The organism is Pseudomonas sp. NPDC085632, from assembly GCF_044541255.1.
Classification (GTDB): Bacteria; Pseudomonadota; Gammaproteobacteria; order Pseudomonadales; family Pseudomonadaceae; genus Aquipseudomonas.
Window position 1 is genome coordinate 1 of the sequence record NZ_JBITSX010000041.1, and the last position, 56,206, is coordinate 56,206.

The following is a 56,206-nucleotide window of genomic DNA, read 5'->3' on the forward strand; positions in this document are numbered from 1 at the left end:
AATCTGTCGAAAAATATCGTCTGGTCAAATCACACCTCTTCGTTGGGCGTAGATTAACGCCCTTTAGGGGTGTCCAGAATCATTAAGCCAGATCACAATCAGTCCCCTCTCCCTATGGGAGAGGGTTAGGGTGAGGGGCTTTTCAGCTTTTACAGCGGCGCTGGCTGAATAATCTCGACCCAGTAACCATCCGGATCCTTGATGAATGCCAGGCTTTTCATGCGGCCATCAGTCAGGCGCTTCTGGAAGTCGCAGCCCAGCTCTTCAAAGCGTGCACACGCCGCGACGATATCCGGTACCGAAATGCAGATGTGGCCAAAACCACGTGGATCGGTATTGCCATTGTGATAGGCGAAATCGGCGTCGTTCTCGGTGCCGTGGTTGTGCGTCAGTTCCAAAATGCCCGGAATCGACTTCATCCACTCGGTGCGCGCAGCGGCATCGGCCGGGATCTGCGATTTGTCGACCAGTGCGAGGAAGTACAGGCTGAACTCGGCTTCCGCGAAGTCGCGCTTCTCGACCAGCGAGAAACCCAGTACGCGGGTGTAGAAGTCCAGGGACTTGGTGATGTCCTTCACGCGCAGCATGGTGTGGTTGAAGACGAAGTTGCGGGTTGCGCTGTCTGGGGTGGCAGTGACGCCGGGGAAAGTGTTGAGTTCGTGCAGGCTCATGGGCCCTCAATAACTATGGGCGAGTGAATGGGCGCAATGATACGCATGCCTGCCAGCATCGCCAAATGAAAGGGCAGACTTGCCCTGCGTGCGGGTGGGCCTCAGACTTTACCGCTCAATCTGCGAGTGCGTCCGGCAATGATCCGACTGTTCAAATCCCTGTTTGTTTTTTCCGCTTTGTCCCTTGCCGCAACGTGCGTGCTGGCGGACGTACCGGGCGTTATCTGGCCGGCAGGCTGGGAAGTTGAAGCGCTGCCGCAAACGTCGCCGCAGGTTTCTCGGCAACGGGCGGTCAAAAACGACGCCAATGGCAATCAGGTGATGGTGATGGAGTTGACCATGACTCAGGTTGAGAAGGACCATCAGGTCAATTTGCAGGGCGTGCTGCTGGAGATGCGCAAGTCGATTCAGAAGGACTTTTTCCAGGGCGGCTACCAAAGTGTCTGCAACAAAGTGCATCCGGCCACGTTGGGCACTTTGTCGGCACTGGAAACCACTTGCACGATCACCGAAAACGGTCGACATGTGTTGTCGCAAACCCTGGTGGCGGCGGTCGAGGCGGACAAGGCTTATGTTCTTTCCTACGCCGGGCAAGCTGAGGTTTATAAGGCGAGCGCAGACGAGATTGTGGCGGTGAGAAACAGCTTGAAACTTTAAGCCGCTGTACTCTTCACGGCGAAGGTTAGATACCCGAAGGAATTAAGCACAAAGTTTAACGTGGGCCCTGATCGCAACATCGCGCAGCAAAATGTTTAGCGGCTGGCTCAGCAACGTTACAGAAAACGCGCAACTTCTTCGATGAAATTCATTTCATTTGTTAGATATTGTCAATAAAAAAGCCCTGCATGATGCAGGGCTTTTTTTGTTGACGGGGATTAACCGCGCAACCAGGAATCAACGGTGGCAGCACCGTATTGTTCCTTCCAGGCTTTCAGGCCGCGGTGGTTGCCGCCCTTGGTTTCGATCAGTTCACCGGTGTGCGGGTTGTGATAAACCTTGACCACACGGGCGCGGCGGGTTTTAGGTGCTGCGGAGGTCTGCAGACCGGATTTTGCCGGGTTCGGATCGAGGATGGCGATGATGTCTTTCAGGCCTTTGCCGTAGGTTTTCATCAGCCCCTGGAGCTTTTCTTCGAATTCGATTTCTTTCTTGAGCCCGGCATCGTTCTTCAGCGATTCCAGCTGTTTGAGCTGTTCCTGAAGGGCCTTTTCAGCTGCACGAAATTCAGCGAGTCTGGACAATATCTTTACTCCAATAGTGTGTTTGGCTGATACCAACCGCAAACAAAGCTAATAAGCCAAGAGCCTTGAAGCGACTCGGTGATAAATGGCTCACCTGCCAATCTTGCTCAGGTTGAAAAAATTGTAGTAGTTAATGCGCCAAGAGTAAATCCTGATGTTGTCTTCATGTAACAACGGCGGTCTTTTGTATCAATTTGGTGCGCCTGATCGGGACGTTCGTCTTAATCCGGCTTAGTTAATGGTGAGTTAATGCGCTGATGAAGTCCGCGGCCGGCATCGGTTTGCCGAACAGGTAGCCTTGCAGAAAGTTGACGTGGTGTGCAGTCAGATAATCGGCTTGCGCCTGAGTTTCGACACCTTCGGCAACAATACCCAAATCAAGCTTGACCGACAGTTCGATAATGGTATCGAGAATGTGTCGGGACAGCGCGTCGATGCCAATCATGGCGACGAAACTCTGATCGATCTTGAGGAAGTCGACATTGAATTTGCGCAAGTAGCCGAGACTTGAGTGGCCGGTGCCGAAGTCGTCAATCGCGATCTTCACGCCCAGTGCATGCAGTTGCTCGAACAGTTGCCGGGTGATGTCGGTCGGCTCGATCAATTCGCGCTCGGTCAGCTCCAGCACCAGGCTGATGCTGTCGGGCGCGAACGCGGCGAGGAACGTGCGGCAGTCCGCCACCAGTTCCAGATCCTTGCAGTGGCTGGCGGTGATATTGATGCCGATATGAAAGGGCGGGGTGAACGTTGATGACAGCGGTCCCAGCACTGCGGCGGTCTGTTGCATTAGGGCGCGGGTCATCGGCACGATCAATCCCGAATGTTCGGCGAATGGAATAAACAGGTCCGGGCGCACCAGCCCTTCTTTGGGGTGAGTCCAGCGCATCAGCACTTCCGCCCCCGACCATTTCCTGCTGTCGCCATGCACCACGGGCTGGAAGTAAGGAATGAACTCGCCGGCTTCCAGCGCGCGGAGCATCTCGTGGCTCGGCGAAGTAGAGCGTTTCTGCAAGACATGGCCGATGGCACCCGACACCACACCAAAAAAGATCAACAAACTAAACAGCGGCGGGTATTCATCGGCCATGTAGCGCCAGGTTTCGCCTTCGGGGAAACCGGCGGAAACGCTGAACGCATAGCGCGAAGAGTCCAGCGTGTTTTGCGCTATCGGCAACGCGGGCAGGGCGCCGGTCTGTACTTTGCCATCGGCCGACAGCCAGTTATCGCCCACTTGCAACACCAACAGCATGTGCCGGCCGATCAGACGCAACATGTTGCTTAGATGGTAACCATCCAGTGTCGTCAGGGCGCCGCCGCGACCTTCGCTGAGCCGATAAACCAATAGGGCGGTGTCGGGGGTGACCGGGTTGCCATTCATCAGCCACAACTTGCCCTGGTTGTAGTCACCCGCGTTGACGGCTTCCTTGAAGTCGCCAAACAACGAGCTGCAATAGAGGTTGTTGTCCCACACCAGATTGGTCGAGCGTACAAATGGACGGCGGGTCACTTGCTCGCGCAGGGCGAGTTTGACGTTCTCACATGCCTGGCCGGCCAGTGGCAGCAATTCACGGGCTGCCTGGGCGGTGTTATCGAGCATCAACTCGAACTGGCCCAACGCCTCTTCTGCAGTCTGTCGTGAACTTTGTTCCAGCGTGCGTTCAGCCTGCATATAAAGGATCGCGCTGCCCAGCAGCACCGGAAGCAGACCGCTGAGCAGTGTTAAAACGATGCGGGTGCTGCGTTTGCGGCGTGGTCTGACGGTCAACGGCATGGGCGCATCCTGTCGCGATGGATTGAGGCTTTTGAAGGCAGGCCGGATCACGGCGCGCAATTCACATCAGCCAGGGGGGAGGATAGATGGCCGAAGTCGCTTGCGCCGCTCATCAGTGCTTCATCCGCGTCGCCAACTCGATAAATGCCAGCGTAGCGGGGGACGCCTGGCGCTGATCAAGGACCGCAAGGCCAACCTGACGCTGTACGGCGGGCAATAATGGCTTCTTCACATAGCGAGGCGTTGCCTCCGGCGGCAATGAGCCTTCGGCAACAATCGTAATGGCGTCACCACGGCTGACGGTGTCGAGGGTGCTGAGCAGTTGCGAGCAGCGATAGCGAATGTTTGGTTGTAAACGCGCGGCCATGAACAGCCGCGACACCAGTTCAGAAGAACCAGCCTCGGTCAGCACAAACGGCGCGTCGCACAACTCCTTGAGGCTCAACGCCGACCGCGCTGCCAGCGGATGACCTACAGGGAGCAGGGCAACCATCTGGTCTTCGATGAGCGCAAACGTGTCGAAGCGATCTTGGGGCAGCACCACAAAACCGATGTCGATCCGCCGCTCTTCGAGCCACTGAGTCACTTGTCGATCCGGTCCTTCATCGATGTGCACCTCGATGCCCGGATGTGCCTCTCGATAACGCCGCAAAATATTGGGCAGCAGTTTGATCGACGAAGTTGGCCCGAACGAGCCGATGCGCAAGGTGCCGCTTTTCATACCGCGCGCATCGGCGGCTTCCTGACGCAAGGTGTTGGCCAGACCGAGCATCGCGCGGGCGCGCAGCAATAATTGCTCACCGATGTCACTGAGTTCCACCGATGACTGGTGTCGACGCAGCAGCTCGACGCCGAGTTCCTGCTCCAGCGACTTCATCGCGTGGGATACCGCCGACTGTGAAATCCCCAGCCGGTGCGCGGCGAGGGTGAAACCGCGCAGTTCGGCGACCAGCGAGAAGATCTCCAGTTGGGTGAGGGTCATGAGTATTTGCTCATTTTACGATGACAAGGAATGAGGTCAATGATACGGCATTCCTCAATTTCCTTGGGCTGGAGCGTCATGCGCAACGTCGAGCAGCTGCACACAACTTCATCCGACATACCCGTTTACCTGACTCTGGCGGCGGTCACCATGATCTGGGGCGGGACCTTTGTCGCCGGACGTTTCCTGGCCGGCAGCCTGAGTCCAATGTTCGCCGCCAGCCTGCGCTTCTTGCTCGCCAGCGCGGCGTTGCTGGGCTTCCTGTGGCTGGCGCGGATCCCCTTGGCGCGTCCGACCCCAAGGCAGTGGCTGCAACTGATGCTATTGGGATTCTTCGGGATTTTCTTCTACAACCTGTGCTTCTTTTATGGTCTGCAATACATCAACGCGTCGCGGGCCTCGTTGATTGTCGCGTTGAACCCCGCGGTAATCGGTCTCGCCTCGTGGTGGTTGTTCAAAGAGCGTTTGGGCCGGATGAAAGTCGCCGGTATCGCGACCTGTATTGGCGGCGCCGGGCTGGTGATCGTCAGTCGTAATCCGCAATTACTGGCGGCCACACCTGATGCCTGGATCGGTGATCTGCTGATTCTCGGCTGCGTGCTGGGCTGGGGTGTTTATTCGTTGTTTTCCCGTGAGCTGAATCAAACGCTGGGGCCGGTGCAGACCGTGACGTATTCAATCCTGATCGGCACGCTCATGTTGTGGGTTCTGGCGGCTGTGCGCGGCGAACTGAGCTGGCAGGCGCTGAATGATCTGGCGCTGCCGCAATGGTTGAGCCTGCTGTACCTCGGCGTCCTCGGCTCGGCGCTGGCCTACATCGGCTACTACGATGGCATTCGTAAAATAGGCGCGACGCGCAGCGGGGTGTTTATCGCGCTGAACCCATTGACGGCCGTGGTCTTCGGCGCAGTGTTGCTGGGCGAACAACTGACATTGGCCATGTATGGGGGTGGCGCATTGATCCTGACGGGCATTTACCTGTGCAACAAACCCCTTGCACCGGGCGTCAGAAAGCGGATTTTATAGAGAGAGCAGACAAGCCTATTTACGCTGTGTAGAATCGGGTTACGCATACAATAATAATCGTCTTCTGGCAGCAGAAGCCTCGCCCGCAAGAGCCTTGGGTCGACAATGAAGATATTCGGGTTTCAACTGATCTACGGTGACTTCCTCGCCCGCAGTGTGCGTGGCATCTCCTGCGCGCCACCCACCGACCTCACATGACTGACAAATAACCCTGGTTAATTGATAAGAAATGATGAGGTGCCACCATGGCAGATTTATACGAAAACCCAATGGGCCTGATGGGCTTTGAATTCATCGAACTCGCATCGCCGGTGCCGGGCACTCTGGAGCCGATCTTCGAGATCATGGGCTTCACCAAAGTCGCGACCCACCGCTCCAAGAACGTGCACCTGTACCGTCAGGGCGCGATCAACCTGATCCTCAACAACGAACCCAGCAGCGTCGCTTCGTACTTTGCCGCCGAGCACGGCCCGTCCGTGTGCGGCATGGCGTTCCGCGTCAAGGATTCGCAAAAAGCCTACAACCGCGCACTGGAACTCGGCGCTCAGCCGATCCACATCGAAACCGGTCCGATGGAGCTGAACCTGCCAGCAATCAAAGGCATTGGCGGCGCGCCGCTGTACCTGATCGACCGTTTTGGCGAAGGCAGCTCGATCTACGACATCGACTTCGTGTTTATCGAAGGCGTTGACCGCAATCCGGTTGGCGCCGGCCTGAAGATCATCGACCACCTGACCCACAACGTGTATCGCGGTCGCATGGCCTATTGGGCGAACTTCTACGAGAAGCTGTTCAATTTTCGCGAAATTCGCTACTTCGACATCAAGGGCGAATACACCGGCCTGACCTCGAAAGCGATGACCGCACCGGACGGCATGATCCGCATCCCGTTGAACGAAGAATCGTCCAAAGGCGCCGGCCAGATCGAAGAGTTCCTGATGCAGTTCAATGGCGAGGGTATCCAGCACGTGGCGTTCCTCACCGACGACTTGATCAAGACCTGGGATCAGTTGAAGAAGATCGGCATGCGCTTCATGACCGCGCCGCCGGACACCTACTACGAAATGCTCGAAGGCCGTTTGCCGAACCATGGCGAGCCGGTTGATCAACTGCAATCGCGCGGCATCCTGCTCGACGGCGCCTCGGAGCAGGGCGACAAGCGCCTGCTGCTGCAGATCTTCTCGGAAACCTTGATGGGCCCGGTGTTCTTCGAATTCATCCAGCGCAAAGGCGATGATGGTTTCGGCGAGGGCAACTTCAAGGCCTTGTTCGAATCGATCGAGCGTGACCAGGTACGTCGTGGCGTGCTCGCCACTGAGTAATCAGTAAAAAGCCCGGCCCGTTCAAGCCGGTCGGGCTTCATTCAAGATCAAAAGATCGCAGCCTTCGGCAGCTCCTACATTTGGAATGCATTTTCCCTGTAGGAGCTGCCGAAGGCTGCGATCTTTTGCTTTTAAGGGCGGCGCTGTCGCATCAGATGTTTAAAACCTTCGAAGATCAGCACCACAACCGCCAGCCAGATCGGAATATACGTCAGCCATTCCCCGGACTTGATGCTCTCACCGAGCAACAACGCCACACCAAGCAACAGCACCGGCTCAACATAACTCAACAGGCCAAACAGACTGAACGGCAGCAAACGGCTGGCAATGATGTACACCACCAGCGCCGACGCGCTGATCAGGCCGAGCAGCGGGATCAGCCACAGCAGCCCCGGGTATTGATCAAACACGCCAAAGCCTTGCTCGCCGCCCTGCACAAACCACCAGGCGACTGGCAGCATCAGCGTCATATCCACCCACAATCCGCCGAGGTGGTCGGTTTTCAGGTATTTGCGCAGGACGAAATACAGCGGGTAGCCGATCACGACCACCAGTGTCGCCCAAGAAAAACCGCCGACCTGATACAACTCGTTCAACACGCCCAGGGTGGCGAAGAATACCGCGACTTTTTGCAGGTACGACAGGCTCTCGCCGTAGGCAATCCGTCCGGTCAGGACCATCGCCAGCGGCAGCAGAAAGTAGCCCAGCGACACGTCGAGGCTGTAGCCGTTGAGCGGCGCCCACATGAACAGCCACAGTTGCACACCGAGCAGGGCGGCCGAGACGATCAACCCGGCGACCAGTTTTGGCTTTGCAGCGACCACTCGAACCAGCTCCAGCACCCGCCGCCATTCCCCGGAAACCAGCATGAACACGGTCATGCACGGTACGGTCAGCAGCATCCGCCAGCCGAAAATCTCTACGCCACTCAACGGTGTGAGCAGCGAGGTGTAGTAATACATGACGGCAAACAGCACCGAGGCTGAAACCGATAGAGCGATACCTTTAGACAAACTGTCCTCGCGGGGGTTGATGGTCAAACGGGGCGCGAAGGATACGTGGTTTTTGTGCTGAATATTGGGCAAATGCTCAATATTCTTCACACACATTCCCCTGTAGGAGCTGCCGCAGGCTGCGATCTTTTGATCTCGCCTTTGAAAGCCGAAAGATCGCAACCTGCGGGCGTTTCTCCACAAGCGTAGTCAGTGCCAGGAAAACATCACTGCACACCCTTCAACGGATTGCCGAAGCGCATGAGATACATCTCGCCGAACTTGTAAGAGGCGTAATCGGTGATATGACCAATGTCACGATAGACCGGTAAACCGTCGACGGTGGTCATGCAGGCGGCGTCTTTGCATTGCACGATTTTCGGGTCAATGACGATCAAACCGGGGTATTCGGTCTTCAGGTCATTGAACAGTTGTTCCAGCACCGGCTCTTTTGCGCCTGACCATGGCGCCGTGGCGCAGAGGCTGCTTTGCTCGGCACTGCCCATTAACCCGCGCAATTTGACCTGTTGCAGCAAGCACGTGTTGATCCCCGCAGGCATGGGCAACGTATTTTCCAGAAAGACCGGTGTAGCACCGGATTCGACAATGATATCCAGGGCCTTGCGGATCGCTGTGCCGAGGCGTTGTCTTGACAGTTCCGGGCTGCGCGGGTCATCGAGTTTGGTGACGATCTCATCGTCGAGATAGGCCTCCCAGAACTGGCCCACGATCACATACTTGAAATGCTGCTTCGCGATCATGTCGTAATAGCGTTGAGCGGCGTTGTGGCATTTTTGATAAAGCCCGTTCGTGTATTTATTCACGTCATAGAGGTAGATTCCGGGCAAGGCGAGGCACGCCGGATAGCCCTGTGTGAGCACGGCAAGATTGGCATCCCTGGCCAGCGTTTCAACAAAGCCCCAGTAATGATTCGAAAACGAATCGCCCATCAGCAATATTTGCGGTGCAGCCTGTGCGGCACCCGATATGCAGCCAGGGTCGGCGCCATCGCTGACACCCAGGCATCCCTCGCGAGTGGCCGGAACAAACGCTTTCAAGCCGTTGAACACGTCGTTGTAGCCTTGGTTGAAGCGGTTTGGCCAGCCATCTTGTCTGACGCTGGCAGCGTGGAGCAGGGACAGGACGATTGCCGGCGCGATCATTAGCACGACCAGGGTTTTGGCAAAGCCGAGCCTGGCCTTTCGAAAGCGGTTTTCGATCAACACATAGCAGAGCCAGGCCGTGACGAACGTCGAGGCGAAGTAAACGATCGTCATCGGCGGGGTGAGCGCGATGCCCATGTAACTCATCACCGCCAGGATCGGCCAGTGCCACAAGTACAAGGAGTACGAGAGCGTGCCGATAAACACCAGGGGTTTGAACGCCAGCAGTTTCGACGTAATGCTCGCATCGCCGACCCCCTGAAACAACAGGGCTGCCGTGGCGAGGCACACGGCGATGGCGTGGAATCGCGGAAAGCCCGGCAGGATATCTTCCAGGGTGGCGCAGTAGATGATCGTCGCCAGCGAAAGCGCGCAGACCAGCGTGGCGCTCAGGCGATTGAGCCTGAATGTAGCCGTGCTGAAGATCACCGCACAGGAGCCGATCATCAATTCGAAAATTCGCGCGGTGAAGAAGTAGTAGTTTTTTTCAGGCGCCGAGTAAGACAGGTACAGCGCGAGCGCCATGGCCGCCAGGGTCAAGCCGAGCACCGCCGCTTTGAAAAGGCTTTTCGCCAGATAACGGTAGAGCAACCAGAGGCCCAATGGCAGCGCCAGATACCACTGCCATTCGATGGCCAGCGACCAGGTGTGCAAGAGCGGCAGACTGGCCGCATCGGGCGTGGCGTAACCCGTGGTGACTTTGGAAAAGTACTGGTTGGAGATGATCAGCGACGTGTATTTCTCGCTTTTGAGAAAGTCGACATAGTCATCGGGCAAGTACAACAACGTGGTGACTATCAGCGTTGCGACCAGCAACGCAATGACGGCCGGTTGCAGGCGCCAGATGCGCCGCGTGTAGAACCCCGAGAACGTGAACGTGCCGTTGTTCAGCGATTTCATGATGATCGCGGTGGTCAGATAACCCGAGATCACGAAGAAGATATCGACGCCGATAAACCCGGACGGGAAGAACGACAGGCCTCCGTGGAAAATCAGCACCAGCAAGACTGCGATTGCGCGCAGCCCGTCGATATCCGCACGGTAATCAATAGAGGGTTTGCGATCCCCGACAGTGGCGGTCGCTGCCGGCGCAGGAAGCTTATCGGCAAACAGTTTGAACAGCAGCCCGCGCAAAGGCTTCCTGGATACCTCAACGGGGCGATTGAGCATGTAATAAGTCCCTGATTATTTCTGAACGATCAATCAAATCATCCGTTTGATCGCGTTTGCTTCAACGAAAAACAGCCGATTGTATCGGCTGTTGCTGGACACGGGAAAACGCTTAAACCAGGTGCGGTTTACGCCCCGACACAAAATGACTGACATCGTTGAATCCCGGCGTCGATGCATGGCCCGGCGTCACCAGCGAATCGATAAACGCCTCATCGGCTGCCGTGATCTTCACGGCCTGTGCCTTGGAATACGCATCCCATTGCGCTTCGGTGCGCGGCCCGACAATTGCCGACGTCACTGCACTGTTGTTCAGCACCCAGGCAATCGCAAACTCCACCATCCCGACGCCGCGCTGCTCGGTGTACTGCTGAATCTGCTGGGCAATGCGCAGTGATTCCACGCGCCACTCGGTTTCCAGAATGCGTTTGTCTTGACGACCGGCGCGGCTGTTGGCGTCCGGCTGCACATCCGGCGCGTATTTGCCGCTGAGCACCCCACGCGCCAGCGGGCTGTAAGGCACCACGCCCAAGCCGTAGGTTTGCGCCGCGGTGATCTGCTCGGTCTCGGCCTGACGGTTGACGATGTTATACAACGGCTGGCTGATCACGGGGCGGTCCACGCCAAGTTTATCGGCGATGCGAATCACCTCGGCAATCCGCCAGCCGCGATAGTTCGACAAACCCCAATAACGAATCTTGCCCTGACGAATCAGATCCCCGATCGCCGACACGCTCACTTCCAGCGGCGTGTTGTGGTCTTCGCGGTGCAGGTAATAAATGTCGAGATAGTCCGTGCCGAGCCGGGTCAGGCTGGCATCGATGCCATTGAAAATGTGTTTGCGGCTCAGACCGCTACGATTCGGCACACCGTCCACCGGGCCGAAACCGACCTTGGTCGCCAGCACCCACTCATGCCGATGACGGGCAATCGCTTCGCCGACGATCTCTTCGGAGCGACCGTTGGTGTAGACGTCAGCGGTGTCGATGAAATTGATCCCCTGATCCCAGGCCTTGTCGATGATACGCAGCGAATCCTCAGCGCTGGTCTGCTCGCCAAACATCATCGTACCGAGGGTGAGGGTGGACACTTGCAACCCCGAGTGCCCGAGTGTGCGAAAGCTCATGCCGAAATCCTTTTGTCGGTGGGAAGGGGTTAATCAAATACCAGAAGCACGGGACGCGGCAAAGTGATTTATCGACTCAGAGCAGTACAGCGCTCGGTTAAAAACACCTGCAGCACCCTGACCCGTTCCGACACTTGCACCCGATGCGGACACAGCAAATTGAACGGCGCACTTTCGCCGTGCCAGTCATCAAACAATGTCACCAACCGCCCGGCGTGGACATCTTCGGCAATGTCGAGCCAGGCCTTGTAGGCGATGCCATGTCCGGCCAACGCCCAGCGGCGGGCGACTTCGCCGTCATCGCTGAGGTAATCACCGTGGACTTCGGCGTCCAGCGTTTCCTCGCCGCGACTGAAACGCCAGCTGTTGTAGGGCCGGCCATTGCGCAGATAGAGCAGGGCGCTGTGCTCGCTTAGTTCGGCGGGATGTTGCGGGGTGCCATGGCGCGCCAGATAGTCAGGACTGGCGCAGGCGACGCGCCGGTGTCCCTGCAGAATCGGCAACGCCACCAATGTCGAATCGCTCGGTACGCCGAAGCGTAGGGCGACATCGACGGTCTCGCGAAACAGGTCGGCATGCCGGTCGTTGAGCAACAATTGCAGTTGAATATTCGGATGTTCGCGCTTGAAGTCATCGAGCCACGGCAACAACACGTTGCGCCCGAAGTCAGACGGCGCAGCCAGTTGCAACACGCCGCTCAGCCCTTCGCTTTGTTGTTTGAGTGCCTGTTCACCCTCGGCCAGGGCCGCCAGTGCCAAGCGCACACTTTCAAGATAACGCCGACCTTCTTCCGTCAGACGAATACTGCGTGTTGAGCGTGCGAACAAACGAATGCCGAGGCGGGTTTCCAGACGTTTCACCGCGATACTGGCGGCGGCTGGCGTCAGCTCCAGCGCGCGAGCAGCGGCGGAAATGCTGCCGGTATCGGCAACGCGGACGAAGATCTCCAGATCGAGAATCGAGCTCATTGCTAAAAATCCTTTAAAGATCTTTGCGTTTTTGCGGGATTTTTTCGTGATTGGCAAGGTTGGAGACTGCAATCAATCAACTATCGCAAGAGAGCCGCATGAGCTGGACATCCGATCACCTGGCCTTCAATACCGCTGACGGGCAGATCGTGCAGGATAATTTCGCCCGGTTGCTCGGGTTGAAGCCGGGCCGACGCCCGCCGTTTCCCTTTCCCGGGCGTTGGTTGTATGAGGATGAGCACGCGATGGTGCATGTGATCGAGCTGGATGCCAAAGCACAGCCCTCACCCTAGCCCTCTCCCAGAGGGAGAGGGAACCGACCGAGGTGTTAGCGAGCTACACCGACGTGCGATACCGAGTCGAACTCAGGTCTTGAAAAGCGCCAAAATCGGCTCCCTTTCACCGAGTCGAACTCAGACTTTGAAAAGCCCGCAGATCGGCTCCCTTTCCCCCTCGCCCCTTGGGGGAGAGGGCTGGGGTGAGGGGGAAAAGATCTCCAGGACACCACAAAAACCAAGTCGAACCCCCAATAAAAAACGGCCCTGAAAAGGGCCGTTCTTCCTCGCATCAAGACCTCAAGCGCGCAACGTCCGCGTCATACGCAACGCCAGCAGACTCCCACCGACAATCACCCCCGCGAGCAGATACAACGCCGCATCCGTCGAGCCCGTGCTGTCCTTGACCCAACCCACCAGGTACGGACTAAGGAAGCCAGCCATCTGCCCCATCGAGTTGATCAACGCCAGACCACCGGCCGCAGCGCCCGCGCTCAACATGGCCGTCGGCACCGGCCAGAACATCGGCAGGCCGGTCAACGCGCCCATGGTGGCAATGGTCAGACCGAGAATCGCGATGGCCGGGTTGGCCGCGAAATTCACCGCAATCACCAGACCGATCGCGCCCATCAGCATCGGCACCACCAAATGCCAGCGGCGCTCTTTGCGCAAGTCCGCCGAACGCCCGACCACCAGCATGAACACCGCTGCCAGCAGATACGGAATCGCACTCAGCCAACCGATCACCAGGTTATCGCTGAAGCCAAGGTTCTTGATGATCGACGGTAGCCAGAAGTTGATCGCGTACACGCCGCTCTGGATGCAGAAATAAATCAGGCCAAACGCCCAGATGGCCGGGTTCTTGAACACCGCCAGCAGCGAGTCGGACGCAGTCTTCGGCTTGTTCGCCAGGTCCTCGGCCTGATCCGCTTCGAGCACGGCGCGCTCATGCGGGCTCAGCCACTTGGCGTTGGCGAAGCTGTCGCTCAGCAGGAAATAGGCGAGGGCGCCGAGGATGACGGTAGGAATGCCTTGCAGCAGGAACATCCACTGCCAACCCGCCAAACCACCTTGTCCTGCGGCGAAGTGATTGAGAATCCAGCCAGAGAACGGGCTGCCAAGCAAACCGGACACCGGGATCGCCGACATGAACAACGCCATGATCCGGCCACGGCGGAAGGTCGGGAACCACTGCGAAAGGTACAGCACGACGCCCGGGAAGAATCCGGCTTCGGCCGCACCGGTGAACAGGCGCAGGGTGTAGAACTCGGTCGGGGTGGTGACGAACAACAGGCAAGTCGACAGCGTGCCCCAGGTGATCATCATCACGGCAATCCAGCGCCGTGGGCCGAATTTGGTTAATGCCAGATTGCTTGGCACGCCGCACAGCACGTAGCCGATGAAGAAAATACCGGCGCCGAGGCCGTACACGGTTTCGCTGAATTTCAGTGCGTCGAGCATCTGCAGTTTGGCAAATCCAACGTTGACCCGGTCGAGGTAGTTGAACAAGTAGCAGATGAAGATGAAGGGGATCAAACGCAGGGTGATGCGTTTGTAGACGGCGTTTTTATCGTCATCGATGGTCTGGGTAGCTGCGGCGCTCTGCGACATAGCGGCTCTCTCTTTATTATGATTTTTTGCGATGCAAAGGGTAACGTTGATCGCCCCGAGAGTCTCGGTCACCTTTGGCCGGATTGTCTTTGTGCCTGAGCACAGGGTTTGCCGTCAGCCCCTGTGCGGGTGAACAACGGCCAGTGCCGAAAATTAAGGATTGCCGCCGTTATGTTCGAACTCGATCACGACCTCGCCCAGGACATCGTCGACCGGGCCATGGCCATTTTGCCCTACAACGTCAACGTCATGGACAGCCAGGGGCTGATCCTCGGCAGCGGCGAGCCGGAGCGCATCAACACCCGTCACGAAGGCGCGCAACTGGTGCTGGCCAACGGGCGCGTGGTGGAGATAGACGCGCAGACGGCCGTGCATCTAAAAGGCGTGCAACCGGGGATCAACCTGCCGCTGTTGCTCGATCAGCGCTTGATCGGCGTGCTCGGCATCACTGGCGAACCGGAGCAGTTGCGCACCTATGCCGAACTGGTGCGCATGACTGCCGAAATGCTCGTCGGTCAGCGCAACCAGCAGGCCGAACAGCAATGGCGGCGTCAGCGTTGTGATGATTTGCTGGCGCTGCTGTTAAGCGAGGCAGGGGACTCGCCGCGTCTGGTCGATGAGGCACAGCAACTTGGACTCAAACCGCAATTGACGCGAGTGCCGTATCTGTTCGAACTGGGACTTGAACACGGGCCGGGGCAAACCGTCGAGGCGTTGAGTGCCTGGTTGATGTCGCGTTATCCCGACAGTTGGTGCGTGAGTTCGGCGAAGTCGTCACTGCTGTGGTGTCGGCCGGCGAGTCAAAACGTCGAGCATGATCGCTTGCTGGAAAAACTCGACGGCCTCGGCTGGAAGATTCTGCGCATTGCCGTAGGCGGGCAGGCCGATGGACTGGCCGGGCTGCGTCGTTGTTATCGACGAGTCGGTGATTTGCTCGCCTATGGTCGCGAAGTGTTGCCGCACTCACGATTGCTGACGTTGAACCGCTATCGATTGCCGGTGATGTTGTGGCGGCATCGTAACGATGATGCACTGGACGAATTGCTCAAACCCTTGCGTAAAGTGATCGCCAAGGACGGCAACGGCCAATTGCTGGCGACGCTGCGCAGTTGGTGTGAGCACGATGGCCAGAGTCAGGCGTGTGCCGATGCGTTGGGGATTCATCGCAACAGTTTGCGTTATCGGATGGAACGGATTGCCGAGTTGAGCGGGGTTGATCCGCTCAGGCTGGACGGGATGCTGGCGCTGTATCTGGGCGTGCAGCTGTTGCCGCAGACAGATCTGTCGGCATGAGGTGTTTTCGAGGCCGCCATCGCTGGCAAGCCAGCTCCCACAAGGGTTGATGGTGTTCACTACATTTGTGTTCACCGACAATCCCTGTGGGAGCTGGCTTGCCAGCGATGGCGGCCGAACATTCACCGCCACTTTCCCTGTCTTTGTGAAAATGAACAATAAACGCCCCGGCCACTTGTGCAGCGGACAGGCGTCAACGCGCAGGCCGACTGGCAGCATGAGGGGCATTGCAAACGGAGAATTCCCATGAAGATCGTCATCGCCCCCGACTCGTTCAAGGACAGCCTGAGTGCCCAAGGCGTCGCCGAAGCCATCGCCCTCGGCCTGGCCCAGGTCTGGCCGCAGGCAACGATGGTCAAATGCCCAATGGCTGACGGTGGCGAAGGTACGGTCGAGTCGATCCTCGCTGCCTGCGCAGGCGAACTGCGCCGCACCCGTGTGCGTGGCCCGATGGGCGCGCCGGTCGATGCGGCGTGGGGCTGGTTGCCGCACAACCACACGGCAATCATCGAAATGGCCGAGGCCAGTGGCTTGCAGCTTGTGCCGCTGGGGCAACGCGATGCCTGCATCAGCAGCACCTTCGGCACCGGCGAACTGATTCGCGCCGCGCTGGATGCCGGCGCGCAACGAGTGATTCTGGCGATTGGCGGCAGTGCGACCAACGATGGCGGCGCCGGAGCGATGCAGGCGTTGGGGGTGAAATTACTTGATGCCCAGCATCAGGCGCTGGTGCCCGGCGGCCTGGCGTTGGTGCAACTGGCGCAGTTGGACCTGAGCGAACTCGACCCGCGTCTGGCGCAGGTGCGTTTCGATATTGCGGCCGACGTGGACAACCCATTGTGCGGCGCACACGGTGCTTCGGCGATTTTCGGCCCGCAGAAAGGTGCATCGCCGGCGCAGGTTGAACAGCTCGATCAGGCATTGGGCCATTTCGCCGAACTCTGCGCGCAAGCGTTGGGCAAAGACGTTCGTGACGAACCGGGCAGCGGCGCGGCGGGTGGTTTGGGGTTTGCCGCCAAGGCTTTTCTCGGCGCGCAGTTTCAAGCCGGGGTTGAAGTGGTCGCCGAACTGGTCGGCCTCGCCGAAGCGGTCAAAGGTGCCGATCTGGTGATCACCGGGGAAGGACGATTCGATGCTCAGACCTTGCGTGGCAAGACGCCGTTCGGTGTTGCGCGGATTGCCAAACAGCACGCCGTGCCGGTGATTGTCATCGCCGGCACGTTGGGCGAGGGTTATCAGGCACTTTACGATCACGGTATCGATGCGGCATTCGCCGTGACCAGCGGCCCGATGACGCTGGAGCAGGCCTGCGCCGAAGCTCCGCGCCTGTTGCGTGAACGTGCGACTGACATTGCCCGCGTTTGGCAAATGGCCAAACACAACGTGTGAAACAGGTGCACAGGGTGTTTCAATCTTGTAACACCCTGAAAAATAGTTGTTCTTGACCCGCAACCTTCCTAAAGCCTGGCCGATACAGCTAACAGGCGCGCACATAACTTCCTAAAACAGTGACGCCGGACTGAGCCCGCTCCCCTTGGGCCAGTGATGACGCATGGACGCTCGTAGTTTCTATCTTTCGAGAGCTCAACTATGTCCCTGCGTAACCTGAATATCGCGCCCCGTGCCTTCCTCGGTTTTGCCTTTATCGCCTTGCTGGTGATCGTGCTCGGCGTCTTCGCCGTCAACCGCATGTCGATCATCCGTCAGGCCTCCGTCGAGATGGATTCGACGCAACTCCCCAGCGTGACCCAGCTCAGCGTGGTGACTGAAAACGTCCTGCGTTTGCGCATTCTGTCGTTCCGCGTGCTGGTCAACCGTGAAGCCGCCGGGTTGCAGGAGGCGCAGACCCGCATCGGCGTTCTGGTCGATAAGGTTCGCGCCGCGCAGGCCAGTTACGCCGCGCTGCCGGCCGGCCCGGAGGAGCGGGCGTTGTACCAGACCTTCGCGACCACGCTGGACAACTACCTGCAAGCGCAGAACCAGATGATGGAGCTGTCGCGCCAGGACAAACTCGACGAGATGCGTGCCCTGATCAACACGCGGATCAAGGACGGCACCGACCAGATGGGCGAGCAGCTCAACAAACTGATCGCGATCAACGCCGCTGACGCTAAAGCTGCGTCGATCCAGGCCGGTGAACACTACGACAGCGCCATCACCGGGATCATTATTGTTGCCGTGGTGGCGGCGCTGGCCACCGTGTTGCTGGCCTGGCTGCTGACGCGCAGTATCGTCACCCCGCTGAACCGCGCCGTGCAGGCCGCGCAAACCATCGCCAGCGGCAACCTGACCAAAACAATCGAAATCGACGGCAAAGACGAACCGGCCCGCCTGCTCGAAGCGCTCGCCGCCATGCAGAGCAACCTGCGCAAAACCATCGAACAGATCGCCGGTTCCGCCACACAACTGGGCGCCGCTGCCGAAGAACTCAGCGCGGTAACCGAAGAAGCCTCCCGTGGCCTGCAGCAGCAGAACAACGAAATCGAGCAAGCCGCCACTGCCGTCAACGAGATGACCGCCGCCGTCGAAGAAGTCGCGCGCAACGCCGTGTCGACCTCCGAAGCCTCGAACCAGTCGACCCACGCCGCCCGCGAAGGCCGCGATCAAGTGGTGAAAACCGTCGACGCGATCCAGACCATGACCCACGACGTGCAGAACACCGCACAGATGATCGAAGGTCTCGCGGCGCAAGGTCGTGATATCGGCAAGGTGCTCGACGTGATCCGCGCCATCGCCGAACAGACCAACCTGCTGGCACTCAACGCGGCCATCGAAGCGGCGCGCGCTGGCGAGGCCGGACGTGGTTTTGCCGTGGTCGCGGACGAAGTGCGCGCACTGGCTCATCGCACCGCGCAGTCGACTCAGGAAATCGAAAAAATGGTCGCCGGCATCCAGAACGGCACCGGCGAAGCGGTTTCGTCGATGCAGCAAAGCAATCAGCGCACCCAGACCACCCTGGAAATGGCCCGCGCCGCCGGCGTGGCGCTGGAACAGATCACCCAGTCGATCCACCAGATCAACGAGCGCAACCTGGTCATCGCCAGCGCCTCGGAAGAACAGGCGCAAGTGTCGCGCGAGGTCGACCGCAACCTCGTCAACATCCGCGACCTGGCCACGCAATCGGCTGCCGGGGCCAACCAGACCAGCGCCGCGACCCACGAACTGTCGCGTCTGGCGGTGGATTTGAACGCCATGGTGGCGCGTTTCGTGATTTGAGATACGGTGAAGGCTGGAGACCGCGCAATCAGGAGACGTACATGCGCTATTCAGCCTTGACCCAACGAATCGCCGGGGAGGGAGCCGCCGCCTGGCAGATTCACGACCGAGCGCTGGAGTTGCGCGCCGAGGGTGTCGATATCCTGCTGCTGAGCATCGGCGATCCGGATTTCGACACGCCTCTGCCCATTGTCCACGGTGCAATCGACAGCTTGCTGGCCGGCGACACCCACTATTCCGAAGTACGTGGCCGTTTGGCGCTGCGCACGCTGATCGCCGAACGCCATCGTCGGCGCAGCGGGCAAGCGGTCGAAGCCGACCACGTAATCGTCATGCCCGGCGCGCAATGCGCGGTGTATTCGGTGGCGCAATGTCTGCTTGATCCAGGCGATGAAGTGATTGTCGCCGAACCGATGTATGTCACCTACGAAGGCGTGTTTGGCGCTTGCGGCGCGACGGTGGTGCCGGTGCCGGTGCGCCCGGAAAACGGCTTTCGTGTCGACCCGATCGATGTCGCTGCGCGCATTACCCCGAAAACCCGCGCGATGCTGCTCAACAGTCCGAACAACCCCAGCGGCGCCAGCCTGTCACTGCTGATTTGGCAGGAACTGGCGGCGCTGTGCGTACGGCATGACTTGTGGCTGATCAGCGACGAGGTCTACAGCGATTTGCTGTACGAGGGGCAGCACGTCAGTCCGGCGAGTCTGCCGGGCATGGCTGAGCGCACGGCGACGATCAACAGCCTGTCGAAATCCCACGCCATGACCGGGTGGCGCATCGGCTGGATGATCGGGCCGACATCGCTCGCCGAGCATTTGGTCAATTTGTCATTGAGCATGCTCTTCGGCCTGCCAGATTTTGTGCAGAAGGCCGCAGAGATCGCATTGCAGTCAGACCTGCCGGAAGTGACGCAAATGCGCGAGGAATATCGCCTGCGCCGGGATCTGGTCTGCGAGCGTTTGAGCGGTTGCCCGGGGCTGTATCCGATCCGTCCGGATGGCGGCATGTTCGTGATGGTCGATGTGCGCCAGACCGGGTTGGGCGCCCAGGCGTTCGCCGAGCAATTGCTGGAAGGTTATGGCGTGTCGGTGCTGGCCGGCGAAGCGTTCGGGCCGAGTGCGGCGGGGCATATCAGGATTGGGCTGGTGCTGGATCGGGTGAAACTGGCGGATGCCTGTGCGCGGATTGCGCTTTGTGCGGCGCAGCTTTTACAGGCGCGCAGTGCCTGATGGTTTTGCATTGCCTGTTCCGGCCCCATCGCTGGCAAGCCCGCTCCCACAGGGATTTGAGGTGGACATGATATTTGTGTCCGCCGGAGAAACCTGCGGGAGCTGGCTTGCCAGCGATGAGGCCAGATCAGGCAATGAGGATCTCAGCCCTGCCAGGCCGACGGATTCACCAGATTAGCCGGTTTCTCCCCCGCCAGCGCCGCCAACAGATTCTCCACCGCACAGCGCGCCATCGCTTCGCGCGTCTCATGCGTCGCCGAGCCCATGTGCGGCGTCGCCACCACATTATTCAGCTGCAACAGCGGCGAATCATGATTCAACGGCTCACGCTCAAACACATCCAGCCCCGCCGCCCGAATCCGCTGATGACGCAGCGCATCGATCATCGCCGCCTCATCGACCACTTTGCCCCGTGAGATATTGATGAAAATGCTTTGCGGGCGCATCAGCGCGAACTGCTCGGCGCCGATCAACCCTTCGGTCTGCGCCGTCAGTGGCAAGGTCAGGCAAATGAAATCGGCCTGCTGGAGCAGATCTTCCAGGCTTCGGTATTGCGCATCGAATCGCGCCTCCACCGCCGGTTTGCGCGACTGGCTGTGATAGATCACCGGCATGCCAAACCCGAAATGCCCACGCTGCGCCAATGCTTCGCCGATGCGGCCCATGCCGATAATCCCCAGCGTCTTGCCATGCACATCAGTGCCGAAATGCGCCGGGCCGATATTGCGGTTCCATTGGCCGCTACGCACCATGTTCGCCAGTTCCACCACACGCCGGGCGGCGGCGAGGATCAGCGCGAAACCGGTGTCGGCAGTGGTTTCGGTGAGCACGTCCGGGGTGTTGCTCAGCAGGATCTGGCGTCGGTTCAGGTAATCGATGTCGTAGTTATCGACGCCGACCGATACGCTGGCGATGGCTTCGAGTTGCGGCGCGAGATCAAGCAACGCCGCGTCGAGTTTCAGGCTGGCGCCAAGCAAGCCTTGGGCGCGGGGCAGGGCATCGCGCAGTTGCATGAGGCCGTCGGCGTCGAGGCTGTTGATCAGCGTCACTTCGCACTGTTCCTGCAGACGCGCCATCAGCGCGGGCGAAAGTTTCTTGTACAACACGACCTGTTTTTTCATGGCAGAAGTCTCTTCAGGAATGCGCTGGCACGGCACGCGTGGCAACGGCTTTGGCGACGACGCGATCACTGGCGCCGGGCTTGAGAATAATCGTCAACACCACCGACAGCAGCAACGCGCCGCTCATCAGCAAATACGAAGCGCCGGGCGAACCGGTGGAGCTGTTCAGGTAACCGACCAGGTACGATCCGCCGAACGAGCCGAGCGCGCCCATGCTGTTGATCAGCGCCATCGCGCCACCGGCAACGTTGGCGGGCAGAATCTCCGGGACGATGGCAAAGAACGGCCCGTAAGGTGCGTACATGCAGGCGCCGGCAATCACCAGCAGCGTGTACGACCACCAGAAATGCTCAGCGCCCAGTGCGTAAGAACCGTAAAACGCGATGGACGCGATCAGCAGCGGCGGCCAGACGAAGCGTTTGCGCTTCTGCAACTTGTCCGAACCCCACGACACCACAAGCATGCCAATCACCGCCGCCAGATACGGCAGCGCCGACAACCAGCCAGCTTCGATCATGTCCATTTGCGCGCCGGCCTTGAGGATCGATGGCAGCCACAGCACAAAGCCGTAAACGCCGATGCTCCAGCAGAAAAACTGCAGCGCCAGAATGATCACCTTCGGCGAGCGGAAGGCCTCGGCGTAATTCTTCACCGCTTTGATGCCGACCTGTTCGGCGGCCAGTGCGCTTTCCAGATCGTGCTTTTCCTGCTCGTTGAGCCACTTGGCCTGCGCTGGACGATCATCGGCCAGACGCCACCAGATAAATGCCCACAGCACTGCCGGCAGACCTTCGATGATGAACATCCAGCGCCAGCTGAAATGCTGCACCAGATAACCCGAAACCACCGACATCCACAGCATCGTCACCGGGTTGCCAAGAATCAGAAACGTGTTGGCCCGCGAGCGTTCGGCACGGGTGAACCAATGGCACAGATACACCAGCATCGCCGGCATCACGGCGGCTTCAACCACGCCGAGCATGAAGCGGATAACAATCAGCCAATAGGCATTGGAGACCACGCCGGTCAACGTGGCGAGGCCGCCCCAGAGAATGAGGCTGACGAAAATCAGCTTCTTCACGCTGTGTTTTTGCGCGTAGATCGCACCGGGCACCTGGAAGAAGAAGTAACCGAGGAAGAACAGCGCGCCGAGCAGCGATGACAGGCCCGGGGTGATCATCAGGTCGGCGGCCATGCCGGATGCAGCAGCGAAGCCGTAATTGGCGCGATCGAGATACGCCAGGCTGTAGGTGATGAACACAATCGGCATGATGTACCACCAGCGGCGGGTGGCGAGGGTAGCGGTTTTCATGGGTCTTGCTCCTGAGCTTGTTGTTTTTGTCGCAGCAGGTTCAATGAATCGGTTGCCTGTCAGGGCCTCATCGCTGGCAAGCCAGCTCCCACAGGGATCTCGGGTATGTCAAAGATTGCATTGCCACCACCAACCCTTGTGGGAGCTGGCTTGCCAGCGATGGCGGCCTCAAATTCGCTGAAGAGTTCGGCCCGGGTCGGCAAACCCTCCATATCCCCGCGACTCTGCACCGCCCGACTGCCGATCCAGTTCGCGCGCTGCACCGCCTCGGCAAAACTCTGCTGCTCCAGCAAGGCGCTGATCATCCCCACCGCAAAGCCGTCACCGGCGCCGACCGTATCGACGACATTGGTCACCGGCACACCAGCGACAAATCCCGACGCCAGATGCGTTCGGTAATAAGCACCTTCGGGCCCGAGTTTGATCGCCACGGCTTCTGCACCTTGATCGAGATAAAACGCAGCAATGTCCGCAGGGTCTTCAAAACCAGTGAGCAAACGACCTTCGCTCAACCCCGGCAGCACCCAATGAGCGAGGGCGGCGAGGCGGTTGATCTCGCGGATCATTTCGCCCTCGCTGGCCCACAGGCTCGGGCGCAGATTGGGATCGAACGACACGCTGCGCCCGGCATTGCGCATACGCGTCATCAGCTCGAAAGACATCTCCCGCGCCGAGGCCGAAAGGGCCGGAGGAATGCCGGTGGCGTGCAGATGCCGAGCACTCAACAAACTGGCCGTGATCGACTGCGGCGATAAATGACTGGCCGCCGAACCGCGCCGGAAATACTCGACTTGCGGGTCGCTGCCATCGTCGTTGCGGGATTTGAACTGGAAACCGGTCGGGTGTTGTTGATCGACATCGACGTGGCTGCAGTCCAGGCCTTCTTTAATCAACGTCTCGACCACAAAACGCCCGAGCGAATCGTTGCCGACCCGGCTCAGCCACGCGACGTTGAAACCCAGGCGCGACAGCCCGATTGCCACGTTGCTGTCGGCCCCGGCAATGCGTTTGTGAAAGTGTTCGACCGTCGCCAGATCACCGGTCTGCTCGGCGACCAGCATCGCCATGGTTTCGCCGAACGAAAGAATATCGATCTCAGACATGGGCAGGCTCCAGACGGGATTGGCCGAGGCGGGCGAGGGCGGCGACGTGCTCGGTGGTCAGTTGCACCAGATCATCGCCCTGCAACGGGTATTCGGCGGCGCGCATAACGCCTTGGGCCATGTGCCGCAGCAGTTGTTCCCAAATATGCAAGTCGCTGAGGGCCGGCGGTACCGCGACCAGTTTGCCGTCGGCGCGACGGGCCACGGCTTTGCAATGCACATAGCCGACATGCCGGCCGAGCAGGCGGGCGGCGCTGGTGGCAGATTGGTCCTGCCACTGCCAGTTGCCGATGTCGAAAGTCATTTTGATCGGCAGGTTGTGCTGCTCGACGGCAGCGAAGAAACGCTGAAATGGCTCGATGCGCCCGCCATGTAAAGTCTGGTCGTTTTCCACCAGCAACTGCACAGGGCTGTGTTTCAAGCGCTCGGCCAGGGCTTGCAGATCATTGGTGTCAGTGAAGTAGCCGAGCGAAACCTTCAACCATTTCGAACCGAACGCTTCGGCCTGTTGCAGCGCGGTGATCAATTCGGGATTCGGTTGTGCCTGACCGGCCAGCCACAGTTCGGTGGGTGAGGAATAGATGCTGAGCAGGCCCTGCGCCTGGCTGGCTTGTGCCAGTTGCGCAGGGTCTTCGCGCGTCAGCAGCTCTTCGCGCCATTCGATGCGATTTGCACCGGCGGCAGCCAGAACATCGATGAAAGCATCCTGCCCGCGCTGACGCACAAGCTCAGCGCCGTAGCTGGACAAACTGATGGAAACGGCGGGTTTATTCATTGTTATTGACCTCTGAAACCGGTTTCATTTTTGTTCAAAAAAATATCAGGTGTTTCTGTGGTGTTCTTTAGGGCCTCATCGCTGGCAAGCCAGCTCCCACAGTGTTCGGGTCGTACACTAAGTTTGGTACACCTCTAAACTTGTGGGAGCTGGCGTGCCAGCGATAGCGTCAGATCAGACACCGCCAACCTCACGGGTCGACCCACGCTCCACCAGCACCGGCGCAAAATCCACCACCCGCGCCACCTCGTCACCCCCACGCAAGCGCTTGAGCAGACACTCAAACGCCCGCGCGCCAATCTCTGCTGTCGGCTGAGCCAGCGCGGTAATCCCGCTGCCCACCAACGGATACCAATCCAGATCATCCAGGGCAATCAGCCCGACATCCTCGAACAACCGGCGACCCATCTGGCGCAACGCAGTCGTCGCGGCGAGCGCCGCCACGCCATTGGCGCAAAACAGCGCTTTCGGGCCGTTACCGGGGGTGTTTAAAAAAGTTTGAAGTTGCGCGTTCAGATCGTCGCCGGTTTCCAGCACCGCACCCGCCAGGACCGAGCGCTGAGCAACTTGCGCCTGAAAACTGCTGACCCGCTCGATCCGCGAACTGGTGCCGTCATACGGTTCAGTCACCAGCACCAGATCCCGATAACCGCGCTGCTCCAGATGCGTGATCGCCATCTCCACTGCTTGCGGGTTGTTCAGCCCGACCATGTCGCTGGCGAGACCGTCGACCTTGCGATCCACCAGCACCAGCGGCATCTCGCGAAGGAGTTCGTGCAACTCGTCACGGTGATGGCCCAGGGTGTTCACGATCAACCCTTCGATGTTGTACGAACGCAACAGGGCCAGGTGCTGGCGTTCCTGCTCGTCATCGCGGTCGGTGTTGCACACCACCAGGCTGTAGCCGTGCGCACGGCAAGCGGTTTCCACCCCATGCATCACGGCAATTGAATAAGGGTTACGGATGTCGGCCACGAGCATGCCGATCAAACGCGTTCGCCCGCGTTTCAGGCCACGGGCCATCTGGTTGGGGCGGTAGCCGAGTTCCGCGATGGCCTGCTCGATGCGCAGGGCAATGGTATCGGAGAGCAGGGCACGGTCATCGCCGATGAAGCGCGAGACGCTGGCCTTGGACACGCCGGCGCGTTCGGCGACGTCGAGCATGGTCACGCGGCTGCGCTGGGCGGCGGAGAAGTCGTTCATGGGTGAACCTTGTTGTTATTGGGGTAGCGCTGAAACCGGTTTCAGTGAACGACAGTGATGTGATTTCGTCAAGCGCATGATCAACAGCAATTCTGAGTTGATCCGACGAACGGTGCAAATACCTGTCAGATATGACAGTAGGCAAATATCGCGCGGAGCCTTCTAATCCTTACACACCGATATTCAATATTTAGAAAACTATCTGGCTTGCAAGGACTTCGCTATGTCGACGCAGCGCAAGAATGATAACGCCGGCATATTACTGGCTGATCCTCCGACCGTAGATGGCGTCCCGGACAGTGATCCTGATGGACGATTACCAGCAGAAGTATTGCTCAACGGAGGTGTGGCAAGAGTGCCTCGATGGCCTATCTATGCCGATGCTCCCGGAAAGACCGATTTGCTGGAAGTGTTCTGGAGACCAGACGGTGGCGTCGCAGTCCGGATTTATAACGACCCCAAAGTAGGACCAATTACCGAAACCGAGTTTATGATCCCGCTCGATAAGGGACTGTTTCAGAATGATGGCATTGCCTTCCTTTATTATCGGGTGTCGCCTCAGCCATTTGGTAATCCACTAACCTCCGAAGAAAAGAGGTTAACGATTGATCACAGCGTTATTCCACTGCCGATTCTGTTGAGTCCGAGCTTTCCGGATGTGGATTTTTACGGTTATTTGAACTGCGATACCGAAAATCCGATATGGGAAGGTGTGTATGTAACAGTGCTTTTCCAGAACTTTAGAGAAAATGATGTATGTGAACTTTCATGGCGTGGTTTTTCCAAGCTTACTAATAGTGAGGAATTCTATGTGGAGGGTTCGGCGGGAGAGTTGAGTCATACTATGAGTCTTGCTGAGGCAGGAAACAGAGACGGGTTTAAATTACCACCTATTCCGTTTTTCCCGTATTTGGAGCAGCTGATTGATAAGTGCTCTATCACCGCGCAATATAAAGTCAAAAGGGATGGGCGTTATATTGGTCAATCCAGGGATGAGCTGGCAAAAATCGACCGTATTATATCGGGTGAAGATATTCCCTGTGGGCCGGCTTGAAGCTAAATATTAATTCGCTCTGAAATTGAATATTGGTTGTATCAATATTCGTGCGAGGTTGTGGTGTTGCGTAAACGTCGAATTCTCATCCGTGAGAATTTGGGTAATGGACGAGGAGGAAATCAAATGAATGCTAAGCAAGAACTTTCCGAAGTTGATCGGTTGGCAGTCGAGAGCAGAATAAATTTGCCTTTGGCCGGCCCGCCGCCTGTGGTGGACGACATCATTAGTCCCACGGACCGACGTGTATATGCCAACAAACTCTTGGTGGGTGCAAAACTCCCGGTAAAGTTGCCAAGATGGCCTATCGATATGCCTAACGACAAAGTGGTGACGCGCATTCGCCAAGCAGGCACTACGGCATGGACAATCGTGAACTCTTTCGACGCTGGACCTGTTGCTGGACGACCTTCAGAGTATGAAGTATCTATTGACTCGGATCTGTTGTTGGAGGTCAATCCGCCAGTAACACCGACCACGTGGGAACTTCAATACCGTGTAGAACCGCAACCGGTCGGCAATCCATATTCCTCAGATATTACAACAATCATCATTGACAGGCGTGCGCCTTATCAAGCCGTGCCTGGTGGGGCGAAGGCTCGCCCGCCAATTGCCACGCTGCCTGCTCTATCGCCTGGCAACCTGATCGACGAAGAGTTTATTACGCGAAACTCACCAAACGCTGTCATTAATTTTACCCATAGCTATCAAAATCCTTTGCCGGGTGACACCCTGCGTTTCTGGATCAGCAAGTCCTATTCTGCGAGTAATACGGAGGTGCCGATTTATGAGGGAGCTGCGGCTGCACTTATTAATATCAGTATCAACAAGTTCAGGTCGCTAGATCCTCTGGCTGTCTATGCGTATTACACGATTATTGATGAAGTGGGGAATGTCAGTAATCTATCGTTCGCTGTCGGAGTGAAAGTCCGTTTTGCGCCATTGCCAGTGCTTGAAACTCCTATTGTCGATCTGGCGGAGACTGATAAGTTAATTGATCTTAAAGATTCAGCCAGTACAACAGTAAAGTTGAGGAGAGTAGACAATATACTGGATGATGATGAAGTCAGAGTGGAGTGGGGCGGCCAAAACCTTGGCGAGTTTGCATTCGGGACTAACGACCCATTATCGGTGCCAGTACCCTTTACTGATATTTTCAATGAGTACTACGATGGTGATCCGGATATCACAACGGACAAACCGGTAACTATTGTTGCAACTCTTTTGCGCGGCACTGACGTCATCAGTGATTCCGAGCTTGAAATTGATGTGAATATCTACTATCCAGGCCCCATTAACCCCACCGACCCTGTTCCTCCCAATGATCTATTGGAAGAACCACACATCACTAGCACTGCAGTACCAGACATCTTGGAACCTGCTGACTATAACAAAGATCACACGGTGACTATCCAACTCTGGACGGACGTTGACAAACCGGTGAAAACTGGACAACAGATTTACGGCGAGTATGAGGGGGTGCGTTTCGGACCTGAATTCCTGACGGATGGGGATACCAGTGTAACAATGACCCTGCCGTGGCCTGTTATTAATGCTGGCGGGCTGGGGGTCAACAAGAAGCTTCAATATTTTGTATCCGATATCGGTGGGATCAATGAAAATCCATCTCCGATTACCGACGTCACAAATAACGCGATTGTGGTTGAGCTGGATCCACCAGTCGTAGCGCGAGAGTCTGGCACGACTATTTACTGTGAGGATCTCACAGAAACCGGTTTCGGAATGAAAGTTGGTATTCCCGGCAATGCCACTCATCTGCAGGATGGTAGAGATGTGATTCTCTACGCCCAAGGGTATCGCGATGCCGCAATGACTGAAGAATCCCCTAATACAGCATTTGAGTCTGCGCCACACACGATAGGTGGAGGGGAAGGTGCTACCGGATTCGATATGATCATTACGCCATATGACCCAAATATCAGAAATATTCCGGTGCCACCTCCTGATCCGATTCCCGTTCCACCCGGCGACTACCATGGGTATTGGAAGATCTGGTACACGGTGGAGATCAACGCGACGGAATATCCGTCGTTGGAGTTCGATAGCCCGATATACCTGGTCAATCCGAGAGGTGAGTACTGCGAGGATCAGTAAAGCGTTTTAGTCGTTTCCCGCCACGACAGCAGGTTGAACGTCGTGGCGGGAATCGTTGCGTTGTAATCTATCCGACAACTCGACGAGGATAAAATCCTCGCCACTTCAGATTTTTCCTACATCGAATATGCGTGTGTGGCGATAATCTTGCGGCCACTTCGGTTGGGCATTTTTAATAACGAGTTGTCGAGCCGATTTCTTTATAATTCGGTGAAATCCTATGTCGATAGTAAGCAAGAAAAGAATTATCAAAAAGTGGTCGCCAGGTTTGATGCTGTTAGTTTTCTGTTCTTCTGCTGCGCAAGCACGAGTACTTAATCCTGGTGAAAGTGAAACCCTTACGCCTGCCTCCCCGATCGAAAGCTGGAATTTAGGGGCGGGTTCTACCTTGACTGTCAACGGCGCAGAGACTCTCGATATTTCAACTTCCGGCGGGACGTTGAATGTCAACTCCGGCCTGACTCGAGAAGTGGAGGCTACAGAGGGAACTCAAGTCAATCTTAATGGCGCGACGCTTTCTGGTACAAACGGCTCCATTACACTGTCGCTGGTTAATAGTTCAGCAAATATCGACAGTTCCACGATTTCGGGTTTGGCCATCGGTCTGCAGGCTGCTCGGGAGCAAGGCACCCAAACTGGCTCGGTTGTTCACTTGCAGAACAGCACTGTTCAGGGAACCGCGGGCGGGGCGTTTTTGACCTCTTATAGTGTCCTTGACATGAATAACAGCACTGTAGAGGGGACCGGGAGCGATAGCTATGGTTTGTCACTGTCGGGTGGTTCCGCTAATTTGAGTGCCAACTCTAAGGTAATCGGTGATCTTAACGGTGTGATTTATGGGCTGGATGGTTCGGATGAACAACTCAGCCAGCTGGTATTGGACAAGTCCAGCATTGAAGGAAAAACCGGCGCGGCGATTGTCGCTGATCTGGGTCTCAATCCATTGGGCCCTTTGGTCATACAAGTGTTGAATGGTTCTACTCTTTCAGGGGGGAACGGTTCGATTCTGGAAGTCGCCGGAGGTACGTCTGTTGATTTTAATGTCGCGAATAGCCAGCTGAACGGCAATGTCACTGTGGAGCCAGGCAGTGCAGTGAGTGTTTCGTTGGATCAAAGTGCTTCTTTAACCGGTGATCTGTTGAATGCCTCTGCATTAAAACTCAGCAACAACAGTGCGTTTAACGGGCTATTCAAAGGAAATACAGTGGATGGCTCAAGCGTGAGAGTCGAAAGCGGTTCCACGTTTACCGGGAATGTCGAGAATATAACGAGCTTTACCATTAATGATTCTACCTGGGTTCTGGCCGGTAACAATCAGGTCGGCAACCTGGATATGGCAGATGGCACGCTGGACTTCGCTCCAGGGCAGACTTTCTACAAGCTGGATGTCGAAAATTTGTCTGGCAATGGCGTGCTAAAAATGGCCACGGATTTTGGCAGTCAACAAACGGATTTCCTCAATGTCACCAACCGCGCAGACGGCAACTATCTGCTGTCAGTGACAGCGACAGGCAGCAAACCCACGAGTGACGAGCCGATTCAGTTGGTCAAGGTGGCCAGTGGTGATGCGAAGTTTGCGTTGATCAACCGCTCGGTAGACGCAGGCGCTTTCACCTACAAGTTGTTCGAGGAAGGCGACGGCTGGTTTCTTCGACCTGATACGCAAATCAGCACCAGTTCGCGCTCTGTGTTGGCTATTGCCAATACGGCACCTACGGTGATTGATGCGGAGCGCACACTGCTCAATACGCGAATGGGCGATCGTCGGTTGACGGGCGGGGGCGGCGGCGTCTGGACGCGCACCTATGGCAATCGTTACAGCGTGCAGAACGGATACGGTGATGGTTATAGCCAAACTCAACAGGGGCTGGTTATTGGAGCCGATACCCGTCTGGCGGAGAGCGACTGGTTAGTGGGGGCGATGGTTGGCTATAGCAAAACCGATCTCGATTTGAAACATGGCAGTACGGGCACGGTCGACAGCTATTCGGTAGGTGGCTACCTGACAAAGTTTGATGCCCAGTCCGGTTTCTATGTCGATGCAGTCGCGAAGATCAACAGCTTCGACAACAGGTTGAATGTCAGCATGAGCGATGGCGAACGCAGCAAAGGTGACTACAATACGTATGGTTTAAGTGGGTCGCTGGAAGTGGGTAAGCAATATGATTTGACCTCTAATCTGTTTCTGGCCCCGTTTGTTCAAGTTAATGCCGCGGTGATCTCCGGTAAGCATTACTCGCTGGACAATGGACTCGTGGTCGACAGTCAACTTACACGCTCACTGGTTACCAAGGGGGGGATGTATGTGGGTAGCCAGATCGATTTGGGCAATGGCCAGAAAATTCAGCCAAGAGTTCGTGTAGCGATGGGTCATGAGTTTATTAAGTCTAATGAGGTCAATGTCAACGAGAGCCGCTTCAATAACGACACGTCGACAACCAGTATGGAGCTCGCTGGTGGTGTCAATTGGGCTTTGCCGAACGGAGTACAGATTTTTGCCGAAGCGGGGTCGAGTCAAAGCAAGACGGTCAGTCAGGATTATAATGTGAGCGCTGGCTTCAGCATTGCGTTCTAAATGCATATCTTGTAAAAAAGGAGGCGAAAGCCTCCTTTTTATCGTCTTGCAAATGTCATTTAAATACGTTTTACCCAATCCTCTGCGATCAAGTCGAAAGCGATAGTTAGTTCATGAGTCTTTGGTGTTTCCAAGCCGTCACTGACAGTTGCGCTGATATTGCCACTCACCGAACCAGCCGCCGAGTCAAAATCTATTGCCGTTGTCGCAGCGCTTGTAGAGTACTCAGAAGGTGGATCTTCTGCGGTATTGCTGTAGAGAATTCGCAGATCTTCATTTGCAAGGACCGGGTTGTTATTTTCCGGAGTCTTCAGAAAAATAACCCTGATGCTCTGGATCTGGTTGGTTGTCGAGTCACGATAACGTGCCTCAATCGTCCAGCGAGGAGGTTCCCCCTCCTGTGGATAGATAACCTTTTTAAACGTCGCCTGAAAATCAATAGGCTCTGACTTGTCGATAGACGCGCTGAAGCTATTATCGAGAGCAGAGTACTTCGTGATAGGTGTAGGCAGTTTCCGTGCTGTACTCATGAGTTTATCTCCATCATTGAAGTCGCAAGAGGATCCAGTGGATCAGCATTCAAATCGAGCCACGGGAACTGCATCAGAGCGCGATTAGGTGAGTCTGTAAACTGTCAGACTTCACAGTTTACAGAATGCATTTTTTATGATTTGTCAGGAACGTTGATGGATTGCAGTATGACGATGCATCAACGCATACACAGATTCCTTGATGTCTGTTATTTCCCTGAATACCCGATTACGCAACAGCGATAGTGAATAACGCGTGAGTAAAGACAACCAATCGAATATGTTCTTGCAGTTTCGGAGATTCGCTGAGTTTCAGCCAAACAACCCTGCCGCAATATTGATCGAAAACCCCAGAATCGCGGTGTTGAAAACAAATCCGATCAACGACTGCGCTAGCACGATTTTCCGTATATCCCGCGTCGCCACGCCCACATCCGCTGTTTGCACCGCCACGCCGATGGTGAACGAGAAGTACAGAAAGTCCCAGTAGTTAGGCGTCGTCAGCCCCTCGGCAAAACGCAATGCCGGTTCCTTGCCATCCCAGGTGTAATACAACCTCGCGTAGTGCACGCAGAAAATTACCCCGATCAGCAGCCACGAACCAATTACCGTCAGCGCGGTGAAACCGTAGTGAAGGAGCTTGCGCGTGGTTTCCAGATCTTTGCTGCCGGCCAGTTCGAAAGTAATGGTCGCCAGACTCGCCAGTGCAGCGATGCACACCACGAACAGCACCAGCCCGGCATTTTCGTCTTCGACTTCAGCGATGCGTTTGACGTCCGGAGCCTTGGCGCGCGCGGTCAGCCAGAACATCAGGATCAGATAGGTCCAGACACCGGCGTTCCAGCCAATGAGGATTTTGCTGACGATGGAATCGGCGGGGACCAACAGACCGGTAGCGAGGCCCAGGAGAGCGGCGGCGGACAGGCGAGGGTGGGTACGGGCGAGGAAGCGCATGGGGACTCGATGGGCCAGGGTGGTTCAAACACCTTAGCCCAGCGATGGAGGATATGACCACTGGCTCGAGTTTATGAAGATCCCTGTGGGAGCGAGCTAGCTCGCTCCCACAATTAAGATCAGTGGGGCTTGCTGAATCGTTGTACGAGCTTCATCACGACGACGAAAAAGACAGGGACGAAGATGACTGCCAGCGTCGCAGTGATCATCCCGCCAATCACGCCGGTGCCGATGGCTTGTTGGCTGGCCGAACTGGCGCCAGTGGCAATGGCCAACGGCACCACACCGAGAATGAATGCCAGCGAAGTCATCACGATTGGCCGCAGACGCAAACGCGCTGCCTGCAACGTTGCATCGATCAGGTCGTGACCTTCGTCATACAGGCTCTTGGCAAACTCGATGATCAGGATCGCGTTCTTCGCCGACAGACCGATGATGGTGATCAAACCGACTTTGAAGAACACATCGTTGGGCATGCCGCGCAAGGTCACCGCCAGCACCGCGCCAAGCACCCCCAGCGGCACCACCAGCAACACCGAGGTCGGAATCGACCAGCTCTCGTACAGCGCCGCCAGACACAGGAACACCACCAGCAACGACAGTCCCAGCAGGATCGGCGCCTGATTGCCGGACAGGCGTTCCTGCAACGACAGCCCGGTCCATTCCTGGCCAAGACCTTTCGGTCCCTGCGCCACCAGACGTTCAATCTCTGCCATGGCTTCACCGGTACTGTGCCCCGGTGACGGTTCGCCGGAAATCGCAATCGCCGGATAGCCGTTATAACGGGTCAATTGCGCCGGGCCCTGAATCCAGTTGGCCTGCACGAATGCCGACAGCGGCACCATGTGCCCGGTATTGTTGCGTACATGCATTTTCAGCAGGTCGGCCACCTGGCTGCGTTGATCGCCTTCGGCCTGCACGACAACGCGCTGCATGCGCCCCTGATTGGGAAAGTCGTTGATGTAGCTGGAACCCACAGCAGTGGACAGTACATTGCCGATGTCGGCAAACGATACGCCCAAGGCATTTGCCTGCTTGCGGTCAACGATCAATTGCACTTGCGGCGCTTCGGCCAGCGCGCTCTCACGCACGTTCATCAGTACCGGACTTTTTTCGGCAGCGGCGAGCAATTCGGTGCGCGCCTGCATCAAGGTCGCATGGCCGAGGCCGCCGCGATCCTGCAAACGGAACTCGAAACCGCTCGACGTACCGAGGCCGTCCACGGGCGGAGGCAGCACCGAGAACGCCACGGCGTCCTTGATCTGACTCAGCGCGATATTGGCGCGATCGGCAATCGAGCTGGCGGAATCATCACTGCCACGCTGCGACCAGTCCTTCAGCGTCGAAAACGCCAAGGCTGCGTTCTGGCCGCTGCCGGAGAAGCTGAAACCGAGAATCACCACACTGTCGCTGATCCCCGGCTCGCCGGCGTTGTGCGCTTCAAGCTGTTCAGCCACGGCCACCGTACGATTCTTGGTCGCGCCGGGCGGCAGTTGAATGTCGGTGATGGTGTAACCCTGATCTTCCACCGGCAGGAATGAGGAGGGCAGACGCGCGAAGCACAACCCCAACCCCACCAGAAGCACAACGTAGATCAGCAGGTAACGACCGCTGCGTTTCAGAGCATAGCCGACCCAGCCTTGATAACGATCGGTCAGGTGCTCGAAGCGACGATTGAACCAGCCGAAGAACCCGGATTTTTCGTGATGCTCGCCTTTGGCAATCGGCTTGAGCAATGTTGCGCACAATGCCGGCGTCAAGGTCAGCGCGAGGAACGCCGAGAACAGGATCGACGTGGCCATCGACAGCGAGAACTGCTGGTAAATCACCCCGACCGAGCCCTGCATGAACGCCATCGGAATGAACACCGCTACCAGCACCAGCGTGATGCCGATAATCGCGCCGGTAATCTGCGTCATCGCCTTGCGCGTGGCTTCCTTGGGCGACAGACCCTCGGTGGCCATGATCCGCTCAACGTTCTCCACCACGACGATGGCGTCGTCCACCAGAATGCCGATGGCCAGCACCATGCCGAACATGGTCAGCACGTTGATCGAGAAGCCCAGCGCCAACATGGTCGCAAACGTGCCCATCAGCGCCACCGGCACCACCAGCGTAGGGATCAGCGTGTAACGCACGTTCTGCAGAAACAGGAACATCACCGCGAACACCAGCAGCATCGCCTCGCCCAGGGTGTAAATCACTTTGGTGATCGAGACTTTGACGAACGGCGAAGTGTCGTACGGGATCTTGTATTCCACGCCCGCCGGGAAGTAGCGCGACAGCTCATCCATCTTCGCCCGCACCAGGGTCGCGGTGTTCAGCGCGTTGGCGCCGGGTGAAAGCTGCACGCCGACGGCGGTGGACGGCTTGCCATTGAGGCGCGTGCCGAACTGGTATTCCTGACTGCCGATTTCCACGCGTGCGACGTCACCGATGCGCACGGTCGAACCGTCGCGATTGGCCTTGAGCACGATGTCGGCGAATTCTTGCGGCGTCGACAACTGACCTTTCACCAGAATGGTCGCGGTGATTTCCTGGCTCGACGGATTGGGCAGATCGCCGATGCTGCCGGCGGACACTTGGGCGTTTTGCGCCACGATGGCTTCATTGATGTCGGCCGGTGTCAGGTTGAACGCGATCAGCTTCTGCGGATCGATCCAGATGCGCATGGCCCGTTCGGCGCCATACAACTGCGCCTTGCCGACACCGTCCAGACGCTTGATCTCGTTCATCACATTACGCGCCAGGTAATCACTGAGCGCCACGTCATCGAGCTTGCCATCGCTGGACGTCAGGGTGATCAGCAACAGGAAACCGGACGAAACCTTTTCGACCTGCAAACCTTGCTGATTCACTGCTTGCGGCAGGCGCGACTCGACCACTTTCAGACGGTTTTGCACGTCAACCTGCGCCAGCTCCGGGTTGGTGCCCGGTTGGAACGTGGCTTTGATCGTCGCGCTGCCGAGGCTGCTCTGCGATTCGAAGTACAGCAAATGATCGGCGCCGTTGAGCTCTTCCTCGATCAGGCTGACCACGCTTTCATCGACGGTCTGCGCCGAGGCGCCGGGATATACGGCGTAAATCTCGATTTGCGGCGGTGCGACGTCGGGGTATTGCGCCACCGGCAACTGCGGGATGGCCAGCGCACCGGCCAACAGGATGAACAACGCGACGACCCAGGCAAACACCGGGCGGTCGATAAAGAACTGCGGCATAGAAAAGCGTCCTGCTTACTGACCAGAGGTCTGGGCAAGTGGAAGAGGGGTGTCGTCGATCTGCACGGTTTCGCCGGGACGGGCGTGTTGCAGGCCTTCGATGACGATGCGGTCGCCGGGCTTGAGGCCGCCGGTGACGATCCAGCGATTGTTCTGTACCGCGCCCAGTTGCACCGGTTGTTCGGCGACGCGCATCTGCTCGTCGATGGTGAGTACCTGAGCGATGCCGGCGCTGTCACGTTGCACGGCGCGTTGTGGCACGGTAATGCCGTTCTGGATGGTGGCCTGCTCCAGACGCACGCGAATGAAACTGCCCGGCAGCAAGTCCAGATCCGGGTTGGGGAATTCGCTGCGCAGGATGATCTGGCCGGTGCCCGGGTCGACGGTGATGTCGCTGAACAGTAATTTGCCCGGCAGCGGATACAGGCTGCCATCATCCTGAATCAGCGTGGCTTTGACCTGATCCTGGCCGACTTCCTGCAACTGCCCGGAGCGGAACGCGCGGCGCAATTCGTTGAGTTCACGGGTCGACTGGGTGAGGTCGGCGTGAATCGGATTGAGCTGCTGAATCAGTGCCAGCGGCGTGGTTTCGTTCTGCCCGACCAGTGCGCCTTCGGTCACCAGTGCCCGGCCGACACGTCCAGAGATCGGCGCGGTGACGGTGGCATAACCCAGATTCAGTTTTGCCCGTTCGACGGCAGCCTTGTTGGCCGCAACGTCGGCGGCGGTTTGCCGGGCATTGGCGCGGGCGTTGTCGTAGTCCTGAGCGCTGATGGCCTTGTCGTCGATCAACTGGGCGTAGCGCTGCTCCTGCAGTTTCGCTTGAAAGGCATTCGCTTCGGCTTTGCGCAGCGCGGCTTCGGCGCTGTCGAGGTCTGCCTTGAACGGTGCCGGATCGATGCGGAACAGCACGTCACCCTTTTTCACGTCGCTGCCTTCGCGGAAGGTGCGCTGCAAGACCACACCGGCCACCCGTGCGCGTACTTCGGCAATCCGTGGCGCGGCGATGCGGCCGCTGAGTTCGCTGCTGATCGACAGGGGATGCGCTTCGATCGTCTCGATACGCACCGTGGCCGGTGGTGCCTGATCCTCGGTTTTCGAGGACGAATCACATGCGCCCAGTGTCAGCGCCATCGCGATCAGTCCGAGCCCGGCCAGCAGTTTGTTCGACATGTACAACCCCCAATATTGATGCCCGCATCCTACGGGCAGACGCCGAGATTAGCGGTGAAGCTTTGTAGGCGCTGTGTGAAATTGTGTAAGGGTTTTGCTCAGGGATGGGCGAGGGCGTATATCCTTCAGGTCTTGAATTCTTTTGTGACGGTTAAACCGCTTTCGCGAGCAAGCTCGCTCCCACATGGGTTTTGTGAACAGTGCAAAACCACTGTGGGAGCGAGCTTGCTCGCGAAAGCGGTCTGACATCCACCACAGCAATATCTGGATCACCCCATGCCCAACATCCTCCTGGTCGAAGACGACACCGCCCTCGCCGAACTGATTTCCAGCTACCTGGAGCGCAACGGTTATTCCGTCAGCGTGATCGGCCGTGGCGACCACGTACGTGAACGGGCGCGGGTCAATCCTCCGGACCTGGTGATCCTTGATCTGATGCTGCCGGGACTCGACGGCCTGCAAGTCTGCCGTTTGCTGCGTGCCGATTCGGCGACGCTGCCGATCCTGATGCTCACCGCCCGCGACGACAGCCACGATCAGGTGCTGGGTCTGGAAATGGGCGCCGACGATTACGTCACCAAACCGTGCGAGCCACGGGTCTTGCTGGCACGGGTACGCACACTGTTGCGCCGCAGCAGTCTCGGCGAACCGCTGACCGCCAATGACCGCATCCTCATGGGCAATCTGTGCATTGACCTGTCCGAGCGCACCGTGACCTGGCGCGATCAACCGGTCGAGTTGTCCAGCGGCGAATACAACTTGCTCGTGGTGCTGGCTCGCCATGCCGGCGAAGTGTTGAGCCGCGACCAGATTCTGCAGCGCCTGCGCGGTATCGAATTCAACGGCACCGACCGCTCGGTGGACGTGGCGATCTCCAAGCTGCGCCGCAAGTTCGACGACCACGCCGGCGAAGCGCGCAAGATCAAGACCGTGTGGGGCAAGGGCTATCTGTTCAGCCGTTCCGAGTGGGAATGCTGAGCTGATGTTTCGCATCCTGTTTCGCCTGTATCTGGTGACGATCGTCTCGTACAGCGCGGCGATCTATCTGGTGCCGGACCTGGTGGTCATGGCGTTCCGGGATCGCTTCGTCACCTACAACCTCGATTATTCGCGCGGCCTGCAATCGTTGATTACCCGCCAGTTTCACGCCGTGCCACATGAGCAGTGGCCGGCGCTGGCGGCGTCGATGGACAAGGATTTCCAGCCGCTGCACATCGTCCTGGCGCGGATTGACGACGCCGAGTTCACCGCGATCGAGCAGCAACGCCTGCGCCGTGGTGAAAACGTCGTACGCATTGGCGACTGGGGCTGGCGCACGCTGGCGGTGACGCCGCTGGACGACACCACCGCCGTGCAAATGGTCGTGCCGCCGGACCCGATGGACGTCAATCTGTTGTACTGGAGCATCAACGTGCTGATCGGCGCGAGCCTGCTCGCCTGTCTGCTGATGTGGTTGCGCCCGCACTGGCGTGATCTCGAACGCCTCAAAGGCACCGCCGAACGCTTCGGCAAGGGCCATTTGAGCGAGCGCACGGAAATCGCCCCGAGTTCCAACATCGGCAGCCTCGCCAATGTCTTCGACACCATGGCCGGTGATATCGAAAACCTGCTCAATCAGCAACGTGATCTGCTCAACGCCGTGTCCCATGAACTGCGTACACCGCTGACGCGTCTGGACTTCGGCCTCGCACTCGCCCTGTCCGATGACTTGCCGAGCGCCAGTCGCGAGCGCTTGCTGGGGCTGGTCGCGCACATTCGTGAGCTGGATGAGCTGGTGTTGGAGTTGCTCTCTTACAGTCGTTTGCAGAACCCGGCGCAACTGCCGGAGCAGGTCGAAGTGTCGCTGGATGAGTTCATCGACAGTATTCTGGGCAGTGTCGATGAAGAGCTTGAATCCCCAGAGATCGTTATCGACGTGTTACTGCACGGTCAGCTCGAACGCTTCTCGCTCGATCCACGCCTGACCGCGCGGGCGATCCAGAACCTGCTGCGCAACGCCATGCGCTATTGCGAGAAGCGCATTCAGATTGGCGTGCAGGTCAATGCCGAGGGCTGTGAGATCTGGGTCGATGATGACGGCATCGGTATTCCCGATGATGAGCGAGAGCGGATTTTCGAGCCGTTTTATCGACTCGATCGCAGCCGCGATAGGGCTACGGGTGGGTTTGGGCTTGGCCTGGCGATCAGCCGCCGCGCGCTGGAGGCGCAGGGCGGTACGTTGACTGTAGAGTCTTCGCCGCTGGGCGGGGCACGGTTCCGGTTGTGGTTGCCCACTACCGCATAAAATCGAACGCTGTATCTGTTATCGCGCAATATCCTTGTAGGAGCTGCGGCACGCTGCGATCTTTTGATTTTGATTTTCAAGATCAAAGTCAAAAGATCGCAGCGTGCCGCAGCTACAGGTTTGGATGTACATAGAATGTATGAACACCGGAAGTCGCTGTGAGAGCGAGCTTGCTCGCGAAAGCGCCGGATCAGTCGCCATCTTCAGCGCTGGTTGTCCGCGATTTAGAGACGGCGAAGGCCTGCAGCTTTCTTACGCTTTCAGCGGTTGTGAGCGCAGCAGTCCCGCATGTTGCTCAAGTTCTGTCGCCGAGTTACGTCCGATCAACATCCACGCATGTTCACGTTCAGTCCAATACACCACATTCATCTCATGCCGACGCTCGTGCGCCAGCGGCTGACTGCCGCTGTTCGAACGGGTCACGCACAGGGCCAATGGGCCATGCTTCGCATCCAGATAAACAATCTGTGCGATGGGCACGCCGTCGTACTCAAGCATTTGTGCCCGTTTGAATTCGGCGCCCGGCAGCTTCAACGTGGTGGGTGAAAGGTTCAGCCCAAGGCGTGCATCGACCGTACGCAGTTGCGCACGCTGGGTTACGTCGTCAGTCGGCAGATGATCGAGCGTCTGCGGCACATACAGCGCCATGTAATCGCCCACCAATGCGCGCCAATTGTTCGATTGCGCGGCATGCCAGCCGAGGAATAACCGATCAGCCAGCACACCACCGGCCAGCAGCGCGGCGGCGGCGCCACCGATGAACCAGCGACGGTTGAAGCCCGGACGCTGTGGCGACGGAATGGCATCCAGCCGCGCCTGCAAACGATCCAGCGGTGCCTGTTGCGCCAGTTCGTCATAGGCGTTCTTGTACGGCAGGTTACTGCGGCTGAGCCATTGCACGCGCAGACTGAGCAGCGGGTCTTCGGCAATGGCGTGGTCGAGTTGATTGCGATATTCGCCGTCGAGTTCGCCATCGAGGTAGGCGACCAGTTGTTCATCCGAAGGTGTGTTCATGAACGGTCTCCTTCGGTGGATTTCGGCACCGCTTGCAGCGGCGGGTACTCGGCGAGTTTCAGCCGGGCGGTGGCCAGGCGACTCATCACCGTGCCGATCGGCACTTGCAGGACCTCGGCGACTTCGCGGTAGGACAAGCCTTCGACGTAGGCCAGATATACCGTTTCGCGCTGGGTTTCCGGCAGCGCGTCGACGCGGCGAATCACTTGCGCCGCCATCACATGAGTCTGTGCGGCGTACTCGCCGTCGAACGCCAGTTGGCCGTCGGCATCGACCTGTCCCGCACCCTGACGCACGCGCCTGGCGCGCACTTCATTGAGCCAGATCGAATGCAGAATGCTCAGCAACCAGCGATCCATACGCGTGCCGGCGCTGTACTGAGTGGCGCGCTCCAGCGCCCGTACACACGTGGCCTGCACCAGATCCTCGGCCAGATGCCGATTGCGCGACAGCAACAAACCGTAGCGCCACAGTCGCGCCAGATGCTGTCCGAGTTCTGCTCTGAATGCCTGATCGTTGAAGATGATGGCGGCCCTTGTAAGTGCTCAGGTTTTCGATGAATCGTTGATGGCTTCGGCCAGGTCCTGGTATTCCTCGCAGGACGTGCCGCAAATCGATTGGATCTGCTGCAGTTGTTCCTGCGCCAGGTCGACGCGGCCCTTGATCACATAGGCCTCGCCGAGGTATTCACGTACTTGCGCGTATTGCGGATCGAGTTTCACCGATTGCAGGTAATAGCCGATGCCTTCGTCAGTGCGCCCCAGTTTGCGCGTGGCGTAACCGCGATAGTTGAGTGCCTTGGCGGTGTTTGGTTGCTTGAGCGTATCGAGCAGTGTCAGTGCTTCTTCGTAACGACCGTCCTTCGCGAGGCGATAGGCGTAATCGGTACGATCAGCGTCCGGCAACAGGCTGCTGGTTTGCAGCACGCACTTCTGCGTTTTACTGTCCCAAACCTGGCCTTTCGGGCACTCGGGCTTCTGCACCGGTGCGTCTTCATCACCATTGGCCCAGGCCAACTGGCTGGACATCGCGACCGCCAGTAACAACGGGGCGGCGAACATAACGGAACGGATAGTCATGGGCAAGGCTCCACAGAGGGTTATGTTTCAATTTGAACACCACAGCGTGAATTTTTATTCATTGCTTTATCAGTGACTGTTCAAGTTCAGCGTAAATTCAAGCGCTATGCTCGGGAGCGTCTGCCGTCGATCCGATGTTTTGTCGTAAGGAGAGTTGCCATGACCGATCACGTCCATCATTCAGCCGCTGCCGGCTACAAAACCGCTGCCGACACTTACGTCAAAGGGCGGCCGGACTATCCGCCGCAGGTCAGTGAGTGGTTGGTCGCGACGCTGGGCCTGGATGGGCACAAGACCGTGATTGATCTGGGCGCCGGCACAGGCAAGTTCACCGGGCGTCTGGTGGCGACGGGCGCACAGGTGATCGCGGTTGAGCCGGTGGCGCAAATGCTGGAAAAACTGTCTGACGCCTGGCCTCAGGTGCTGGCGGTGAGCGGCACGGCGACTGATTTGCCGTTACCCGATGCGTCTGTCGATGTGGTGGTCTGTGCGCAGGCGTTTCACTGGTTCGCCAGCACCGAGGCGCTGACGGAAATTGCTCGTGTGCTCAGACCCGGGGGCAAACTAGGCCTGATCTGGAACCTGCGCGACACCCAAGTCAGCTGGGTGCCCAAGCTCGATGCGATCGTCAACGCACTCGAAGGTGACACACCGCGCTATTACACCGGCGCCTGGCGCGAGGCCTTTCCGCACCCGGCGTTCGCACCATTGCAGGTCGAGCGGTTTCATCATGGTCATACCGGATCGCCGGAAGACGTGATCTTCAACCGCGTGCGCTCGACCAGTTTCATCGCCGCGCTGCCGGAGGGGCAGCGGGCGACGGTCGATGAGCAGATACGTGCATTGATTGCCGCAGAGCCGGCGCTGCGTGGCAGGGATGTGGTGACGGTGCCTTACGAAACCGCCGCGTTCGTCGCCGTAAAAAAGCCCTGAATCCCACGACATTCCATTGTAGGGTTTTCAGGTGTTCATAGTATCTGGCTGCGCTTTTCCACCGCCTTCCGGCGCTCACGAACCCCACGCACCACCAGATACAACAACGGCCCGATCGACACAAAAACCGCCGTCAACAACAAATAAGGCAGCACCGACCAAACCGACTGCCCACACGACCGCGCATCCTTGACCATCCACACGCCCGCCAGTGTGGCCAGCAGATACAGATCAATCACCACCTGCGCAGTATCGGGTCGCGACATCAGGCTGATGCCAAAGTCGATCAACGACTGTTCAGCCTGGAGCATCACCGAAACGGTATAACCGCTAAACGCGAGCAAAGCCGTGAGGGGCAGGGCGATAGACATCATGCAAGCCTTCCATGGTGTGATGAGAGAGTCGCCAGACTAACGTCACCACGCAAAATTGGCCATTGACTTGCCAGTAGCGCGCAGGCTAATTTCCAGCCCATGACTTCGACTGTATCGCGTTGCCAGCCAATTATTATTACCGCCATTCCTCATTTGGCGGGCTAGCTCACGACTGCAGCACCCAACCCGCCCTAGAGGCGGGTTTTTACTTTCTGTCTCCGGGGTTTTTGAAATGTGGCTCATGTAGGAGCTGCCGAAGGCTCGGGGCCGCGATCGGACGATCTTTTGACTTTGATTTTTCTAAAACAAAATCAAAAGATCGCAGCCTCCGGCAGCTCCTACAGGGACCGTGTGAATTCTGCCAAGGAGATGTTCATGAGTTACACATACGACCAACAAACCCTGCTCGAGCACTACGTGAAAAAGATCCTCGCCGCGCCGGTCTACGACCTCGCGGTGCGCACGCCTTTGCAAGCGGCGCCGGCGCTATCGGAGGCGCTGGGCAACCGGATTCTGCTCAAGCGCGAAGACCTGCAACCGACGTTCTCCTTCAAGATCCGTGGTGCCTACAACAAACTGGTGCAATTGAGCGACGAACAGAAGGCGCGCGGGGTGATCACCGCATCGGCCGGCAACCACGCGCAAGGCGTCGCGCTGGCAGCACGCGAATTGGGGATCGCGGCGACCATCGTCATGCCGGCGACAACGCCAGAATTGAAAGTGCTGGGTGTGCGCAGTCGTGGCGCTGAAGCGTTGCTCCACGGCGAGAGTTTCCCATTCGCGCTGGCCCATGCGCTGCAACTGGCGGAACAAACCGGGCGCACCTTCGTGTCTCCGTTCGATGACCCGGAGGTAATCGCCGGGCAGGGCACCGTGGCGATGGAAATCCTCCGCCAGCATCAAGGCACATTGGATGCGATTTTTATCCCGGTGGGCGGTGGCGGTCTGATCGCCGGCATCGCAGCCTACGTCAAATACCTGCGCCCGGAAGTGCGGATCATCGGCGTCGAATCCGAACACTCCGCGTGCCTGAAGGCCGCGCTCGAAGCGGATCAGCGCGTCGTACTGCCCAATGTCGGGACGTTCGCCGATGGCGTGGCAGTAGCGCAGATCGGCGCGTTCGGATTTGAGGTTTGCCGATTCTGCGTTGACGAAGTGATCACCGTCAGCAACGATGACCTCTGCGCGGCAATCAAGAATATCTACGACGATACCCGCTCGATCACCGAACCTTCCGGCGCCCTGGCCGTGGCCGGGATCAAGCAATACGTGGCGCGAACCAGGGTGCGCGAGCAGACATTCGTGGCGATCGACTCGGGCGCCAATATCAACTTCGACAGCCTGCGCCACGTTGCCGAGCGCGCCGCCGTGTGTGGTGTCTTGGTGTGACGCGGCGTGCAGCAGGTGGGGGCGCAGACATTTGCATTCGCTGAGCATCAGCTGATGCAGTGCCTGGCGTAGCCCCCAACTACCTGCGTATAGGGTTATAAGACTCGGATAATATTCTTGGTCAAATTGAAGTGGCCGTTCGTGACGTGTACTTCCTTGTCCTGATACTCGCCTGTGAAGGAAAGGGTTCCCGAAAGCGTTCCCTTGAGGCGTCTTTTCCCGGGTGGAGGTATAGCCTCAAGTGTGACTTCTCCCGAGATTGACAAATATCCCTCCACATTGCCGTCCCTACGAGCGACAGCATAGGCTGCCCAAACATCCTTCTCGTCCTCGCCCAGCGTATAAGTGCCAGGTTTTGCGAGTTCTCTTACGAAAATGCTCAGGTGTACTTCCACGGGATTGAATGGATCAATCCTGATGTAATGAGTACCGAAGCCTTGCCAATACGGGCCTATGCCTACCTGAAACCGGGAAAATAGTTCCATAGTGGTTGCCCTGAACAGCGGACTCTCGCCCCGATTGACGTCGGCGGAGAATGCGTTGGCCAGGGTTGTTTTGGTTCTGCTCTTGGTTTTAGCCATTGCAGTTGCTCCTGATGTTTGCGCAATGAAGGAATTAACTCCCGTTGGCTGTTGACGCTACTGCATCAGGACTCGCGGCGTAACTGTCAGAGTTGACAGGTAAAGCGGGGTTGACAATCGGGATTGTTCAAGTTTCAGGGAAAAACTCTGCTCACTACTGCATCAAGGGGCGCAGGAAGCTGCGCTCGTAGCTGACGATAAACTTCTTCTCGACCAGGCTGGCCACCAGTGCGGTGCTTTCCGAATCGGTCAGCGCGATGTGCCGATAGCTTTCGTAATCCGCCAGCGACGGAAAACTGAACAGGCAATAAGCGATATTGTTCGCGCCCTCGGAAGGCAGGAAATAGCCATGATGGGTACCGCCCAAGCGTTCGACGATGCCGAGCCAGGCCTTGGCGTAGGCCTCGAACTCAGGCAATTGGTAGGGATCAATGACATATCGGACGTGGCAGGTAATCAAACGACGCACTCCTTATTCGGGTTATTCCTGCAGGGCTGTACCGACTTTGTCCGACGCCGACCAGATGCGATATCGCACTTCGACGTCAGACGGCGCATACACCACGACCGGCAACTTGCTGTTGTAACGCAGCATGAAACCGTCACCAACGACCGGCACGAATGCGCGCTTCTTCTGGCTGCCGGGCGGGCAGGCCATCATCGTGCTCATCGGCCCAATGACTTTTTCCAGGCGATAGAACGGATAACCCCAGCCTTCAAGATTCTTCTCATCGAGAACGCCGCCCAAACGCTGGCGGTTGCAGTCCACTTCAAGCGTTTTGCCAGCGAGAATTTCCACCTGGAAGTTCTCTTCCTGCTCCTGCTTGGGCAAGTGAATGACCTGGCGGGTGAACCCGGCTTCAGCCTTTGGGAACGGCGCGACGTCTTCAAGTTTGGCGGCGTGGGCGAGGGTGGACAGGCTGGCGATGAACAGCCCGGTGGTCGCGTAAACGCGGAAAGAACCCATGGAAGCCTCCGTGCGGGTGTAGGGTGGATGACGGGCATTCTTACCGTCATGGGCCGTGATTGCAAACCAGCGTCGAGTTGCAAATTGCAGTACCCGCCGAGGCCATTCTTGCAATTTGCAAGTAGCCAAATACTGGCACCGCCGCCAAGTGCCTGATTTCATGAGGATGAAAATGAACCGATGAAAGGCACGCTTTATGCGTCTTTTCAGTGCGGCGCACCGGCCTTGGGCGCCTACACTCCAATGGGCATTTCGCAGTACCACCGCTTGTCGCACCAGGGAAACAGCGGGGACACACCCGTGCAGGGGCAGCAACGGTCAGCGTGAATACTTGATTGGCATCTCACAGTAAGGAGAGGGTTTCGCCATGTTTCTGTCTGCCTTGGAACTACGCAATATCATTGAAAGCAGTTTTCTGCCGAAACGCTGCCAGTGCACGCTGTCGCCGGACTTGTCGATGACCGTCAAGGTTTTCGGCGATCACCAGACCGATCAGGTCGATCTGCTGGTCAGTGGCATCGACGCCAGCCACCTCAATGGCTGTCGTGAAATCAACGAACTGATCGCAGGGCTGCGCTCGGATCTGAACCAGCAAACTGTGCAACATCACTACAGCCCACGCTCCAGAGTCGTTTAACGCACCGTTTCACCCAGTTCGACCGTCACGCGCCGGGCCTGCACAAAGCCAAGGCCCAGCGCGAACTCGACCAGCACCGCGAGCAAAATCCCGGGGCCGGCATGACCGTTCAGCCATTCCGCAAAACCCAGCACCGCCAAACCAAAACAACCGACGATAAACCCGTTGCTCAGCGCATTGCGCCCCAGCGACGGCGGTGCGTTGCGCACCAGATAAAACATCACCCCCAACGCCGCAAACAGCACCGCACTGCGCCGCGCGACAAATCCTGCTGCTTCGGAATACTCGATGCTCCAGATCGCCAGCAGCCTTTCCGGGAAAACGCCCCAAGCCAACGCCAGCAAAAAACACAACGAACACGTGAAGCCCGACAACGAGCGAAACGACAACTGCATGGCGAATCCTTGCGGCAGTGAGGAGGGCTCCGAGCATAACCGCCGAAACTCCCCACGCCTACCGCAAACCCGCAAATCAGACGTTTCTGTCAGTTCTGGAAGTTGCACGCGTCAGACAATTTCCGGTAGCTGATCTCCTCGGGCTTACCGGCATTGTCGATGTACTTCATATCGGCCGTAACCACTTTGCACAGTTGCGTTGGCGGCTCGGTCAACGACACCACTTTGGCCACATGCAGCGGCATGCCGTATTCATACGGCACGGCTTTGGACGTGGCAAAGGTGTCATTGGCCTGGGCCAGCCCGGCGAACGCGGTGCAGGCGAGGGCGGCAGTGAGCAATAAAGGACGAATGTTCATGAATGGACTCCCGAGTGGCGGTTCTAGAGTTCGGCGTGAGGCACCCGAACCTGCCGCACTGGGCAACAGCCAGAATGGCTGAGGGCGTGCGGTTCAGTAGAGTTTTTGACCACGGCGTTAAGGGATGGTTAACCGAGCTGAACGCCGGCTGTCAGGGAGTGCGGCGGTTTTCTCATGAAGGTTTGGCGAATTCCTACAAAGGCTGGTGCCTTGTCTGCTTTCGGCGGCTGGAGCGGGGCGGGTATTGTCGGTTGCCGCTGCAAAATCAGTGGTTCGGGTTTGGTCACCCGGGAATAATCGATTGCATATGTGCCATCATTTGCACCGCGGAGTTCTTTGACCGTGAAGTGCATAGCTGTGGCGGCCGTGTGCAGGACGCCTTCGGGCGAGCTGAGTTGATTGTTCTCGGTTGACCAAGCCTGTACACGGTCCGCCTCCCATCGTTTGGTCACGGTGTCGGCGGTTACTTTTGAAACAATCGAGTTATCAATATGCCAATAATCAAACTGCTACAAAACCGCTATCTCCCCCTCAGCAGCAATGTCACCGAAACCCCGACACTGCTCATCGACACCCAAGCAAACCCGAAAGACATCCTCGAAGCTGCCGTCCAGCGCATCCGCGCCGCCGCCGACCTGCTCGAAACACTGCATTGCCTATGCTTCAAGCACGCCGACGTGCAAGACATTCCACATATCACCCATGCGCTTTACCTGCTGACACAGGATGGCAATGACTTGCTCCAGGTCGCGCAGCAGCAGATGTTGAACTGGAAAGCGCCTGCCTGAGTTCACTCCTCAAAAAAGCCTGCCGTCGAAAGAGGGCAGGTTGAGTGGTTTAGCGATGGATTCGAAAAACTCATTGTGATTACAGGCTGCGAGCGTATTCGACCAGATCCTTGGGGTAGACCATGTGATCGATTTTGCTGTCGTCTATACCGTATAGAAATGCAATTGCTCCAGCCTCTATAGCCCAGTAACCGACGTAGTTTCCATTTTCTCCCTGCAGATGTAAGTCGTGCCATGGGGCTTGTTCAAATGCTGAATACCATTGGCAGCAGTATTGCTCTAGGCGCGAGGATGCTTCCTCTTTGCTGTCTGCGTAGATGGCCTGAACTAAAGGGGTATAGATATCGTGAAACCATTGGTCCACATCTTTTCTGTCGGGTAATAATTTAATTAGCAGGTCTTCAAATAAAGTATCACTGCCGACATAGCCCGCATCGTCCATTAGTTTTACAAAGCGCTTAAGAAGGTCGATACGATGCAGTAACACACAGAAGCCTATAACTTGTACGCACTCTTCATATAGGTAGGGCCAGTCATCAATTGCGAGTGGTGATATTTCATGAGTGTTTTCGAATATCGCAAGTTTTGCTTGTCTGGTCTCGTACTTGTCAATCAAGTCACTTAAGAGGGAAGGTAATGAAGTGATCTCTTCGCCCGCAGTATAAGCCGCCAAAAGCCGGTCAAGCGCGAGTTTTTGCAAATGCCGAGAGCGAAGTGCTGCCTCTTCCTCAGGGGAGTCTGACTCAAAGGTATTTGTTTTCAAGAAATCTATAACTTTGTCGTGCTCTCTCAGGAAGTTATTATAATGAGTCTCGCTGAAGAATTTTTGTCTCTTTTTCACGTCTCTACACCTCCGCTTGCTTTAGTCGACTTGCGCCGGCGTAAACCAATTTCCTGTCGTTGGCACAGGGTAGGCCAGCATCTAAACAAGCGCCCCTAGCTTAGTAGAAAGTTGATGGTTTCTGGCATATTCGACCAAATCCTTAGGGTAGATCATATGGTCTATTTTGCTGTCATCGATGCCGTATAAGTAAGCAATAGCACCGGCTTCGAAAGCCCAATATCCAACGTAACTGCCTTCCTCGCCATCTTGGTGTGTGTCATGCCATGGCGCCTGCTCAAAGGCGGAATACCAGGTTTCGCAGTAATTGCTTAGAAATCTGGAAGCCTCTGTACTATCTTCAGCGTAAATGGCCTGTATCAGCGGCGTGGAGACATCGTGATACCACTGATCGATATCCGCCCGCTCAGGTAACACCTTGATCAATAAGTCCTCATACAGAGTATCCGTATGGGCATATCCTGCACTATCGATTAAAAAGACAAAGCGTTTTAGCAAGTCAGTGCGATGCAACAAGATGCACAGGCTTATGACTTGCAGGCATTCTTCATATTCATCTGGCCAGTCATCAATAATCAGAGGAGTGATGTTAGGTATCTGCTCATAAGTGGCCTGATATTTCTGGAGTTCTTCATAGCTGGCAATCAGCGTTTCCAGAGGCTGCATCAGACTTTGTATGTCTTTTCCAGCAGTGTAAAGCATAAAGACATGCTCCAAATGGAGGTTTTTAAAGTTCCTGGCTCGTAGAGACTTCTCTTGTTCAGGAGAGTCTGCGGTGAATAGTTTGTCCTTCCAGAATTCAAATTCTTCGTCGTAGTTTGTCAGGAAGTTTTCGTAACGTAATTCAGTAAGATATTTCTGCCGTATTTTCAAGTGTCATGTCCGTGACGAATATCGTAGTTTAGATTTAAGGCTTTTTGGCTTGCGATCTCGCGTACCCGACGAGATCCTTGGGGTAGACCATGTGATCGATTTTGCTGTCGTCAATGCCATACAGAAAGGCGATAGCTCCAGCCTCGATAGCCCAATAGCCTACATAGCTACCGTCCTCTCCTTGATGATGTGTGTCGTGCCAAGGAGCATGCTCGAAAGCTGCATACCACTCACGGCAATACCGTTCAAGATGAGCAGAGGCATCTTCCGCTGTTTTCGAATAAATCGCCTGGACCAGCGGTGAGTACACGTCGTGATACCACTGATCTATATCGTGTCTGCCAGGTAAAATTTTGCAAAGCAAATCTTCATAGAGTGTATCGGTGCCTTCGTAGCCGGCATTATCGATCAAAGTTACAAAACGCTTAAGCAGATCTGTGCGATGTAATAGGATGCAAAGCCCTATGACTTGAACGCATTCTTCATATTGATAGGGGTAATCACTAATTGCTAATGGTGATATGTCAGGGCTCTTTTCGTTTTGTGCCAATTTTCGTTGCCACTCTTCATACTTGGAAACTAGATCTTCAAGTAACGGAATGAGCGAGGGGACTGCTTCTCCTGCTGTGTAAGTCGCTAAAAGCTTATCCAGAGAGAGTCTTTGAAAAAATCTAGAGCGAAGCATTTCTTCTTCTTCTTCTTCTTCTTCGGAAGAATCTGATTTAAATGTTTTAGTGCGGTAAAAATCTACAGCATCGTCATATGCCTTCAGGAAGATGCTGTAATGATTTTCGCTATAAAAAAGCTTTCTTTTCATTAGGGTTAGTTCGAAGGGGGATCGGTTTGGTCGAACCGTGCATACCAACGAATGGTGCTTTCTTCTTCAAAACAGTTTTCATGCTGAGAATATGTATGCAGTTGACTAGGTGTTGGTATGCGCAACGGTTTAAAAACGCGATTTACCGCTACATACACTGCCGGTAATGGCTCATCGATGGGGCCTAGATCCGGTAGTTCGCCGGCACGAATCACCAAGCCGTATTGGTATTTCAGAATTTCTACATCATTGCGACCGCTAAACGATTGACTTATAGCATCTATGCCGCCCAGTCGTTCCGCGAATCGATTGCCGATAACGCTATACCAATTGATTCCTTTAATATGGTCGAGAAGCTCTCGTTTGAAATTGGTCACTAAGGAGTCAACTTCGAGCCCCGTGTAACGCTGAGCTAGTTGGAATTCCATGGGCATATAGCTATCGAAATCGAAGGGCAAAATACTCGAAAGCCCGCCATATCCATGTTCCGCTTTAACTTGGTCGGCCAAGTAACCTATCCAGTCTCGATAACGGGTAGCCCCATCGGGTTCTTTCAAGATGCTCCATGGCAGCGTCATCTTCAGAAATGAGCGTTTTTTATCACCATGTACTTCAAAAGAATTTAACGCAGATAGACTATATTCGCCGGCCTCATTGGCTGTAGCGGCACTGCTGATATGCCACTCGTATTGTTCGTTTGGGGGCGTCTTGAGGATTTTTGAAGTTTTTTTATCGAAACTCGCATCAGTTAGTTTTTTGTAGCGGTGATCAAACTGTCCTTTCAGGTGCTGACCAAATTCTTCCTTGAAACGCGCGAAACACTGCATGACAGCCTGCTTGCACTGCAACGTGTAACCGTCCTTGAAGTACAAGGTAACGATCAAGCCGAGTCTTACCACCGAGGTTCCGTCCGGTAACTCGAACGATAAATCTGGAGCATTTTCTGAAAGCTTCTGGAGTTTATTCATTTTCTGAGCACAGTTGATAATTTCTGGCGTATTCGACCAAGTCCATTGGATAAACCATGTGATCGATTTTGCTGTCATCTATCCCATATAAAAATGCGATAGCTCCTGCCTCGAACGCCCAGTATCCAACATAGCTTCCTTCGTCACCCTGCAGATGAGAGTCGTGCCAAGGCGCTTGTTTAAATGCCGGGTACCATTCTTTGCAATATTTCGCCAACAGATCAGATGCTTCATCTTTTTCATCTGCGTAGATGGCCTGGAGAAGAGGCGTATAAACTTCGTGGTACCAGTCGTCAATGTCTTCTCTGTCGGGGAGTACTTTGCATAGAAGATCCTCATACAAAGCATCTTGACCATTGTAGCCTGCTTTATCAAAGAGTTCGACGAATCGTTTTAATAGATCTGTGCGGCGCAGCAGTATGCATAAGCTAATTACTTGAATACACTCTTCGTACTCATCTAGCCAGTCGTCAATGGCAAGAGGGGATATATCTACTATATTTTCAGATAGAGATAGTTTTTTCTGGCGGTTCTCATAGTGTGTAATGAGCTCTTTGAGAAGCGGTACTAACGAGGTTGTTTCTAATCCGGCGGTGTACGAGATGAACAGTTTCTTTAAGGCTACGTTTTTGAAATGCGTAGCTCTTAATGAGGCTTCTTGCTCTGGAGTGTCTGACTCGAATGTATTGTTTGCCCAGAACTCTTTGGTTTCGTCGCTGTAGGCAAGAAAGTCGATATATCTGGCCTTGGTTAAAAGTTCTTGTCTTCTGTTCATAACAGAGTTTTTACTCAAGGGTGATGTGATGGTGGTGCTGTTTCTTAGTAAAACGCTTTTTTGTTTAATGCAGATAGTTTGACTTGCGCTTCATGAGGGAGTGCGAAGTGGTTTTGATAGTGCGTCCAAGTACATTTATTTCCCGTTCTTGCACGCTTCGCTCAGCGCTCAAAGGTTAGCGCCGAGCGAAGGGTAGAGCTGCTTATTCTTCGCCTGACCAATACCAAATAGTATCTCCCCAGGTGGATTCTTCATACTTCGGCATGATTTCACCTTGTAGGAAATGGCGACGAGAATCCGCTTCAGCCGGAGTAAACCAGTAGCCTGTTTTGCTGCATGGCTGACCGGAATCAATGCGTCCAATCTGAGCCTTATCGGAAGGTTCATGGTTTCTTGCGTATTCAACCAAGTCCTTCGGGTAAACCATATGGTCTACGTCTTGGTCATCAATGCCATACAGAAACGCCGCAGCTCCAGCTTCCAGAGCCCAATAACCACAGTAACTTCCTTCGTCACCTTGTTTGTGCGAATCATGCCATGGGGCTTGTTTGAATGCTGGATACCAATTTTCGCAGTATTTTTTTAATAAATTTGAAGCTTCATCTTTATCTTCTTCGTAGATGGCAAGGACGAGGGGGGTGTAGACGTCGTGGTACCAACGGTCAACATCGTATCGATCGGGTAGAAGCTTGCAAAGAAGGTCTTCGTACAGCGTATCGTCGCCGGCGTACCCTGCAGGATCAATGAGTGCAACAAATCGTTTTAGTAAATCGGTACGATGGAGAAGTATGCATAAACTAAACACCTGGACGCATTCTTCGTACTGATCTAGCCAATCATCAATGGTTAACGGTGTTATATTCGGGATGCCTTCATAGATAGCCAGTTTTTCTTGAAGTGTTTCGTAGCTGTCGACAAGACTCTCCACCAATGGGATTAGAGTATCTATTTCGTTTCCGGCTGTGTAACGGATAAGTATTTCTTTGAGTATTAATTTTTGGAAGTGACGAGCTCTCAGAGACTTTTCTTGGCTTTCGGATTCTGCCTGAAAAGTATTTTCTTCGAAGAAAACTGTTGTTTTTTCCTTGTTTTTAAAGAAGTTGCTGTAGCGTGCCTCGCTCAAAAACTGCTGCCGTCTATTCATGTTATTTCTCTTTCTTGAGGGAGTCTAGGTTGCCGTACTTTTTGGTTAGTGATTCTTTCTTCTTATTTACGGCTTCTTTTACTTTGTTCTCTTTGTAGTGGATGGCTTCGTGCTCCAAATGCGTTTCTGGCCCAGTACTTTCCTTGCGCGCTTTGGCATGATCGCGAGGGCCCTTTAGAACGCTATAGAGAGGCGTAAAAAATATGTGCCGGCTGAATGAGTTGAGAACTAGTGATGAAAGTCCTTCAGTGACTGATTTATCTATATTTTGGTGAATCCATTCGATACTCATCTGTACCAGTACAACTTTCCCGGTCTTTTCAGTTGGCTGATTTGATGCTGCGTCTTTCGTGGTGTCTGCTTTTGCTTTTGCTTTGTCTTTTGGTGGGCTGTCGGTGCTTGTCTTTTTGTTGGTGTTGCTCGCATGTCTGGATGGTTTCCCAGATCTACTATTATTCTTTTTACTTGGCTGGGTTTTTTCTGGGGTATGGGTTTGCGGTTCTTGCTCTGATTTATCTATTGGTTCGAGAATTTCTTCGAGCTTGATGTCGCCAGATACACCAAGTTTGGAAATGATGCTCGGTTTTCGCTGTTCTTTTTGAGGGCCAGAGGCTAAAGGCGTGTTTGTTTCTTTTGCCTTCTTGTCCTGCTTTGCCTTCGCATCGTGTTGCTTTTGTATAAATTTCGGTGTGTCTTCATCTCTGCTTGCTTTAGCTTCGACAATTGCAAACTTTTTTTGCTCGTTAGTGGCAGGATTCGCGCGCCATACCGCGTCGATCCCTGTGCCGTTTGCGCCATCATCTAACTTATATAATGCGTGCCAAGTTTTAGGGTTGCCGCCCATGGAAAGCTTTCCAAGTCTATTTTCGTCCGGGTTCCCATTTGGCCAAGTTCCTTGGGCTCCTTTATCGTGACCATCCCAGTCTTTGCCCCAACCTAAAGTTTCCGCGCAATAATAATCCGCGATATGCTCACCACTCACTCCAAGCGCATCATTGGCAATGTGATACATCGAGGTGGCAGCGCTTTGTTGATCAATTTTGTTGGAGTGAGTACCAGCCGCCCCATCTGTGCCATTAGTAGCTACGGTCGCGTCTTTACCAGCGGGTTTTTTTCCCTTCGCAGGGCTTGAACTAGCCGCCATGGCAGAGCTGTTACGCTGCATGCCTTTCCATTTCACTAAACGTCTTTCAACAATGCCGAGCATTTCCGGCATATTGTCACGGGCAGTAGCCAGAACGGTAACTACGGCCGATTGTGCCCAATTTGGTAAGCTCTGGAAAGTTGAAGATCCTTTCACTGCACTGATGATGGAATCAAGTTCAGTGCTTAATTTTGAAGCGTTGAAAACTTGCTTGAGCAGTTCTTCGGGACTGGTTTTAATACCGCACTCCTGAAGTACGAAGCGAAGCAAGTCAAACAATACCGGTGCGAATCTCTGCGGATCTCTATTGACGATGCGCATGCTTTTCTTCAGTCCATCGCCAGGGCCCGGTATCCATCCGATAACAGCCATCAGCAGATCGAACTTCGCATCCTCCTTACCTTCGGCGGATTCGGCGTTGTACAGAGTGATAGAAGATTCAACAGTATCGTATGCGTCGATAGCTTGCCCGAGGAAGGGGACTGCGCCCATTGCGATACTTTTGGCCAACTCGACGGCAGCCTCTTTATAAGCCGCTTTACGATCCGTTTCTTCCGCGACATCGGTAGTTTGTACTGCTTGGCTCATGCCAGCCTCCCTGCGGCTTTCTCAACCATTGCCTGTAAATCAATCTTATCTGGGTCGTAGCCTAATTTGCGTAAGTCGTTGTTGATGTTCTCATCAGAGTTTTCTACGATTTTGATTGGTTCTCGATTGAATGGGCGAGGATCTTCACCGTAATAGACCTTCGCGGGACCTTTTGGTACGTCTTCTAGTCTTGCGAACCCTTTGTCATCCAATAAACCTTCACGGGTCGAACCGTCGGCAAAATCAACGCGATAGGACGCGCCCGGCACCGGTTCCAGATTGTCGTAGTGCAAATTCAACTCCAGCCACGTCGGGTTGGCCTTGGCTTTTTCCATCAGCCTTCCGGCAACGTCTGCCGCTGCCAACCCCGGAATCAACGGCACCAAAATCCCGATCCCGGTGCCCACACCAGGTGCGCCGCCGGTATTGACCTTCACTTCTGCGCCGCTGATGGTCACGCCGCCGGCGTCGACCTTCACGAAACTGCCGCCAGCCTTGGCGGTGAGTTCCATGCCGGCGTCTACCACGACCTTGTCGCCAGCGTGGTAGTGGATTTCGCTGCCGGCTTCGACGAATTGAGCGGTGCCGATTTTTACGTGCTGGGTCACGCCGACGGTCAGGTGCTCGTCGGCGCGCATTTCGCTGATGCGGTCCAGATGGGTGATGCGGTGTTCTTCAACCTTGAATTCGCTCAGCGTGTTGGCTTCGACGGTGTCGTGCCGTTCGTTGCCGACGCGGATTTTCTGGTCGTGCTCGATGTTTTCGTCCCAGTCGCGTTGGGCGTGGATGTAGATTTGCTCGACGCCTTTCTTGTCTTCGATGCGGAACTCGTTGTAGCCCTTGCCGCCCGGTGAGCTCAGTGTTTTGAAGGTGCTGCGGGTCTTGTTTGCCGGCAGGTCGTAGGGGACGACGTTTTCCTTGTGGTACAGGCAGCCGGTGACCAGTGGCTGGTCGGGATCGCCTTCGAGGAAAGTGACGAGGACTTCCATGCCGATGCGCGGGATGGCGATGCCGCCGTACGCGGCGCCGGCCCAGCCGCTGGCGACGCGCATCCAGCAGGTGGTTTT

Annotated in this window: 51 protein-coding genes and 1 pseudogene; 17 read left to right on the top strand and 35 right to left on the bottom strand. The window is 56.2% G+C overall.

Translation table 11 applies throughout. From position 1 onward, the window contains the following. Positions 1 to 149: 149 nt before the first annotated feature. Positions 150 to 671, bottom strand: a complete 522-nt coding sequence (gene gloA / locus ACIF4X_RS21735; RefSeq protein WP_397483676.1) for a lactoylglutathione lyase — start codon at positions 669 to 671, stop codon at positions 150 to 152. Positions 672 to 809: 138 nt separating this feature from the next. On the opposite strand from gloA, the gene ACIF4X_RS21740 reads away from it, so the two are divergent. Continuing rightward, on the top strand, positions 810 to 1,328 hold the full coding sequence (locus ACIF4X_RS21740) for a DUF4946 domain-containing protein (RefSeq protein ID WP_397483677.1): 519 nt from the start codon (positions 810 to 812) through the stop codon (positions 1,326 to 1,328). A 218-nt stretch (positions 1,329 to 1,546) separates the two neighbouring features. On the opposite strand, the gene ACIF4X_RS21745 is transcribed toward ACIF4X_RS21740, so the two are convergent. The 3 genes from ACIF4X_RS21745 to ACIF4X_RS21755 all read right to left on the bottom strand — a co-directional run bounded on the left by ACIF4X_RS21745 (position 1,547) and on the right by ACIF4X_RS21755 (position 4,665). Continuing rightward, a complete protein-coding gene (locus ACIF4X_RS21745) occupies positions 1,547 to 1,912 on the bottom strand; it encodes a histone-like nucleoid-structuring protein, MvaT/MvaU family (RefSeq protein ID WP_007912217.1) in 366 nt (121 codons plus the stop codon). A 235-nt stretch (positions 1,913 to 2,147) separates the two neighbouring features. Next, positions 2,148 to 3,683 (bottom strand): EAL domain-containing protein, encoded by a 1,536-nt coding sequence (locus ACIF4X_RS21750; protein ID WP_397483678.1) that lies wholly within the window; start codon positions 3,681 to 3,683, stop codon positions 2,148 to 2,150. 112 nt (positions 3,684 to 3,795) lie between these two features. After that, positions 3,796 to 4,665: a LysR family transcriptional regulator gene (locus tag ACIF4X_RS21755; protein ID WP_397483679.1), complete on the bottom strand. Its 870-nt coding sequence runs from the start codon at positions 4,663 to 4,665 to the stop codon at positions 3,796 to 3,798. A gap of 78 nt (positions 4,666 to 4,743) precedes the next feature. On the opposite strand from ACIF4X_RS21755, the gene ACIF4X_RS21760 reads away from it, so the two are divergent. Together ACIF4X_RS21760 and hppD are read left to right on the top strand one after the other, a co-directional pair. Next, positions 4,744 to 5,691 carry a DMT family transporter gene (locus ACIF4X_RS21760; protein ID WP_397483719.1) on the top strand — a complete coding sequence of 316 codons (948 nt, stop codon included), beginning with the start codon at positions 4,744 to 4,746 and terminating at the stop codon, positions 5,689 to 5,691. A 245-nt stretch (positions 5,692 to 5,936) separates the two neighbouring features. Beyond that, positions 5,937 to 7,013: a 4-hydroxyphenylpyruvate dioxygenase gene (gene hppD / locus ACIF4X_RS21765; protein ID WP_397483680.1), complete on the top strand. Its 1,077-nt coding sequence runs from the start codon at positions 5,937 to 5,939 to the stop codon at positions 7,011 to 7,013. A 131-nt stretch (positions 7,014 to 7,144) separates the two neighbouring features. Here the strand turns inward: hppD and rarD are convergent, their stop codons facing one another. From rarD to ACIF4X_RS21785, 4 genes are all read right to left on the bottom strand, one after another. Beyond that, positions 7,145 to 8,026, bottom strand: coding sequence for an EamA family transporter RarD (rarD, locus tag ACIF4X_RS21770; protein ID WP_397483681.1), 882 nt, complete (start codon positions 8,024 to 8,026; stop codon positions 7,145 to 7,147). Positions 8,027 to 8,232: 206 nt separating this feature from the next. Then, a complete protein-coding gene (locus tag ACIF4X_RS21775) occupies positions 8,233 to 10,338 on the bottom strand; it encodes an acyltransferase family protein (RefSeq protein WP_397483682.1) in 2,106 nt (701 codons plus the stop codon). 112 nt (positions 10,339 to 10,450) lie between these two features. Then, on the bottom strand, positions 10,451 to 11,464 hold the full coding sequence (locus ACIF4X_RS21780) for an aldo/keto reductase (RefSeq protein WP_397483683.1): 1,014 nt from the start codon (positions 11,462 to 11,464) through the stop codon (positions 10,451 to 10,453). 68 nt (positions 11,465 to 11,532) lie between these two features. Next, entirely contained in the window at positions 11,533 to 12,432 is a 900-nt protein-coding gene (locus ACIF4X_RS21785) for a LysR family transcriptional regulator (RefSeq protein WP_397483684.1), read from the bottom strand. A gap of 98 nt (positions 12,433 to 12,530) precedes the next feature. On the opposite strand from ACIF4X_RS21785, the gene ACIF4X_RS21790 reads away from it, so the two are divergent. Further along, positions 12,531 to 12,725, top strand: a complete 195-nt coding sequence (locus ACIF4X_RS21790) for a hypothetical protein (RefSeq protein ID WP_397483721.1) — start codon at positions 12,531 to 12,533, stop codon at positions 12,723 to 12,725. Positions 12,726 to 13,007: 282 nt separating this feature from the next. Here the strand turns inward: ACIF4X_RS21790 and ACIF4X_RS21795 are convergent, their stop codons facing one another. Beyond that, a complete protein-coding gene (locus ACIF4X_RS21795) occupies positions 13,008 to 14,318 on the bottom strand; it encodes an MFS transporter (RefSeq protein ID WP_397483685.1) in 1,311 nt (436 codons plus the stop codon). Positions 14,319 to 14,489: 171 nt separating this feature from the next. Here ACIF4X_RS21795 and ACIF4X_RS21800 point away from each other — a divergent pair, with 171 nt between their 5' ends. The 4 genes from ACIF4X_RS21800 to ACIF4X_RS21815 all read left to right on the top strand — a co-directional run bounded on the left by ACIF4X_RS21800 (position 14,490) and on the right by ACIF4X_RS21815 (position 20,056). Then, positions 14,490 to 15,611, top strand: coding sequence for a sugar diacid recognition domain-containing protein (locus tag ACIF4X_RS21800; RefSeq protein WP_397483686.1), 1,122 nt, complete (start codon positions 14,490 to 14,492; stop codon positions 15,609 to 15,611). Between the two features lie 246 nt (positions 15,612 to 15,857). After that, complete coding sequence (locus ACIF4X_RS21805) at positions 15,858 to 17,000, top strand: glycerate kinase (protein WP_397483687.1); 1,143 nt, start codon at positions 15,858 to 15,860, stop codon at positions 16,998 to 17,000. Between the two features lie 201 nt (positions 17,001 to 17,201). Then, a complete protein-coding gene (locus ACIF4X_RS21810) occupies positions 17,202 to 18,827 on the top strand; it encodes a methyl-accepting chemotaxis protein (protein WP_397483688.1) in 1,626 nt (541 codons plus the stop codon). A 41-nt stretch (positions 18,828 to 18,868) separates the two neighbouring features. After that, the gene (locus ACIF4X_RS21815) at positions 18,869 to 20,056 is read left to right on the top strand and encodes a pyridoxal phosphate-dependent aminotransferase (RefSeq protein WP_397483689.1); all 1,188 of its coding nucleotides are present in this window, start codon (positions 18,869 to 18,871) and stop codon (positions 20,054 to 20,056) included. Between the two features lie 143 nt (positions 20,057 to 20,199). Here the strand turns inward: ACIF4X_RS21815 and ACIF4X_RS21820 are convergent, their stop codons facing one another. The 5 genes from ACIF4X_RS21820 to ACIF4X_RS21840 all read right to left on the bottom strand — a co-directional run bounded on the left by ACIF4X_RS21820 (position 20,200) and on the right by ACIF4X_RS21840 (position 25,570). Further along, complete coding sequence (locus ACIF4X_RS21820; RefSeq protein ID WP_397483690.1) at positions 20,200 to 21,177, bottom strand: 2-hydroxyacid dehydrogenase; 978 nt, start codon at positions 21,175 to 21,177, stop codon at positions 20,200 to 20,202. A gap of 13 nt (positions 21,178 to 21,190) precedes the next feature. Continuing rightward, the gene (locus tag ACIF4X_RS21825) at positions 21,191 to 22,489 is read right to left on the bottom strand and encodes an MFS transporter (protein ID WP_397483691.1); all 1,299 of its coding nucleotides are present in this window, start codon (positions 22,487 to 22,489) and stop codon (positions 21,191 to 21,193) included. 59 nt (positions 22,490 to 22,548) lie between these two features. Beyond that, entirely contained in the window at positions 22,549 to 23,592 is a 1,044-nt protein-coding gene (locus tag ACIF4X_RS21830; protein WP_397483692.1) for a sugar kinase, read from the bottom strand. Next, positions 23,585 to 24,367: a sugar phosphate isomerase/epimerase family protein gene (locus tag ACIF4X_RS21835; RefSeq protein WP_397483693.1), complete on the bottom strand. Its 783-nt coding sequence runs from the start codon at positions 24,365 to 24,367 to the stop codon at positions 23,585 to 23,587. The genes ACIF4X_RS21830 and ACIF4X_RS21835 overlap by 8 nt, the downstream gene beginning before the upstream one ends. A 174-nt stretch (positions 24,368 to 24,541) precedes the next feature. Then, positions 24,542 to 25,570 carry a LacI family DNA-binding transcriptional regulator gene (locus ACIF4X_RS21840; protein WP_397483694.1) on the bottom strand — a complete coding sequence of 343 codons (1,029 nt, stop codon included), beginning with the start codon at positions 25,568 to 25,570 and terminating at the stop codon, positions 24,542 to 24,544. Positions 25,571 to 25,793: 223 nt separating this feature from the next. Here ACIF4X_RS21840 and ACIF4X_RS21845 point away from each other — a divergent pair, with 223 nt between their 5' ends. From ACIF4X_RS21845 to ACIF4X_RS21855, 3 genes are all read left to right on the top strand, one after another. Further along, positions 25,794 to 26,624, top strand: coding sequence for a hypothetical protein (locus ACIF4X_RS21845; protein ID WP_397483695.1), 831 nt, complete (start codon positions 25,794 to 25,796; stop codon positions 26,622 to 26,624). 126 nt (positions 26,625 to 26,750) lie between these two features. Continuing rightward, positions 26,751 to 28,739: a hypothetical protein gene (locus tag ACIF4X_RS21850; protein ID WP_397483696.1), complete on the top strand. Its 1,989-nt coding sequence runs from the start codon at positions 26,751 to 26,753 to the stop codon at positions 28,737 to 28,739. A 220-nt stretch (positions 28,740 to 28,959) separates the two neighbouring features. After that, the gene (locus ACIF4X_RS21855; protein WP_397483697.1) at positions 28,960 to 31,314 is read left to right on the top strand and encodes an autotransporter outer membrane beta-barrel domain-containing protein; all 2,355 of its coding nucleotides are present in this window, start codon (positions 28,960 to 28,962) and stop codon (positions 31,312 to 31,314) included. A gap of 59 nt (positions 31,315 to 31,373) precedes the next feature. On the opposite strand, the gene ACIF4X_RS21860 is transcribed toward ACIF4X_RS21855, so the two are convergent. The 4 genes from ACIF4X_RS21860 to ACIF4X_RS21875 all read right to left on the bottom strand — a co-directional run bounded on the left by ACIF4X_RS21860 (position 31,374) and on the right by ACIF4X_RS21875 (position 37,189). After that, positions 31,374 to 31,844 carry a hypothetical protein gene (locus tag ACIF4X_RS21860; RefSeq protein ID WP_397483698.1) on the bottom strand — a complete coding sequence of 157 codons (471 nt, stop codon included), beginning with the start codon at positions 31,842 to 31,844 and terminating at the stop codon, positions 31,374 to 31,376. Between the two features lie 312 nt (positions 31,845 to 32,156). Beyond that, the gene (locus ACIF4X_RS21865) at positions 32,157 to 32,798 is read right to left on the bottom strand and encodes a DUF1345 domain-containing protein (protein WP_397483699.1); all 642 of its coding nucleotides are present in this window, start codon (positions 32,796 to 32,798) and stop codon (positions 32,157 to 32,159) included. 119 nt (positions 32,799 to 32,917) lie between these two features. Further along, positions 32,918 to 36,016: a multidrug efflux RND transporter permease subunit gene (locus ACIF4X_RS21870; RefSeq protein WP_397483700.1), complete on the bottom strand. Its 3,099-nt coding sequence runs from the start codon at positions 36,014 to 36,016 to the stop codon at positions 32,918 to 32,920. Between the two features lie 15 nt (positions 36,017 to 36,031). Continuing rightward, on the bottom strand, positions 36,032 to 37,189 hold the full coding sequence (locus tag ACIF4X_RS21875) for an efflux RND transporter periplasmic adaptor subunit (protein ID WP_397483701.1): 1,158 nt from the start codon (positions 37,187 to 37,189) through the stop codon (positions 36,032 to 36,034). A gap of 276 nt (positions 37,190 to 37,465) precedes the next feature. Here ACIF4X_RS21875 and ACIF4X_RS21880 point away from each other — a divergent pair, with 276 nt between their 5' ends. Both ACIF4X_RS21880 and ACIF4X_RS21885 read left to right on the top strand, forming a co-directional pair. After that, positions 37,466 to 38,167 (top strand): response regulator transcription factor, encoded by a 702-nt coding sequence (locus ACIF4X_RS21880; RefSeq protein ID WP_007912171.1) that lies wholly within the window; start codon positions 37,466 to 37,468, stop codon positions 38,165 to 38,167. A gap of 4 nt (positions 38,168 to 38,171) precedes the next feature. Continuing rightward, the gene (locus tag ACIF4X_RS21885; protein ID WP_397483702.1) at positions 38,172 to 39,473 is read left to right on the top strand and encodes an ATP-binding protein; all 1,302 of its coding nucleotides are present in this window, start codon (positions 38,172 to 38,174) and stop codon (positions 39,471 to 39,473) included. Between the two features lie 252 nt (positions 39,474 to 39,725). Here the strand turns inward: ACIF4X_RS21885 and ACIF4X_RS21890 are convergent, their stop codons facing one another. The 3 genes from ACIF4X_RS21890 to ACIF4X_RS21900 form a co-directional block, all read right to left on the bottom strand. Then, positions 39,726 to 40,487 carry an anti-sigma factor family protein gene (locus ACIF4X_RS21890; RefSeq protein WP_397483703.1) on the bottom strand — a complete coding sequence of 254 codons (762 nt, stop codon included), beginning with the start codon at positions 40,485 to 40,487 and terminating at the stop codon, positions 39,726 to 39,728. Then, a complete protein-coding gene (locus ACIF4X_RS21895) occupies positions 40,484 to 40,969 on the bottom strand; it encodes a sigma-70 family RNA polymerase sigma factor (protein WP_397483720.1) in 486 nt (161 codons plus the stop codon). The genes ACIF4X_RS21890 and ACIF4X_RS21895 overlap by 4 nt, the downstream gene beginning before the upstream one ends. A gap of 63 nt (positions 40,970 to 41,032) precedes the next feature. Continuing rightward, positions 41,033 to 41,566, bottom strand: coding sequence for a tetratricopeptide repeat protein (locus ACIF4X_RS21900; RefSeq protein ID WP_397483704.1), 534 nt, complete (start codon positions 41,564 to 41,566; stop codon positions 41,033 to 41,035). Positions 41,567 to 41,725: 159 nt separating this feature from the next. On the opposite strand from ACIF4X_RS21900, the gene ACIF4X_RS21905 reads away from it, so the two are divergent. Then, positions 41,726 to 42,499, top strand: a complete 774-nt coding sequence (locus ACIF4X_RS21905) for a class I SAM-dependent methyltransferase (protein WP_397483705.1) — start codon at positions 41,726 to 41,728, stop codon at positions 42,497 to 42,499. A 35-nt stretch (positions 42,500 to 42,534) separates the two neighbouring features. Here ACIF4X_RS21905 and ACIF4X_RS21910 read toward each other — a convergent pair whose 3' ends face one another. Further along, positions 42,535 to 42,873 (bottom strand): DUF2834 domain-containing protein, encoded by a 339-nt coding sequence (locus ACIF4X_RS21910; protein WP_397483706.1) that lies wholly within the window; start codon positions 42,871 to 42,873, stop codon positions 42,535 to 42,537. A gap of 369 nt (positions 42,874 to 43,242) precedes the next feature. On the opposite strand from ACIF4X_RS21910, the pseudogene ilvA reads away from it, so the two are divergent. Next, positions 43,243 to 44,238 (top strand): annotated as a pseudogene (ilvA, locus tag ACIF4X_RS21915) (threonine ammonia-lyase, biosynthetic); the annotation flags it as partial. Positions 44,239 to 44,357: 119 nt separating this feature from the next. On the opposite strand, the gene ACIF4X_RS21920 reads toward ilvA, so the two are convergent. The 3 genes from ACIF4X_RS21920 to eco form a co-directional block, all read right to left on the bottom strand. After that, positions 44,358 to 44,843 (bottom strand): hypothetical protein, encoded by a 486-nt coding sequence (locus ACIF4X_RS21920; protein ID WP_397483707.1) that lies wholly within the window; start codon positions 44,841 to 44,843, stop codon positions 44,358 to 44,360. Between the two features lie 154 nt (positions 44,844 to 44,997). After that, the gene (locus ACIF4X_RS21925) at positions 44,998 to 45,303 is read right to left on the bottom strand and encodes an NIPSNAP family protein (RefSeq protein ID WP_397483708.1); all 306 of its coding nucleotides are present in this window, start codon (positions 45,301 to 45,303) and stop codon (positions 44,998 to 45,000) included. Between the two features lie 21 nt (positions 45,304 to 45,324). After that, complete coding sequence (gene eco, locus ACIF4X_RS21930) at positions 45,325 to 45,810, bottom strand: serine protease inhibitor ecotin (RefSeq protein WP_122599955.1); 486 nt, start codon at positions 45,808 to 45,810, stop codon at positions 45,325 to 45,327. Positions 45,811 to 46,177: 367 nt separating this feature from the next. On the opposite strand from eco, the gene ACIF4X_RS21935 reads away from it, so the two are divergent. Beyond that, positions 46,178 to 46,447 (top strand): DUF1652 domain-containing protein, encoded by a 270-nt coding sequence (locus ACIF4X_RS21935; RefSeq protein WP_007912157.1) that lies wholly within the window; start codon positions 46,178 to 46,180, stop codon positions 46,445 to 46,447. Here the strand turns inward: ACIF4X_RS21935 and ACIF4X_RS21940 are convergent. Both ACIF4X_RS21940 and ACIF4X_RS21945 read right to left on the bottom strand, forming a co-directional pair. Beyond that, positions 46,444 to 46,842 (bottom strand): hypothetical protein, encoded by a 399-nt coding sequence (locus ACIF4X_RS21940; RefSeq protein WP_397483709.1) that lies wholly within the window; start codon positions 46,840 to 46,842, stop codon positions 46,444 to 46,446. The genes ACIF4X_RS21935 and ACIF4X_RS21940 overlap by 4 nt on opposite strands. Before the next feature lie 89 nt (positions 46,843 to 46,931). Next, positions 46,932 to 47,201, bottom strand: a complete 270-nt coding sequence (locus ACIF4X_RS21945) for a DUF2790 domain-containing protein (RefSeq protein ID WP_397483710.1) — start codon at positions 47,199 to 47,201, stop codon at positions 46,932 to 46,934. A gap of 491 nt (positions 47,202 to 47,692) precedes the next feature. On the opposite strand from ACIF4X_RS21945, the gene ACIF4X_RS21950 reads away from it, so the two are divergent. Then, positions 47,693 to 47,989 (top strand): hypothetical protein, encoded by a 297-nt coding sequence (locus ACIF4X_RS21950; protein WP_038368500.1) that lies wholly within the window; start codon positions 47,693 to 47,695, stop codon positions 47,987 to 47,989. 79 nt (positions 47,990 to 48,068) lie between these two features. Here the strand turns inward: ACIF4X_RS21950 and ACIF4X_RS21955 are convergent, their stop codons facing one another. The 8 genes from ACIF4X_RS21955 to tssI form a co-directional block, all read right to left on the bottom strand. Further along, positions 48,069 to 48,830 (bottom strand): PoNe immunity protein domain-containing protein, encoded by a 762-nt coding sequence (locus ACIF4X_RS21955; RefSeq protein ID WP_397483711.1) that lies wholly within the window; start codon positions 48,828 to 48,830, stop codon positions 48,069 to 48,071. An 81-nt stretch (positions 48,831 to 48,911) separates the two neighbouring features. After that, positions 48,912 to 49,703 carry a PoNe immunity protein domain-containing protein gene (locus tag ACIF4X_RS21960; RefSeq protein ID WP_397483712.1) on the bottom strand — a complete coding sequence of 264 codons (792 nt, stop codon included), beginning with the start codon at positions 49,701 to 49,703 and terminating at the stop codon, positions 48,912 to 48,914. Between the two features lie 34 nt (positions 49,704 to 49,737). Beyond that, complete coding sequence (locus ACIF4X_RS21965; protein ID WP_397483713.1) at positions 49,738 to 50,520, bottom strand: PoNe immunity protein domain-containing protein; 783 nt, start codon at positions 50,518 to 50,520, stop codon at positions 49,738 to 49,740. A 5-nt stretch (positions 50,521 to 50,525) separates the two neighbouring features. Further along, positions 50,526 to 51,488 carry a type VI immunity family protein gene (locus ACIF4X_RS21970; protein WP_397483714.1) on the bottom strand — a complete coding sequence of 321 codons (963 nt, stop codon included), beginning with the start codon at positions 51,486 to 51,488 and terminating at the stop codon, positions 50,526 to 50,528. Then, a complete protein-coding gene (locus tag ACIF4X_RS21975; RefSeq protein WP_397483715.1) occupies positions 51,481 to 52,263 on the bottom strand; it encodes a PoNe immunity protein domain-containing protein in 783 nt (260 codons plus the stop codon). The genes ACIF4X_RS21970 and ACIF4X_RS21975 overlap by 8 nt, the downstream gene beginning before the upstream one ends. 202 nt (positions 52,264 to 52,465) lie before the next feature. Beyond that, the gene (locus tag ACIF4X_RS21980) at positions 52,466 to 53,407 is read right to left on the bottom strand and encodes a PoNe immunity protein domain-containing protein (protein ID WP_397483716.1); all 942 of its coding nucleotides are present in this window, start codon (positions 53,405 to 53,407) and stop codon (positions 52,466 to 52,468) included. A gap of 1 nt (position 53,408) precedes the next feature. Continuing rightward, positions 53,409 to 55,139 carry a hypothetical protein gene (locus ACIF4X_RS21985; protein ID WP_397483717.1) on the bottom strand — a complete coding sequence of 577 codons (1,731 nt, stop codon included), beginning with the start codon at positions 55,137 to 55,139 and terminating at the stop codon, positions 53,409 to 53,411. Continuing rightward, the coding region (tssI, locus tag ACIF4X_RS21990; protein WP_397483718.1) for a type VI secretion system tip protein TssI/VgrG at positions 55,136 to 56,206 on the bottom strand (1,071 nt) is incomplete at its 5' end. The genes ACIF4X_RS21985 and tssI, both read right to left, overlap by 4 nt.

Coding starts and splice junctions, on each gene's coding strand:
- ACIF4X_RS21760 (WP_397483719.1), top strand. CDS start 4,744: ATGCGCAACGTCGAGCAGCTGCACACAACTTCATCCGACATACCCGTT.
- ACIF4X_RS21840 (WP_397483694.1), bottom strand. CDS start 25,570: ATGAACGACTTCTCCGCCGCCCAGCGCAGCCGCGTGACCATGCTCGAC.
- ACIF4X_RS21775 (WP_397483682.1), bottom strand. CDS start 10,338: ATGCTCAATCGCCCCGTTGAGGTATCCAGGAAGCCTTTGCGCGGGCTG.
- gloA (WP_397483676.1), bottom strand. CDS start 671: ATGAGCCTGCACGAACTCAACACTTTCCCCGGCGTCACTGCCACCCCA.
- ACIF4X_RS21985 (WP_397483717.1), bottom strand. CDS start 55,139: ATGAGCCAAGCAGTACAAACTACCGATGTCGCGGAAGAAACGGATCGT.
- ACIF4X_RS21740 (WP_397483677.1), top strand. CDS start 810: ATGATCCGACTGTTCAAATCCCTGTTTGTTTTTTCCGCTTTGTCCCTT.
- ACIF4X_RS21785 (WP_397483684.1), bottom strand. CDS start 12,432: ATGAGCTCGATTCTCGATCTGGAGATCTTCGTCCGCGTTGCCGATACC.
- ACIF4X_RS21875 (WP_397483701.1), bottom strand. CDS start 37,189: ATGTCGAACAAACTGCTGGCCGGGCTCGGACTGATCGCGATGGCGCTG.
- ACIF4X_RS21945 (WP_397483710.1), bottom strand. CDS start 47,201: ATGAACATTCGTCCTTTATTGCTCACTGCCGCCCTCGCCTGCACCGCG.
- ACIF4X_RS21855 (WP_397483697.1), top strand. CDS start 28,960: ATGTCGATAGTAAGCAAGAAAAGAATTATCAAAAAGTGGTCGCCAGGT.
- ACIF4X_RS21980 (WP_397483716.1), bottom strand. CDS start 53,407: ATGAATAGACGGCAGCAGTTTTTGAGCGAGGCACGCTACAGCAACTTC.
- ACIF4X_RS21835 (WP_397483693.1), bottom strand. CDS start 24,367: ATGAATAAACCCGCCGTTTCCATCAGTTTGTCCAGCTACGGCGCTGAG.
- ACIF4X_RS21810 (WP_397483688.1), top strand. CDS start 17,202: ATGTCCCTGCGTAACCTGAATATCGCGCCCCGTGCCTTCCTCGGTTTT.
- ACIF4X_RS21965 (WP_397483713.1), bottom strand. CDS start 50,520: ATGAAAAGAAAGCTTTTTTATAGCGAAAATCATTACAGCATCTTCCTG.
- ACIF4X_RS21900 (WP_397483704.1), bottom strand. CDS start 41,566: ATGACTATCCGTTCCGTTATGTTCGCCGCCCCGTTGTTACTGGCGGTC.
- ACIF4X_RS21805 (WP_397483687.1), top strand. CDS start 15,858: ATGAAGATCGTCATCGCCCCCGACTCGTTCAAGGACAGCCTGAGTGCC.
- ACIF4X_RS21850 (WP_397483696.1), top strand. CDS start 26,751: ATGAATGCTAAGCAAGAACTTTCCGAAGTTGATCGGTTGGCAGTCGAG.
- ACIF4X_RS21845 (WP_397483695.1), top strand. CDS start 25,794: ATGTCGACGCAGCGCAAGAATGATAACGCCGGCATATTACTGGCTGAT.
- ACIF4X_RS21920 (WP_397483707.1), bottom strand. CDS start 44,843: ATGGCTAAAACCAAGAGCAGAACCAAAACAACCCTGGCCAACGCATTC.
- ACIF4X_RS21750 (WP_397483678.1), bottom strand. CDS start 3,683: ATGCCGTTGACCGTCAGACCACGCCGCAAACGCAGCACCCGCATCGTT.
- ACIF4X_RS21870 (WP_397483700.1), bottom strand. CDS start 36,016: ATGCCGCAGTTCTTTATCGACCGCCCGGTGTTTGCCTGGGTCGTCGCG.
- ACIF4X_RS21860 (WP_397483698.1), bottom strand. CDS start 31,844: ATGAGTACAGCACGGAAACTGCCTACACCTATCACGAAGTACTCTGCT.
- ACIF4X_RS21935 (WP_007912157.1), top strand. CDS start 46,178: ATGTTTCTGTCTGCCTTGGAACTACGCAATATCATTGAAAGCAGTTTT.
- ACIF4X_RS21815 (WP_397483689.1), top strand. CDS start 18,869: ATGCGCTATTCAGCCTTGACCCAACGAATCGCCGGGGAGGGAGCCGCC.
- ACIF4X_RS21970 (WP_397483714.1), bottom strand. CDS start 51,488: ATGAATAAACTCCAGAAGCTTTCAGAAAATGCTCCAGATTTATCGTTC.
- ACIF4X_RS21890 (WP_397483703.1), bottom strand. CDS start 40,487: ATGAACACACCTTCGGATGAACAACTGGTCGCCTACCTCGATGGCGAA.
- ACIF4X_RS21820 (WP_397483690.1), bottom strand. CDS start 21,177: ATGAAAAAACAGGTCGTGTTGTACAAGAAACTTTCGCCCGCGCTGATG.
- ACIF4X_RS21780 (WP_397483683.1), bottom strand. CDS start 11,464: ATGAGCTTTCGCACACTCGGGCACTCGGGGTTGCAAGTGTCCACCCTC.
- ACIF4X_RS21790 (WP_397483721.1), top strand. CDS start 12,531: ATGAGCTGGACATCCGATCACCTGGCCTTCAATACCGCTGACGGGCAG.
- ACIF4X_RS21975 (WP_397483715.1), bottom strand. CDS start 52,263: ATGAACAGAAGACAAGAACTTTTAACCAAGGCCAGATATATCGACTTT.
- hppD (WP_397483680.1), top strand. CDS start 5,937: ATGGCAGATTTATACGAAAACCCAATGGGCCTGATGGGCTTTGAATTC.
- ACIF4X_RS21825 (WP_397483691.1), bottom strand. CDS start 22,489: ATGAAAACCGCTACCCTCGCCACCCGCCGCTGGTGGTACATCATGCCG.
- ACIF4X_RS21880 (WP_007912171.1), top strand. CDS start 37,466: ATGCCCAACATCCTCCTGGTCGAAGACGACACCGCCCTCGCCGAACTG.
- ACIF4X_RS21910 (WP_397483706.1), bottom strand. CDS start 42,873: ATGATGTCTATCGCCCTGCCCCTCACGGCTTTGCTCGCGTTTAGCGGT.
- ACIF4X_RS21830 (WP_397483692.1), bottom strand. CDS start 23,592: ATGTCTGAGATCGATATTCTTTCGTTCGGCGAAACCATGGCGATGCTG.
- ACIF4X_RS21905 (WP_397483705.1), top strand. CDS start 41,726: ATGACCGATCACGTCCATCATTCAGCCGCTGCCGGCTACAAAACCGCT.
- ACIF4X_RS21940 (WP_397483709.1), bottom strand. CDS start 46,842: ATGCAGTTGTCGTTTCGCTCGTTGTCGGGCTTCACGTGTTCGTTGTGT.
- ACIF4X_RS21755 (WP_397483679.1), bottom strand. CDS start 4,665: ATGACCCTCACCCAACTGGAGATCTTCTCGCTGGTCGCCGAACTGCGC.
- ACIF4X_RS21800 (WP_397483686.1), top strand. CDS start 14,490: ATGTTCGAACTCGATCACGACCTCGCCCAGGACATCGTCGACCGGGCC.
- ACIF4X_RS21885 (WP_397483702.1), top strand. CDS start 38,172: ATGTTTCGCATCCTGTTTCGCCTGTATCTGGTGACGATCGTCTCGTAC.
- ACIF4X_RS21795 (WP_397483685.1), bottom strand. CDS start 14,318: ATGTCGCAGAGCGCCGCAGCTACCCAGACCATCGATGACGATAAAAAC.
- eco (WP_122599955.1), bottom strand. CDS start 45,810: ATGGGTTCTTTCCGCGTTTACGCGACCACCGGGCTGTTCATCGCCAGC.
- ACIF4X_RS21950 (WP_038368500.1), top strand. CDS start 47,693: ATGCCAATAATCAAACTGCTACAAAACCGCTATCTCCCCCTCAGCAGC.
- ACIF4X_RS21865 (WP_397483699.1), bottom strand. CDS start 32,798: ATGCGCTTCCTCGCCCGTACCCACCCTCGCCTGTCCGCCGCCGCTCTC.